The sequence below is a fragment of the Arthrobacter sp. OV608 genome (genome assembly GCA_900110595.1).
Taxonomy (GTDB): Bacteria; Actinomycetota; Actinomycetes; order Actinomycetales; family Micrococcaceae; genus Arthrobacter.
This window is the reverse complement of the sequence record FOEZ01000003.1, coordinates 343,212-385,578: the sequence shown is the minus strand read 5'-3', so window position 1 is coordinate 385,578 and position 42,367 is coordinate 343,212. Positions and strand designations below refer to the sequence as shown.

44 protein-coding genes (1 of these 44 running past the window's edge) are annotated in these 42,367 nt (G+C 65.5%); 24 read left to right on the top strand and 20 right to left on the bottom strand.

What is annotated here, in order from left to right; translation table 11 throughout:
• Window positions 1–142: 142 nt before the first annotated feature.
• Complete coding sequence (locus tag BMX78_RS06570; RefSeq protein ID WP_091417912.1) at window positions 143–1,555, bottom strand: aminotransferase-like domain-containing protein; 1,413 nt, start codon at window positions 1,553–1,555, stop codon at window positions 143–145.
• Here BMX78_RS06570 and BMX78_RS06565 point away from each other — a divergent pair.
• Window positions 1,554–2,558, top strand: a complete 1,005-nt coding sequence (locus BMX78_RS06565) for a DMT family transporter (RefSeq protein WP_091417909.1) — start codon at window positions 1,554–1,556, stop codon at window positions 2,556–2,558. The two genes, BMX78_RS06570 and BMX78_RS06565, sit on opposite strands and share 2 nt — an antisense overlap.
• Window positions 2,559–2,561: 3 nt before the next feature.
• Complete coding sequence (locus BMX78_RS06560; protein WP_091417906.1) at window positions 2,562–3,179, top strand: FMN-binding negative transcriptional regulator; 618 nt, start codon at window positions 2,562–2,564, stop codon at window positions 3,177–3,179.
• 11 nt (window positions 3,180–3,190) lie between these two features.
• Here the strand turns inward: BMX78_RS06560 and BMX78_RS06555 are convergent, their stop codons facing one another.
• Window positions 3,191–4,015 (bottom strand): SDR family NAD(P)-dependent oxidoreductase, encoded by an 825-nt coding sequence (locus tag BMX78_RS06555; protein WP_091417904.1) that lies wholly within the window; start codon window positions 4,013–4,015, stop codon window positions 3,191–3,193.
• Between the two features lie 156 nt (window positions 4,016–4,171).
• Between BMX78_RS06555 and BMX78_RS06550 the strand changes: the two genes are divergently transcribed.
• Complete coding sequence (locus tag BMX78_RS06550; RefSeq protein WP_091417902.1) at window positions 4,172–4,558, top strand: TfoX/Sxy family protein; 387 nt, start codon at window positions 4,172–4,174, stop codon at window positions 4,556–4,558.
• Here the strand turns inward: BMX78_RS06550 and BMX78_RS06545 are convergent, their stop codons facing one another.
• Window positions 4,559–5,206 (bottom strand): LysE family translocator, encoded by a 648-nt coding sequence (locus BMX78_RS06545; protein ID WP_091417900.1) that lies wholly within the window; start codon window positions 5,204–5,206, stop codon window positions 4,559–4,561.
• A 114-nt stretch (window positions 5,207–5,320) separates the two neighbouring features.
• On the opposite strand from BMX78_RS06545, the gene BMX78_RS06540 reads away from it, so the two are divergent.
• A complete protein-coding gene (locus BMX78_RS06540; protein ID WP_091417988.1) occupies window positions 5,321–6,904 on the top strand; it encodes an alkaline phosphatase D family protein in 1,584 nt (527 codons plus the stop codon).
• Between the two features lie 142 nt (window positions 6,905–7,046).
• On the opposite strand, the gene BMX78_RS06535 is transcribed toward BMX78_RS06540, so the two are convergent.
• Window positions 7,047–8,450, bottom strand: coding sequence for a GntP family permease (locus BMX78_RS06535; RefSeq protein WP_091417898.1), 1,404 nt, complete (start codon window positions 8,448–8,450; stop codon window positions 7,047–7,049).
• A 41-nt stretch (window positions 8,451–8,491) separates the two neighbouring features.
• On the bottom strand, window positions 8,492–9,028 hold the full coding sequence (locus BMX78_RS06530) for a gluconokinase (RefSeq protein WP_091417894.1): 537 nt from the start codon (window positions 9,026–9,028) through the stop codon (window positions 8,492–8,494).
• Window positions 9,029–9,219: 191 nt separating this feature from the next.
• Here BMX78_RS06530 and BMX78_RS06525 point away from each other — a divergent pair, with 191 nt between their 5' ends.
• On the top strand, window positions 9,220–9,954 hold the full coding sequence (locus tag BMX78_RS06525; protein ID WP_091417892.1) for a FadR/GntR family transcriptional regulator: 735 nt from the start codon (window positions 9,220–9,222) through the stop codon (window positions 9,952–9,954).
• Window positions 9,955–10,070: 116 nt separating this feature from the next.
• On the opposite strand, the gene BMX78_RS06520 is transcribed toward BMX78_RS06525, so the two are convergent.
• Window positions 10,071–11,333, bottom strand: a complete 1,263-nt coding sequence (locus tag BMX78_RS06520) for a plasmid pRiA4b ORF-3 family protein (protein ID WP_170850711.1) — start codon at window positions 11,331–11,333, stop codon at window positions 10,071–10,073.
• A 139-nt stretch (window positions 11,334–11,472) separates the two neighbouring features.
• Window positions 11,473–11,676, bottom strand: a complete 204-nt coding sequence (locus tag BMX78_RS06515) for a cold-shock protein (protein ID WP_050056011.1) — start codon at window positions 11,674–11,676, stop codon at window positions 11,473–11,475.
• Window positions 11,677–11,921: 245 nt separating this feature from the next.
• Here BMX78_RS06515 and BMX78_RS06510 point away from each other — a divergent pair, with 245 nt between their 5' ends.
• Window positions 11,922–13,220 carry a flavin-containing monooxygenase gene (locus tag BMX78_RS06510; RefSeq protein ID WP_091417887.1) on the top strand — a complete coding sequence of 433 codons (1,299 nt, stop codon included), beginning with the start codon at window positions 11,922–11,924 and terminating at the stop codon, window positions 13,218–13,220.
• A gap of 91 nt (window positions 13,221–13,311) precedes the next feature.
• Here the strand turns inward: BMX78_RS06510 and BMX78_RS06505 are convergent, their stop codons facing one another.
• Together BMX78_RS06505 and BMX78_RS06500 are read right to left on the bottom strand one after the other, a co-directional pair.
• Window positions 13,312–14,757 (bottom strand): SLC13 family permease, encoded by a 1,446-nt coding sequence (locus BMX78_RS06505; protein WP_091417885.1) that lies wholly within the window; start codon window positions 14,755–14,757, stop codon window positions 13,312–13,314.
• A gap of 10 nt (window positions 14,758–14,767) precedes the next feature.
• Window positions 14,768–15,886, bottom strand: coding sequence for a PrpF domain-containing protein (locus tag BMX78_RS06500; RefSeq protein WP_091417883.1), 1,119 nt, complete (start codon window positions 15,884–15,886; stop codon window positions 14,768–14,770).
• 237 nt (window positions 15,887–16,123) lie between these two features.
• Here BMX78_RS06500 and BMX78_RS06495 point away from each other — a divergent pair, with 237 nt between their 5' ends.
• From BMX78_RS06495 to BMX78_RS06465, 7 genes are all read left to right on the top strand, one after another.
• Complete coding sequence (locus tag BMX78_RS06495; RefSeq protein WP_091417880.1) at window positions 16,124–17,062, top strand: LysR family transcriptional regulator; 939 nt, start codon at window positions 16,124–16,126, stop codon at window positions 17,060–17,062.
• Window positions 17,063–17,119: 57 nt separating this feature from the next.
• Window positions 17,120–17,386, top strand: a complete 267-nt coding sequence (locus tag BMX78_RS06490) for a type II toxin-antitoxin system Phd/YefM family antitoxin (protein WP_091417877.1) — start codon at window positions 17,120–17,122, stop codon at window positions 17,384–17,386.
• Entirely contained in the window at window positions 17,383–17,784 is a 402-nt protein-coding gene (locus BMX78_RS06485; protein ID WP_091417875.1) for a type II toxin-antitoxin system VapC family toxin, read from the top strand. The genes BMX78_RS06490 and BMX78_RS06485 overlap by 4 nt, the downstream gene beginning before the upstream one ends.
• A gap of 101 nt (window positions 17,785–17,885) precedes the next feature.
• Window positions 17,886–19,328: a DUF3375 domain-containing protein gene (locus BMX78_RS06480; RefSeq protein ID WP_091417872.1), complete on the top strand. Its 1,443-nt coding sequence runs from the start codon at window positions 17,886–17,888 to the stop codon at window positions 19,326–19,328.
• Complete coding sequence (locus BMX78_RS06475) at window positions 19,325–19,990, top strand: DUF4194 domain-containing protein (protein ID WP_091417871.1); 666 nt, start codon at window positions 19,325–19,327, stop codon at window positions 19,988–19,990. Before BMX78_RS06480 ends, BMX78_RS06475 begins: the two co-directional genes overlap by 4 nt.
• Window positions 19,987–23,409 (top strand): ATP-binding protein, encoded by a 3,423-nt coding sequence (locus BMX78_RS06470; protein WP_091417868.1) that lies wholly within the window; start codon window positions 19,987–19,989, stop codon window positions 23,407–23,409. Before BMX78_RS06475 ends, BMX78_RS06470 begins: the two co-directional genes overlap by 4 nt.
• Window positions 23,402–24,649 (top strand): Wadjet anti-phage system protein JetD domain-containing protein, encoded by a 1,248-nt coding sequence (locus BMX78_RS06465; RefSeq protein WP_091417867.1) that lies wholly within the window; start codon window positions 23,402–23,404, stop codon window positions 24,647–24,649. Before BMX78_RS06470 ends, BMX78_RS06465 begins: the two co-directional genes overlap by 8 nt.
• A 15-nt stretch (window positions 24,650–24,664) precedes the next feature.
• On the opposite strand, the gene BMX78_RS06460 is transcribed toward BMX78_RS06465, so the two are convergent.
• The 5 genes from BMX78_RS06460 to BMX78_RS06440 form a co-directional block, all read right to left on the bottom strand.
• On the bottom strand, window positions 24,665–24,991 hold the full coding sequence (locus BMX78_RS06460; RefSeq protein ID WP_091417864.1) for a type II toxin-antitoxin system PemK/MazF family toxin: 327 nt from the start codon (window positions 24,989–24,991) through the stop codon (window positions 24,665–24,667).
• Window positions 24,992–25,064: 73 nt separating this feature from the next.
• Complete coding sequence (locus BMX78_RS06455; RefSeq protein ID WP_091417862.1) at window positions 25,065–25,397, bottom strand: PRC-barrel domain-containing protein; 333 nt, start codon at window positions 25,395–25,397, stop codon at window positions 25,065–25,067.
• Window positions 25,384–25,791 (bottom strand): hypothetical protein, encoded by a 408-nt coding sequence (locus BMX78_RS06450; protein WP_091417859.1) that lies wholly within the window; start codon window positions 25,789–25,791, stop codon window positions 25,384–25,386. The genes BMX78_RS06455 and BMX78_RS06450 overlap by 14 nt, the downstream gene beginning before the upstream one ends.
• Window positions 25,788–27,017: an Nramp family divalent metal transporter gene (locus BMX78_RS06445; protein ID WP_091417857.1), complete on the bottom strand. Its 1,230-nt coding sequence runs from the start codon at window positions 27,015–27,017 to the stop codon at window positions 25,788–25,790. The genes BMX78_RS06450 and BMX78_RS06445 overlap by 4 nt, the downstream gene beginning before the upstream one ends.
• Complete coding sequence (locus BMX78_RS06440; RefSeq protein ID WP_139204893.1) at window positions 27,014–27,466, bottom strand: hypothetical protein; 453 nt, start codon at window positions 27,464–27,466, stop codon at window positions 27,014–27,016. Before BMX78_RS06440 ends, BMX78_RS06445 begins: the two co-directional genes overlap by 4 nt.
• A 277-nt stretch (window positions 27,467–27,743) precedes the next feature.
• Between BMX78_RS06440 and BMX78_RS06435 the strand changes: the two genes are divergently transcribed.
• Window positions 27,744–28,196 carry a DUF4383 domain-containing protein gene (locus tag BMX78_RS06435; protein WP_091417852.1) on the top strand — a complete coding sequence of 151 codons (453 nt, stop codon included), beginning with the start codon at window positions 27,744–27,746 and terminating at the stop codon, window positions 28,194–28,196.
• 114 nt (window positions 28,197–28,310) lie between these two features.
• On the top strand, window positions 28,311–29,078 hold the full coding sequence (locus BMX78_RS06430) for an alpha/beta fold hydrolase (RefSeq protein ID WP_091417851.1): 768 nt from the start codon (window positions 28,311–28,313) through the stop codon (window positions 29,076–29,078).
• Between the two features lie 15 nt (window positions 29,079–29,093).
• On the opposite strand, the gene BMX78_RS06425 is transcribed toward BMX78_RS06430, so the two are convergent.
• Window positions 29,094–29,972 (bottom strand): metallophosphoesterase family protein, encoded by an 879-nt coding sequence (locus tag BMX78_RS06425; RefSeq protein WP_286138825.1) that lies wholly within the window; start codon window positions 29,970–29,972, stop codon window positions 29,094–29,096.
• Window positions 29,973–30,196: 224 nt separating this feature from the next.
• Window positions 30,197–30,829: a TetR/AcrR family transcriptional regulator gene (locus BMX78_RS06420; protein ID WP_211482552.1), complete on the bottom strand. Its 633-nt coding sequence runs from the start codon at window positions 30,827–30,829 to the stop codon at window positions 30,197–30,199.
• A gap of 91 nt (window positions 30,830–30,920) precedes the next feature.
• Here BMX78_RS06420 and BMX78_RS06415 point away from each other — a divergent pair, with 91 nt between their 5' ends.
• From BMX78_RS06415 to BMX78_RS06405, 3 genes are all read left to right on the top strand, one after another.
• A complete protein-coding gene (locus tag BMX78_RS06415) occupies window positions 30,921–31,430 on the top strand; it encodes a cupin domain-containing protein (protein WP_091417842.1) in 510 nt (169 codons plus the stop codon).
• A 101-nt stretch (window positions 31,431–31,531) separates the two neighbouring features.
• Complete coding sequence (locus tag BMX78_RS06410) at window positions 31,532–32,377, top strand: HoxN/HupN/NixA family nickel/cobalt transporter (protein ID WP_170850710.1); 846 nt, start codon at window positions 31,532–31,534, stop codon at window positions 32,375–32,377.
• Between the two features lie 113 nt (window positions 32,378–32,490).
• The gene (locus BMX78_RS06405) at window positions 32,491–33,273 is read left to right on the top strand and encodes a GntR family transcriptional regulator (protein ID WP_091417838.1); all 783 of its coding nucleotides are present in this window, start codon (window positions 32,491–32,493) and stop codon (window positions 33,271–33,273) included.
• Window positions 33,274–33,328: 55 nt separating this feature from the next.
• On the opposite strand, the gene BMX78_RS06400 is transcribed toward BMX78_RS06405, so the two are convergent.
• Window positions 33,329–34,492 (bottom strand): CBM96 family carbohydrate-binding protein, encoded by a 1,164-nt coding sequence (locus tag BMX78_RS06400; protein ID WP_091417835.1) that lies wholly within the window; start codon window positions 34,490–34,492, stop codon window positions 33,329–33,331.
• A 436-nt stretch (window positions 34,493–34,928) separates the two neighbouring features.
• On the opposite strand from BMX78_RS06400, the gene BMX78_RS06395 reads away from it, so the two are divergent.
• Complete coding sequence (locus BMX78_RS06395) at window positions 34,929–35,654, top strand: hemerythrin domain-containing protein (RefSeq protein ID WP_091417832.1); 726 nt, start codon at window positions 34,929–34,931, stop codon at window positions 35,652–35,654.
• On the opposite strand, the gene BMX78_RS06390 is transcribed toward BMX78_RS06395, so the two are convergent.
• The gene (locus tag BMX78_RS06390) at window positions 35,651–36,664 is read right to left on the bottom strand and encodes a nucleoside hydrolase (protein ID WP_091417829.1); all 1,014 of its coding nucleotides are present in this window, start codon (window positions 36,662–36,664) and stop codon (window positions 35,651–35,653) included. The genes BMX78_RS06395 and BMX78_RS06390 overlap by 4 nt on opposite strands.
• A gap of 29 nt (window positions 36,665–36,693) precedes the next feature.
• A complete protein-coding gene (locus tag BMX78_RS06385) occupies window positions 36,694–38,139 on the bottom strand; it encodes an MFS transporter (RefSeq protein WP_091417826.1) in 1,446 nt (481 codons plus the stop codon).
• Window positions 38,140–38,276: 137 nt separating this feature from the next.
• Here BMX78_RS06385 and BMX78_RS06380 point away from each other — a divergent pair, with 137 nt between their 5' ends.
• From BMX78_RS06380 to BMX78_RS23030, 3 genes are all read left to right on the top strand, one after another.
• Window positions 38,277–39,143, top strand: a complete 867-nt coding sequence (locus BMX78_RS06380; protein WP_091417823.1) for a ribokinase — start codon at window positions 38,277–38,279, stop codon at window positions 39,141–39,143.
• Window positions 39,140–39,634, top strand: a complete 495-nt coding sequence (locus BMX78_RS06375) for a GNAT family N-acetyltransferase (RefSeq protein WP_091417820.1) — start codon at window positions 39,140–39,142, stop codon at window positions 39,632–39,634. Before BMX78_RS06380 ends, BMX78_RS06375 begins: the two co-directional genes overlap by 4 nt.
• Window positions 39,635–40,018: 384 nt before the next feature.
• Window positions 40,019–40,192: a hypothetical protein gene (locus BMX78_RS23030; protein WP_170850709.1), complete on the top strand. Its 174-nt coding sequence runs from the start codon at window positions 40,019–40,021 to the stop codon at window positions 40,190–40,192.
• A 302-nt stretch (window positions 40,193–40,494) separates the two neighbouring features.
• Here the strand turns inward: BMX78_RS23030 and BMX78_RS23025 are convergent, their stop codons facing one another.
• Complete coding sequence (locus tag BMX78_RS23025; protein ID WP_170850708.1) at window positions 40,495–40,926, bottom strand: SRPBCC family protein; 432 nt, start codon at window positions 40,924–40,926, stop codon at window positions 40,495–40,497.
• Window positions 40,927–41,233: 307 nt separating this feature from the next.
• On the opposite strand from BMX78_RS23025, the gene BMX78_RS06360 reads away from it, so the two are divergent.
• Window positions 41,234–42,223, top strand: coding sequence for a 2-keto-3-deoxygluconate permease (locus BMX78_RS06360; RefSeq protein WP_091417814.1), 990 nt, complete (start codon window positions 41,234–41,236; stop codon window positions 42,221–42,223).
• A protein-coding gene (locus BMX78_RS06355; protein WP_091417812.1) for a four-carbon acid sugar kinase family protein crosses the window boundary here: on the top strand, window positions 42,220–42,367 show its 5' portion. The gene runs 1,055 nt beyond the window's last position; 148 of the gene's 1,203 nt are visible here — the first part of the coding sequence; its start codon is at window positions 42,220–42,222; its stop codon lies beyond the right edge, outside the window. The genes BMX78_RS06360 and BMX78_RS06355 overlap by 4 nt, the downstream gene beginning before the upstream one ends.

Genomic DNA, 42,367 nt, shown 5'->3' with positions numbered 1-42,367 from the left:
TTTGTGTTTGCTCTCGACAAGCACCACACAACACCCGGAGGTCCTCTTATTGCGTCAAATCAATCCCCGTGTCACTAACCTGCCGGGACAGTACAGCTAGCCGGCGCAAGGCCAGCGCAGCCACCACGTCCTGACCCAGGGCCTAACCCCCGTTCCGGGCCAGCATCTCCCCGATGATCCGGGCGCCCTCGGGAAAGGCGCCCGGATTCATCCCGGAGTAATTGAGCCGGATGAACGGGCCTGCGGGTTCGGCCGGGAACCACTCGTTGCCCGGGGCGATAATAACCCCGGCGGATTCGCATTCCCGTGCAAGCCGCTCCAGGTCCGTCCCGTCCGGGAGCCGCACCCACACGTGCAGGCCGCCTTTGGGTACCTGTTCAAGGTGGCCCTGCGGCACGTGCTCGCGCAGGCTGGTGACCAGCAGGTCGCGTCGGGATTCCAGCTGGTGGCGGAGGCTTCGAAGGTGCGTCTGCCACCCGGGCTGCGTGACGACGTCGAGCGCTGCGGCCTGCAGGAGCCCGCTGACGTACATCGACTCGGCTGCCCGGTCGGCAAGGATGCGCTCCCGTGCAGGTCCGCGGGCGATCACCGCGGCCACCCGGATCGACGTCGACACACTCTTGGTCAGCGAGCGCAGATACACAACATGCCCGGAGTCGTCGCGGGAAGCCACCGGCACCGGTGTGCTGGTGATGCCGAAATCGTGCGCCCAGTCGTCCTCTACCAGGAAGGCGCCCTGGGCTCGCACCACGTCCAGCACCTGGTCACGCCGCTCCGCCGTCCATTGAGCGCCTGTGGGGTTGGCGTAGTTGGGTTGGGCGTAGAACACCCGCGCCCCGGTCTCCTCAAAGGCGCGGGTCAGTTCCGCCGGGTCGGGTCCGTCAGGCCCGGTGGGAACCGGAACCACACGGACTCCGGCCTGCGCGGCCGCGAGGATGGCGCCCCAGTAGGTGGGCGATTCCAGCAGCAGCGGCTGCCCCTTGCCCACCAGTGCGCTGAAAATTGAGCTCAGTCCGCTCTGGCTTCCAGGGAGTACGACGACGTCGCTGGGGTTCGGCGGTGTGGTCCCGGCCGGCGTTGACGCGCCAAGCTCGTGCGCGAACCAGGACTGCAGTTCCGGCAGGCCGGCCGCGGGCGGCCGGGACAGGGCGGCGTCCCCGCGGGCAGCCCTGGTGAGGGCGGCCCGCACCAGCCGCTCGGGCAGCAGCTCCCGCGCAGGGTAGCCGGAGTGGAAGGAAATGACGTCCTGTGGCAGGTCGCGCATGGTGGAGGAAGCGGACGGCAGCGTGGCCCTCGGTGAACGCAGGGCTGCCGTCTGCCAGCCGTAGTCCGACGGCTTCGCAGTCCTGGCAGCGCGGATAAATGTCCCCACGCCGGGCCTGCTCTCGATCAGCCCCTGCGCCGTGAGCGTCTGCAGGGCCTTCTGCACCGTAACCGGACTGGCCTGGTACTCGGCCACCAGGGACCGCGTGGACGGCAGCTTCGCTCCGGGCGCGGCTGCAGCCATCCAGGTTTTCAGGTGCGCCACAATCCGCGAACTGCTATCGTTGTTCATGAGAGACAATAGTAGCGCTACTCTTTCCAAGCGCACAGTGATACCGCCATCGCAGGCCTCCGGAATCTGGCTGGGACTCATCGGTGTGGCCGCGTTCTCGTTCACCGTCCCTTTCACCAAAGTGGCAGTGGCCAGCTTGTCCCCGCTGTTCATCGGCTCCGGCCGGGCGGTGGTGGCAGCAGTCCTCGCAGCGTCAGCACTGGCACTTACCCGGCAACGGCTCCCCCACGGGATGCAATGGGCGCGCCTCGCAGTTGTGGCGGCCGGCGTCGTCGTGGGCTTCCCGCTACTGACTTCCTTTGCCTTGACCGCTACACCTGCAAGCCACGGAGCCGTGGTGATTGCTTTGCTCCCGGCCGCTACTGCAACGGCCGCTGTTCTCCGCGGGCGGGAACGGCCGCCGCTGGCATTCTGGCTCGTCACCACGGCCGGAGCCCTTGCGGCGATCGTCTTCGCTTCCCTGCACTCCGGTGGCTTCGGGCAGCTGCACTGGGCGGACCTGCTGCTGCTTGGTTCAGTGGTTGCCGCTGCCATTGGCTATGCGGAAGGTGGCCTGCTGGCCCGCGAGCTTGGCGCATGGCAGACGGTGTCGTGGGCGTTAGTGCTCGCGTCGCCGCTGATGGTGCTGCTGACGGCTGTGTCGATCTCCCAGGAACCACCGTCCGCCGCGCCGGTGCAGTGGCTGGCCTTCGCCTACCTTGGCGTGGTCAGTATGTTCCTGGGCTTCTTCGCGTGGTACCGCGGGCTGGCCATCGGCCCCATCGCCTCGGTCAGCCAGATCCAGCTCATCCAGCCGGTGCTGACCATCTGCTGGGCGGCCCTGCTGTTGGGCGAGAACCTGACCTGGCCCACCGCCCTCGGCGCACTGGCCGTCATCCTCTGCGCCGGAGCAGCCGTCCGGGTCCGGCTCAAGCCGGACCCTCCCGCCGTTCATCCCGTCCCAACCCTCCAGCCCCTCCAGCCCCTCCAGCCCCTCCAGCCCCTCCAGCCCGTAAAGGACTAGCCCATGTACACGCCAGCCCACTTTGCCGCCGGCCCCGGCACCGTCCAGGATCTCCTTTCCAACCCTGGCGCGGCGAACCTGGTCACCATGACACCGCAGGGCCTCCTCGCTACGCTGGCGCCTTTTGTCTTTGATCCCGACGTCGGCGAGCACGGCGCGCTGCAGGGGCACCTTGCGCGGAACAACACGCAGTGGTCCGAACCCGCCGTCGGGGAGGCACTGGCCATCATCCAGGGAGCGGACGCTTACGTCTCGCCGTCCTGGTACGCCTCCAAGGCCGAACACGGGCGGGTTGTCCCCACCTGGAATTACACCACCGCCCACGTCTACGGGCAGCTGGTAATTCACGATGATCCGGCCTGGATTTCGCGCCAGGTCCGGCGGCTCACCGGGGTCCACGAGGCGGAGTTCGAGCACCCGTGGAGCGTGGACGACGCACCGGAACGCTTTATTGCCGGCCAACTGCGGGCCATCGTGGGCGTGGAACTGGTGATCAGCCGGATCGAAGCCAAGGCCAAGCTGAGCCAGAACCGGCCGGAGGCTGACGTTGATGGTGTTGTGGCAGGGCTGACTGCCAGAGGGCAAGCAACGATGGCGGCCGACGTCGAGCGGGCACGCTGACACGCAGGAGCTTACGAAGCAGCCTTGACCAGCTCTTCGCTCTTTTCCCACAGCCCCCGGGCCAGCTCGGCGTCGTAGGCCTGGGGGTTGGCCTTGGCCAGGGCGCGCTTGGCGTAGTAGGCGCCGGAGATCCAGTCCTTGCCCGCCGTGCCGTTGATGAGCCACAGCATGGTGTCCGCGCCCTGGTCCGGGGTGAGCATGAACCGGTTGAGAAGGGTCTTGTAGGCGTGCCGGAACGGGCTGGTGGACTCTGCCGCGAAGTTGGTGCGGACTACGCCCGGGTGGAATGCCGCCGTCGTGATGCCCTGGCTGGCGTAGCGCCGGTCCAGCTCAGAGGTGAACAGGATGTTGGCGAGCTTGCCGGTGCCGTAGGCGCGGTTGGTGGAGTAGCTGTGCTCTGAGTTGAGGTCGAACAGGTCCAGCTTGCCCATGCCGTTCGCGGCGCTGGCAGTGTTGATGACCTTCGCGTTACTGGCGGTGAGGGTGTCCATCAACAGCGTGGTGAGCAGGAACGGCGCCAGGTGGTTGATCTGGAACGTGGATTCGTTGCCGTCCACGGTGAGTGTCCGCTTGCCCATGATGCCGCCGGCATTGTTGGCCAGGACGTCGATGCGCGGGTAGTCGGACTTCAGCTGGGCGGCGAGTGAGCGCACCTGCGCGAGTTCGGCGAAGTCGGTGACGAAGTAGTCCGCGTTCAGCTCCTTGGCCATGGCGCGGGTCTTCTCTTCGGACCGGCCGACGAGCACCACCTGCTCCCTCGCCTTCGCCAGGGTCCGCGCGGCGGCCGCCCCGATTCCGTCGCTGGCGCCGGTGATCACAATGGTGCGAGGAGTCAAGGGAAAGTCCTTTGGTCGAGGGCAGGCCGGGCTCCCGGTGGGAGCGCCTTGCCCTTGGCACAACGACGGCGGGCGGCCGGGTGTTCCCCGTCGCACCTGGCAGGGCATATCCTGCACACACCGAGCACCCAGCCGAGCCCCCGGGAGGGAAGCATCATGGAGATGCCCAAAGCGTCAGACCAGGACAAAGAGCGGTTCCGGTCGCTGGTACCGGACCACCCGGACGTAGCCGTCAAGCCCATGTTCGGCAACCTGGGCGCTTTCGTGAACGGCAACATGTTCGCCGGGTTGTTCGGACCCACCATCGGCATCAAGCTCTCCCCCGAGGACCGGGAGGAACTCGAAAGCTCAGAACGGACCGTCCCGTTCGGGCCCGCCGAGCGCCCGATGGGCGGCTACACGGGACTGCCGGAGATGTGGAACGAGGAAGGCGACGGCGACGACGCACGGGCGAAAGCCTGGATCCACAAAGCCTTTGAGTACATCTCCACGCTCCCGCCGAAGGAGCCGAAAGCCACCAAAGCGCGGTCCGCAGGCAAGTGATCAGTGGGCGGGTTCGAGTGCGAGCCTGAGCCCGAAGCCCACCAAGACAGTCCCGGTGATGCTGTCGATCATGCGGATGCTGCGGGTGCCCTTGAGCCAGCGGGAGGCATAGCCCGTGCCGAAGATGAGCAGCGTGAACCAGACCATCGTCAAAACGCAGTGCACCCCGGCCAGCAGGACACCCACCAGCAACGGCGACTCCCCGGCCGGAATGAACTGCGGGATGGTGGCGATGTAGAAAACGCCCACTTTCGGGTTCAGCAGATTGGTTCCGGTCCCAGACAGCCAGCCCCTCACGAACTCATTCCTCCCGGGCACAGGCGCGGCGGCTTCAGGGGCTGCAGCAGCCTTGCCGTGCCGCAGGCTCTTCCATAACAGCGACAACCCCAGCCAGATCATGTAGGCGGCTCCGGCGATGGTCAGCACGCGGTAGGCCATCTCGGACGCTGCCAAAAGTGCCGAAACACCAACCGCTGCGGCGACTCCCCAGATCATCGCCCCGGTGCTGATGCCGATCGCCGTGGCAAAGGCGAACCCGCGCGACCTGGAGATGGACGAGCGCAGCACCAGGGCGGTGTCCATGCCGGGCACCAGCGTCAGCAGTCCGGCAACCAGCGCAAAGGAGATAACAGCCTGAGGAAGAGTCACCGTTCAAGGATATGGGGCGGGTGGTTGAGCCTGCCGAAACCCGTGACCCTCAGTTCACTTTTGATTTACCCAGGCAACAACCGCTGTCCAACCGGCCTCCATACCGTCGGACCCATGGACAACATCTCACGCAGATCCCTGATTTCCGCCGGCCTCGGTGCCGGCCTTGTCGCCGCGCTGCCGGGTGCCGCCGTCGCCACTTCCATCGCGGACGACGCCGGCCTCCGCACCGATCCGTTTATGCTCGGCATTGCGTCGGGTGAGCCGTGGGCGGACGGCTTCGTGATCTGGACGCGCCTGGCACTGGATCCCCTCGCCGAGGACGGCCTGGGCGGCATGCCCTCACGGCAGGTCCCCGTGGCCTGGGAAGTCGCCGAGGACCCGAACATGCGCTCGGTGGTAGCCCGCGGCGTCGAGCACGCCCGGATCGAAACAGCCCACTCGGTGCACGTGGAGCTCAAAGGCCTGAAGCCGGGCCGCGAATACTTCTACCGGTTCCGCAGCGGCCGGCACATCAGCGAAACCGGCCGCACCCTCACCGCCCCGGCACTGCACGAAACCCCGGCCGCACTGGCCATGGCCTTCGCCAGCTGCTCGCAGTACGAGCACGGCTACTTCACCGCGTACCAGCGGCTCGCCCAGGACCACCCGGACCTGGTGCTGCACCTGGGCGACTACCTCTACGAGTACAAGAAGGACAGCTACGTGATCGGCGGCGGCAACCCGCGCGACCACCAGGGCCCCGAGACGAGCACGCTGCAGGGCTACCGTCAGCGGCACGCGCAGTACAAGGCCGACGCCGACCTGCAGGCCGCGCACGCGATCGCACCATGGCTGGTGGTCTGGGATGACCACGAAGTGGACAACAACTGGGCGGACGAGGTTCCGGAGAACACCGACGCCGGGCAGCTGAACGACACCACTGAGCGGTTCCGGCAGCGCCGTGCCGCCGCGTTCCAGGCGTACTACGAGAACATGCCCCTGCGGGCCTCGTCCGTTCCGGCCGGGTTCGACATGAAGATCTACCGCACCATCCAGTGGGGCCAGCTGGCCAACTTCCACATGATGGACACGCGGCAGTACCGCGACGACCAGCTCGCGGGCGACGGCTGGCGGAAGAACGTGGCCGAGCGCCTGGCCGAGGACCGCACCATCACCGGCGCCGAGCAGGAGAAGTGGCTGCTGGACGGGTTCAAGAACTCTACCCAGCGCTGGGACATCCTGGGCCAGCAGGTGTTCTTCGCCGAGCGGGACCGCGCCCAGGCTCTGGAGGTCGATGACGTCTCCATGGACGGCTGGGACGGTTACGCCGCCTCGCGCCGCCGCATCACCCAGGGCTGGCTGGACGCGAAGGTGCGCAACGCCGTCGTACTCACCGGCGACGTGCACCGCAACTGGGCCAACGACCTGAAGGTGGACTACAAGGATCCTGCCTCGCCGGTGGTGGGCTCGGAGCTGGTGTGCACCTCCATCACGTCCACCGGCAACGGCACGGGCGCCACCACGGACCCCACCATGGCGTGGAACCCGCACCTGAAGTTCTACAACGATTCGCGCGGGTACGTGAACACAAAGATCACCAGGGACGCGATGACCGCCGACTTCCGGGTGCTGGAATACGTTACGACGCCGGGCTCCCGCGTCAGCACGAAGGCCTCCTTCACCATCCAGGACGGCGTCCCCGGCCTTCAGGCGTAGCCGTTCGAAACGCGGTGGTTGAGCCTGTCGAAACCCGGTGGTTGAGCCTGTCGAAACCGGCAAGCCCCTTAAAGTAAGTAGCGCCAAGTGCCGTTTTGAGCATTCAAAACGGCACTTGGCGCTACCCAGTTTGGGGGGGAAGCTAACCCGCCAGGCCGGCCACCAGGAAGATTGCCGCCGCGATGGCGAAGCCCATCACGCCGATCAGGGTCTCCATCACTGTCCAGGTCTTCAGCGTGGTCTTGACGTCCATGCCGAAGAACCGGCCCACCAGCCAGAAGCCGGAGTCGTTGACGTGCGAGACCACCACGGAACCGGCGGCAACGGCGATCACGAGGGCCGCGATTTGCATGCCGTTCAGTCCCGCAGCAGCAACGGCCGGAGCGATGAGGCCGGCGGTGGTGGTCAGTGCCACGGTGGCAGAACCCTGGGCGATGCGCAGGATAGCGGAGATCAGGAAGCCGGCCAGGATCAGCGGGATGCCCAGGTTGCCCAGGACATCAGCCAGTGCGGCGCCGATGCCGGACGTGCGCAGGACGCCGCCGAACATGCCGCCGGCACCGGTGATCAGGATGACTGAGCAGACCGGGCCAAGCGAGGATTCGAGCAGTTTCTCCAGCGCGCCGGCGTCCTTTCCCCGCTTAGCACCGAGGACGAACATGGCCACGATCACGGCGATCAGCAGGGCCACCGGCGTTTCACCGATGGTGCGCAGGACCTGGAACCACTGCTCCTTTTTGACGTCCGCGGAGAGAACGCCGGAGGAGGCCAGGGTGTTCAGGCCGGTGTTCATGAAGATCAGGACCAGCGGCAGGAGCAAAAGCCCCACGATGGTGCGGAAGCGCGGCGGGTGGGATTCGGCTTCGGCGCTGGCGTGCCCCAGGAGTTCCGGGACGGGCAGGACCAGCTTCTTACCGGTGTACAGGCCATACAGGTAGGCGGTGACGTACCAGGTGGGGATGGCGGTGATCAGGCCCGCGATCATCACCAGGCCGACGTTGGCCTCAAAGAAGGCCGCGGCGGACACCGGGCCCGGGTGCGGCGGCAGGAAGATGTGCATCACGGAGAATGCGCCGGCGGCGGGGAGTCCGTAGCGGAGCACTCCCCCGCCCAGGCGGTGGGCCACGGCGAAGACGACGGGCAGCATGACCACCAGGCCCGCATCGAAGAAGATGGGGAATCCGAAGATCAGCGAGGCCAGGCCCAGGGCGAAGGGAGCGCGTTTCTCACCGAAAATGCCGATCAGATAATCGGCCAGGACTTTGGCGCCGCCGCTGGTTTCCACGATCCGCCCCAGCATGGCGCCCAGGCCAACGAGCAGGGCCACGGTGCCAAGGGTTGTCCCGAAGCCGTTGATCAGGACCGGCACCACCTGGTTGGCGGGAATGCCGGTGGCGAAGGCCGTGGCGAGGCTGATGACGATCAGGGCCAGCAACGCGTGCATCCGCAGCTTGATGATCAGGAACAGCAGGGCGACGATCGCCGCCGCGGCGATGAGCAGCAGGGGGCCTGCGCCCATCGTTTGGGTCCATCCTTCGATGGTCATGGTTCTCCTTTGAAACAGGATTGTTGGGGTTTGGGGGATGCTTAGGATGCCTGGCCTGCGGGGAGCTGCAGTGCGGCAATGATGGTTTTGACCAGCTCTTCAGGCGACTTGGAGATGTCCAGCCGGAGGCTTCCGGCGGCAAGCTCCTCGTCGCTCAGCGGCTCCAGGGTGGCCAGCTGGCTGGGCAGGAGCGTGGGCGGCATGAAGTGGCCTTCGCGGTCCTGCATGCGCTGGCCGATGAGGTCCGCTTCGCCGTGGAGGTGGAGGAACAGGACCCGGCCTTCAGCGCGGGACAGCAGCTGGCGGTAGCTCTGCTTGAGGGCCGAGCAGGTGAGCACTGTACTCTTGCCGGCCTTGGCCTGGCCGGTCATCCAGTTTTGGATTTCCTGCAGCCACGGCCAGCGGTCCTCGTCCTGCAGCGGCGTGCCCTGGCTCATCTTCTGGATGTTGGCCTGCGGGTGGAACTCGTCCGCTTCGGCGCAGGCCCACCCAAGCTGCTGCGAAAGTGCTGCCGCGATGGTGGATTTGCCGGAACCGGCAACGCCCATGACCACCAGGTGCGTGGCGGGATACTGCATGTTTTACCTCCGAAGAAGACGCCGTTGGCTTAGGGAAGAAAGCTCGTTTGCACTTCCGGCGGGGAAATGCGCTGGAGATAAGGTATCACCTTTTGTGAGAATAGATACTATCTTTCCGTGTCATAAGTCATACCTTTGCGTCTTTTTTGGGTAGGCTGGTACGGCGCAGGCGCGCAGAGGAAGGCAGGAAGATGTCGACGGCGACACCACAGGACCAGGACACCGCGGACGACGGCGGGACCTCCCCCGCCCTGCAGGGACGCGTTGTCGAGGCGCTTGGCGTAGCCATCGCCTCCGGCGATCTGCCGCCCGGAAGCCGGCTCACCCTGGAAGGCCTTCAGCAGGAGTACGGGATTTCGCGCACCGTGGCCCGGGACACCATGAAGGTCCTGGAATCCATGAACCTCGTCTACTCGCGGCGGCGGGTGGGCATTGTGGTGCAGGAGCCCCGCTTCTGGAACGTCTTCGACCCCAAACTGGTGCGCTGGCGGCTTGCCTCGGACCGGCGGGACATCCAGTACAGCAGCCTCACAGAGCTGCGCATCGCCGTCGAACCCATTGCCGCAGCCGGGGCGGCCCGACGGGCGAGCGCCGCGGAACGGGCCAGGCTGACTTCGCTGGCCGCCGATCTGCGCCGGCTGGGCGAAGCCGGTGAGCTTGAGGCATTCCTGGCGGCGGACATCGAGTTCCACTGCCTGCTGCTGGAAAGCTGCGGCAACGAGATGTTCCTTGCCCTGGAAGGCATGGTGGCCGAGGTGTTGACCAGCCGGACCAAACAGGGGCTGATGCCGTTCAAACCGCGGAATGAAGCGCTGCAGGCGCACGAGGATGTGGCTGCCGCCGTGGCCGGCGGGGACGCGGTAGCCGCAGAAACAGCGATGCACCACATCCTGGATGAGGTGCGCAACGCCATGGGACTGCACTGACCGTCGGTTGAGCGTGTCGAAACCCCAGCATGGACGGCCCTCGCCTGCATAAGCGGTGTCGGCCAGCACCGTCCTAGCGGGCCACGGCCGCTCATGCCGCCAGGACCAGGCCGCCGCTACCCCTTCCGGGACAGCCGCTCTGCGTCCTGGACAGCCAGGAAGAACTTCACTCCGCCGTCGGTAAGAAGTGCACGGTCAGCGAACGTGGCCTTGGGAGTCTTCAGGCACAGGCACATCAGGGTCCACGAGACGGTCCGGTAGACGTCCGTGATCCACTCTTCGGGAATGGGATGGCCGGAGCGGGTAACAAATCCCGTTTCCTCCAGCGCCAGCCGGATGACATCCCTTTCCAGGTTCCAGGGCGGCGCAATGCACGTGAGGTACCAGTTCGCGTAAAGGTGCGTGACGAGCCGGACGGCGTCGTGCCCGGGATTGGCGATGGTGTCCACCAAGAGGTCCCACAAGTAGCCGGGATGTTCGATCGCACGCCGGCCGCGCGGCGCGAGTACCAGCCTGCCCTTGAGTTTCCGGACCAGCTTCCATGCAAGTGCGTGCTCCCTGAGTTCGCGGACCGGCAACACATGGGCTTCGCGGTTCCCCTTGCCAAAGACAATGCCGTCCCAGCCGATCTCCTCCACTGCCTGCTTAACCAGGACGGGCTTCAGGTAGCCGTCCTTGGTCAGTTCCAGGCCGTCGCCCGCTGCGTGTCGCAGGAGCCACAGTACCGGCTTGAGTACGTCGTCCCGCTCCTCCTCCGTGACAGGCTCAGGCCACCACTGAAGGGCGAGAATCCGCAGTTTGCGGTTCACGGCCTGCACCTCGAAGCGGGTGGCGTCGAAGCGCTCGCCGAATTCGCCGGCCGTCTCGAAAACCCATCGCGACGCATCCTCGTGTTCCGGGTGCTGCTGGTCGGCCAGGATCTGCACCAGGCGGGCGTACCCGGGCGGCCCGCCGGAGTCCTCCACGGGTCCGCGGTTGGCGCCGTCCAGGCACAGGAGTTGGCCGCGCTCCAGTTCAGCGGGCCCCACCAGTTGCACGCGGTGGATCCATCCGTCGCCAAAGTCATACTCGTAGTCGAACACCGTGCCCGGCTTCTGCGGGTCCAGCAGATCTGAAAGCACGACGGCGGCAGGCGACTCGGCGTCAGAATCTTCCGTTGCGCCGTCGGGACCCATAACAACGCGTGGTTTCCCGGCGGGATCCACGGCGCGGACGCCGTACAGGTGCCGGTCCTCCCAGCCGAAGACTGCCTGCACCGCCAGGTGGAACTGGTGGATGGTCAGGGCAGCGGGAACACGCAGCCGCCGCCAGATCAGCGGCTCGGAATCCTCGATGGTAATGCGGAGGTCGAAAGCGGGGACAGTGCCGGCTGAATGCATAGGGGCCATCTTTCCAGAGGGAACCGCCGAAGGCGGCGTCGGCCCTTCGTAGCACGCGCGGGTTAAACAAAAGCAGGGCCGGTCAGTGACCGGCCCTGCTCAAAAATTGAAACCCTGAGGCCCCAGTTTCCCTAAGAAATTAGAGAGCCTGGATGTTGGTGGCCTGGGGACCCTTGGGGCCCTGCTCGGTTTCGAAGGAAACCTTCTGGTTCTCTTCGAGGGAGCGGAAGCCGTTGGAGTTGATCGCAGAGTAGTGTGCGAAAACATCCTGTGAAGAGTCATCGGGGGAAATGAAGCCGAAGCCCTTTTCAGCGTTAAACCATTTGACGGTACCAGTAGCCATTATTTTTGTCCTTCGTGAAGGTGGAGGAAAAGTCCCGACTTTCGGGTCCTCCGGTGTGGGGTGTTCAAAACCGCTACTTCAGAAGAACGCGGACTTTCGACCGCGCGTACTGCCTGAACTACCAACTGCATAAACACAACAACAGGATCAACAGTACATGAGTTTTGGCAGACGGATTACCACAGCGGCCGGACCGGAGTATTCTGCGAACAGATCCACTCCCTCCGGACCACTTGGAGCACCCCATGGACACAACGACGTCGTCCAGCGCCCACCGTGATCGCCGCGCTTCCGGATTGCCGGGGCGGGTGGACACCCTGGTCATTGGGGCCGGGCAGGCCGGGCTGGCCACTAGTTACTGGCTCACCCAACTCGGCGTGGAGCATCTGGTGCTGGAGCGGAGGGACGGGATCGGCGGGGCGTGGCAGGACAGGTGGGACTCGTTCTACCTGAACACGCCCAACTTTTTCTGCAGACTCCCCGGACTTGGGTACGAGGGCTCCGAGCCGGACGCTTTCATCCCCCGCGACGCCGTCGTCGACCTTTTCCGCGACTATGCCCGGCGGATCGCCGCGCCGGTGCAACTGGGAACAGCCGCCACCCGGATCAGCGGGGCGGCGGGCGCCTTCACGGTGGAAACGACAAGGGGACAGCTGGCCGCCGCAAACGTAGTCCTCGCCAACGGTGCGTTTCAGCGCCCGCGCATCCCCACGGCGTCGGCGGACGTCCCCGCCAGTATCAAGCAACTGCACAGCCACGACTACCGCAACGCCACGCAACTGCCCGACGGCGCCGTCCTGGTGGTGGGCACCGGCCAGTCCGGCGGCCAGATCACCGAGGACCTGCTGGCCGCCGGCCGCCAGGTGCACCTGTCCGTTTCATCGTGCCCGGAAGCGCCCCGCCGGTACCGCGGCCGGGACCTCCTCCACTGGATCCTCGAGCTGAACCTGCACGGCTCCGAGCACGGCATCAACGGCTTCCAGGTGGCCAACCTCCCCTCCCCCGCCGGCCGCTTCCTGTGCAATCCGCTGATCTCCGGCAACGACGGCGGCCACAGCATCCATGTGCGGGAGCTGGGGCGCCGCGGCGTGCGCCTGCACGGCCGCTTCGAGGGAGCGGACGACGGCGTCCTCACGTTCAGCGACGACCTCCCCGAACGTCTCGCGCTGGTGGAGGCCGGGTTCAGCCCGCGCCTGCGGCTGGCCGATGCCTACATCGAGGCCCTCGGCATTGATGCACCGGCAGCCGATCCGGTCCCGGACGATCCCTGGCTTCCCCCGGAGCCCGGGGCGCGGCTGGACCTGGCCGCGGAGGACATCCGGTCCATTATCTGGGCCACCGGCTACAGCATGGACTTCAGCTTCCTGGACTTCCCTGTGCTTGATCAATGGAACTACCCCCGGCACAACCGGGGCGTCACCGAAGTGCCGGGCCTCTTCGCCGTCGGGCTGCCCTGGCTGACGAGGCATGCCTCGGCAACGCTTGGCCTGGTGGGCGAGGACGCCGGGTACGTGGCGGAGCAGATCGCCGCCCGGCACGCTTAAACCCACTCCAAGCCCGCCACGCGAAATGGCACTTCGCGGCAATGTTTCCCCACAACATTGCCGCGAAGTGCCATCTCGGGTGAAGGGCCGGCTACATGATGCCGGTGGGTACCAGCAGTGCCCAGGCCAGGGCCGGCGCAACCAGCACCACGCCGCCGGCGTACATCATGAGCTGCTTGTAGACGCGCTGCCGGTCGTCGTCGCGGGCGTTCGCGACCACCAGGGCGCCATCGGTGGAGAAGGGCGAAACATCCACCACGGTGGCCGCAATGGCCAAGGCGGCGACGGTGCCGGAGGCGCTCAGGGTGCTGCTGGCGAGCAGCGGGCCGGCAAGCGGGATGAACGCTGTCAACAGTGCGGTGGAGGAAGCGAAGGCGGAGCCCACGCCAATCACGTAGCAGAGGACCAGGGCCACGAGCAGGGGCGCACCGAGTGCCAGGGCCTGTTCGGCGAGGGTGTCGATGACGCCGACGTGCTGCAGCAGCGAGACGTAGGTGATCATGCCGGCCACCAGCAGGACGGTGGACCACGAGACACCGCCGATGAACGTCTGGTGTTCCTTGATGTTGATGAAGGCGAGCAGGAGCCCGGCGGACAGGGCCACGAAGCCGATGGGCATATGGAAGCCCAGGGTGCAGACGAGCATCGCGCCGATCAGGACCAGGGTGAGGATCTGCTGGCCGTGGGGACGGCCGGTGCTGGTGGTGTCCACGTCGGCAAGCTGGCCGCCTTCGCCGTCGCGCAGTTTGCCCAGGAGGCTGAACAGCACAATGGTCAGGACGGAAAGGATCAGGTTCAGGGCGAAGCTGGCAATGAAGAGGGCGCCCTGCGAGATGGGGAAGCCGTTTTCAACGGCGATGTTGTGCACCAGGACGCCGGCCACGGACAGCGGGGAAAAGCCGCCGGCGTGGGCGCCGTTGATGATGAACGCGCCCATGACCACAGGGTGGATACGGGATTCGTAGGCGAAACCAAGGGCTGCCGGTGCCAGCAGGGCGACGGCGGCCGGCGAGAAGGTGCCCAGCGAGGTGAGCGCGGCAGCGATCAGGAAGAAGACCCAGGGCAGCAGCATGGTTTTGCCCCTGACCAGGCGGACGCAGGTCTGGACGATGATGTTGATGGTGCCGTTCCGCTGGGCCATGCTGAAGAAATAGGTGACGCCGATGATGGTCAGGACGATGCTGGCCGGGAATTCCTCCAGGATCTGCTTGTCCGTCATCCCGAGCATGAAGTAGCCGACGCCGAAGGAGGCTACCAGCCCCATCACGCCGATGTTCAGCGGCCACTTGGTGGCCACGACGAACATCACCACGAGGATGACGAGCGGGATGATCTGTACGGCTGTCATGGTGTGCTCCGGGTCCGTGGCGGCCCCCTGGTTGAGGAAGCCACCCCCCAGCACGAGGGCAGCCAGGCCCAGGATTGCGAGTCCGGCCACCACCATCAGTAGGATACGGCGGCGGCGGTTGGGACGCGGTGACTGCTGGTCCCGGGTCTCCTCGAGAGTGTCAGTGGGGCGTTGCGCTGTTTTGGTCATGGCTTACTCCTCATTGAGTGGCTCCCGCGAGGACGGCAGGTGCAGCACTGCCGGAAACCTCGGGGAGGTGGATGATGGTGGTGGCGATGGTGCGGGCGGTGCGGTCGACGCCGACGAGCAGGCTTCCGCCGTGGTCCTCGCTCCAGGTTTCAATCACCCCGGCGGGGGTCCGCAGCCGCAGGGTGTCGCCCTGGGTACCGCCCGTGATGGTGTGCAGCACGGCGCCCGGAGTCCGGGCGGCCAGGGTCAGGGCGATGCTTCCGGTGATGGCCAGGGCCGGGTGGGGCCTGCCCATGGAGAGCATCATGACGTTGACGTCGGCGCCTGCTTCGGCGTCTGCGGGGGCGGCAACGATGGCGAGCTTGGGGATGGCCCGGGCAGCTTCGGCGGCAGTAGGAGCCAGCCCCATCCGCACGGCCGCCTGGCGCCGGATCTGCTCCAGGGTGTCCAGCTGCAGTTCCACACCTGCGCGCCACGTCTCGTAGCAGGCGGTGTCCAGGCCCAGCTCCTCGGCGCGGACCATCACAACCGGCGCTCCGGCGTCGACCATTGAAACCGTCCAGTTGGTCCCGCCGGCGGTGATGGTGTCCGTTGCCGCGCCGGTGGGAAGCAGGGCCCCGGTGGTTTTGCCGGCGGGGTCCTGGAAGCCCAGGCCCACGGGGTATCCAGGGAACGGGACGCCGGGCATCTGTCCTTCCGGAATGACCGGCAGGGCACCGTCCGGGGTGGGCACGCGCTGGACGATGACCTGATTGGTGTTGGTGTTGCGGGTGACAATCCTGGTGATGTCCCCGGTAGGTACAACCCAGCCCTTCTCGATCGCGTACAGGCCCACCACTGCGGAGCCGTTCCCGCAGTTGCTTCCCCAGTCCACGCCGGCTTCTTCGATGCCCACCTGCGCGAAGGTGTATTCGACGTCGATATCCCCGCCCGTGGGCCGGTGCAGGATGATTGCCTTGCTGGTGGTGGAAGTGGCTCCGCCCACGCCGTCTATCTGGCGGGGGTCCGGACTTCCGAACAGCCGGGGCAGCAGCTCATCGAGGCTGGCACCTCCCTCCTGAAGATGCTCCGCTTCGAACACCCAGCACTTGCTGGTGCCTCCGCGCATCCATTCCGCTTCGATCTTCATCGAATTCCACCTCTCCTTCGCCTCAAAACTGTTGAGGGCCTGATAAGAGGTTGAGCCAGATCACACTTAAGGACAATGTTGGATAGTTAAATGGGGATGTAGAGTTACTTCATTCAGTGACACTAAAGGGCGTCGGGCACGGGATCGACCGTCCCGAACGTCGATGTAGCGCGGGGAAGCACGCGGAATCCCGGACACATTGCAGTGAATTAACGAAAAGCACAGAGAGGCGAACGGATGCTTAACGAAGAGGAGCAGCCTCTGTTCGATATCCGGCGGCTGGCCCTGCTCCTGGAGGTGGTGGAGCAAGGATCCATCACTGCCGCGGCCGAGCTGATGATGTACACGCCCTCGGCGGTCTCCCAGCAGCTGCGCAAGCTGGAACAGGAAGTGGGGCAGCCCCTGCTCAACCGCCGTTCCCGCGGGGTGGTGCCTACCGAGGCCGGGCAGGTACTGGCCGGGCATGCCCGCAAGATCGTCCACCAGATGAAGGCGGCACAGTCGGACCTGGGCCAGATCGCCGGACTGAAGCGCGGATCCCTGACGGTGGGTACCTTTCCCACCCTTGCCGGCTCCTTCCTGCCCATCGTCATCCGGACCTTTAAGAAGCGTTACCCGGCAATCGGCCTTTCACTCCGCAGCGCCCGCTTCGACGAACTCGTGGCAGACCTGGAGTCCGGCGTCACGGGCTTGTGCCTGTTGTGGGACTACCCCTGGAACCGTTTCGAGGACGAGTCCATCCGGGTCACCGAGGTCTTCCAGGAGAGCACCGTGATCCTGGTGGCGCGCGGCCACAAGCTGGCAGGACGGGACCAGGTGAGCATGGAGGACCTGCGCAACGAGTCCTGGATCGTCCGGGCAGAGGCCCACCCGGTGGTGGAAGTCCTGCAGCGTTCCGCCCACGACGCCGGCTTTGAACCAACCATTGGTTTCCTGGCCAATGACTACCAGGAAGCCCAGGCGATGGTGAGCGTGGGCATGGGCGTGGCCATGGTTCCCAAAACCGCCGTATCACTCCAGCATCCCGACGTGAGGGTGCTCAGCCTGGGCGCCGCGGCACCCCTGCGGCGGATCCTGCTGGCCCAGCGCCAGGACAAGGTCTACGCCCCGGCCGAGGTCGCCTTCCACTCGACGCTGCTTGAGGTTGCCCGCGAACGGGCCGGGGACTACCTCTAGCTTTTTCGGGCTGACGCGCGCCGTCTCGGGTTGCTACAATTGCTACGGAGGCTGGCCATGACAACAATTCCCCATCGCGAACTGCGTAACCAGAGCAGCAAGATCCTGGAACGCGTGAAGAACGGCGAAACGATCGACGTTACGAACAATGGCGAAATCGCAGCGACAATGATTCCGCCGTCAATCTCCCCCTTTGAACGTCTCTTGCTGGCCGGTCAGGTCAGGCCGGCAAGGCCAGGCCGCGTTGACTTCCGGACCCTGCCCCGAATCACATCGAAGGTGGGCACAGCGGAGATCCTGGACGACCTTCGAGGGGACCGTTGATCTATGTCGACACCTCAGCCGTTCTAAAGCTGGTGGTGGCGGAAGAAGAATCCGCCAGTGTTGCAGATTACCTCTCCGAGGCCGCGGCCAGAGGGGATAGCCTCGTCGCATCGATGCTCCTCTATACCGAACTACATTGCGCAGGGCACCGTCGAAGGATCCCTGCCGGACTGGTCAACGACGTCTTGGCCGGGATCAACCTCGTTGACCTGGCGAGATCCGACCTTATGTTTGCGGCAGCGATGCCGGGACATTTGCGCAGTGCAGACGCCATCCATCTGGCCACCGCTATCCGGCTGCAAGCCGCTCTGCTCGTTGCTTATGACACAGAACTGTTGACCGCAGCCGTCGAGGCTGGCCTTGACGTCGCCTCACCTACGCATCAGCCTGAACACTGACGCTTTGGCAATCCACCCTGTTCGTCGGAAATTGTCTGGGGCAACGTGTAACTTAGGCCTCACCGTTCATCCTGCCGCCTTTCTCCCGTCCAGAGGACGCCATGGACTACTACGCCATCAATTCCCTCCGTGAGAACCACCCCGGATGGTCCCTGCTTCGTGCGCAGAACGCGCCGCTGGCCTTGACCTTCTTTATGGCGGCGTTCACCGGCCCCAATCAACGGAACCTGGGCCGCCAGGAGCTCATCGACGTGCTCGACGACGTCCTGTTCGGGCTGCGGGACAGCGAAGGCCAGGACAAGTTCCCGCGCCCCGCCGGCGAATACCTGGACGACTGGGCTGCAGACGAGCGCAAATGGCTGCGGAAGTACTATGCGCCGGGCGAGGATGAGCCGCATTACGACCTGACCGCGGCAGCCGAGGATGTGGTCCGGTGGGTGGAGAACCTGCGCGGACGGGATTTCGTAGCCACGCAGTCCAGGCTCACCAGTATCTTCGCTGTCCTGAAACAGCTGGTGCAGCAGTCCGAGACAGACCCTGAAGTACGGCTGGCAGAGCTCCAACAGCAGCGGGACGGGATCGACGCCGAGATGCAGCAGATCCGCGACGGCAACATCCGCGTCATGACAGGTCCGGAGGCGCTGGACCACCTCCAGCAGCTGACCGCCCTGGCAAGGGACCTGCTGTCCGATTTCCGTGAAGTCGAGCAGAACTTCCGCAGGCTGGACCGCCAGGTCCGGGAGCAGATCGCCACGTGGGACGGGAGCCAGGGCGAACTGCTGGACGCCATCTTCACCAACCAGCAGGACATCAGCAGCTCCCTTCAGGGCCGCACGTTCCAGGGCTTCTGGGATTACCTGATGTCCCCCCGGCTGCGCAGGGAACTGCAGGACCTGCTCCAGCGGGCCACCCGGATAGAGGCCCTCGCCCACACCGACAACCTCGACGCGGTGGCGAACCTCCACCAGGACTGGCTTCCCGCCGTCGAGCAGACACAGGCCACGGTCCGCCAGCTCTCCCAACAAATGCGCCGGCTCCTCGACGACAAAGTGTTCCTGGAAAACAAGCGGATCATGCAGCTGATCCGTAGCGTCGAATCCGGCGCCCTGGCCACCCGGGAGGCACCGCCGTCGGGCGTTTTTATGGAGATTGACGCACCGTCCGTGGACGTGGTGCTGCCGTTTGAGCGGCCGCTTTATGAGCCCAGCAGGAAGGTGATGGTGGAGGATTCCGTGGAAACCGCGGACGACTCCGACGTTGACGCCGATGCGCTGTTCAGCCAGTTCCACGTGGATAAGGAACGTCTGAAGGCAAACATCGACGCCGTCCTCGCCGAGGCGGAGCAGGCCACCCTGGCCGAAGTCACGGCCGCTTACCCGCTCTCCCAGGGCCTGGCTGAAATCGTCGGCTACTACCAGTTGGCCACCGAATCGGACTGGGCCACTATCAATCCGGAGCAGTCGCAGCACCTGGCGTGGCAACTGCCGGACGGCAGCGTCCGGGAAGCCACTGTTGAACAGATCATCTTCGGAAGGCCGGCATGAACCCCTTCAACCCCACCACCGCGGAAACAGAAGCCCGCACACCCGAGGAGCTTCCCGCCGTCGTCACCCGTCTTTTCAAAGGCGTGCTCTACGCGGAGAACGATGAGAAAGTCTGGCAGTCCCTGCTCGGCCTGACCTCCCATGCGCGCGACTACGTCTCCGTGCTCGGACTGGACCTGATCCTCGACGAGTCGGAGGGCTACGCGTTCCTCCGGTCCAAGGACGATCCGGATGGAACACTGCCGAGGCTCATCGCCCGTCGGAGCTTGACGTTCAACGTCAGCCTGCTCCTCGCCCTGTTGCGCGGTCGCATGCTCGAATTCGACACCAACAGCGGCGAGCTCCGGCTCATCATGACTGAGCAGGACATCGCCGACATGGTGTCGGTGTTCCTGCCCGACTCCAGCAACGAAGCAAGGATCCTGGACCGGCTTGCCGCGGACATCAAAAAAGTCCAGGAGCTCGGCTTCCTCCGCAAGCTCAAAGGGCAGGCAGACACCTACGAGGTGGCGCGCATCCTCAAGGCCTACGTGGATGCGCAGTGGCTGGAAGAGTTCGACGCGCGGCTGGCCGACTACCGGGCGACGCTCGCCGGAGAGCCGCCCGGCACAGGAAGCGTCGCCGCGGGGCGCATGGTTGAGGCATCGGAGGAGGGCAAATGACGACCGACTTTGCGGCCGACTTCCAGGAGAGCCTGTTCAGCCTCGACGACGCGGCCGAGAGCGGCGGCACTCCCCCTGGCTTCAGACTGAAACGCCTGGAGCTGCTCAACTGGGGCACGTTCCACCAGGGAGTGCGCACGTTCCGGCTGGATGGAGCGAACAGTCTGCTCACCGGGGACATCGGTTCAGGCAAGTCCACTGTGGTGGATGCGATCACCACGCTGCTGCTTCCCGCCCACAAGATCGAATACAACAAGGCGGCCGGGGCGCAGAAGAAGGAACGGTCCCTGATGTCGTACGTGAGGGGCTTCCACAAAAGCGCCCGGAGTACCGGCGGCGAGTATTCCAAACCAGTAGCCCTCCGCGGTACAGGGCAACTGACGGTGGTGCTGGGAATCTTCCACAATGCCGTGCTTGGCAAGTCCGTCACACTCGGAATCACGCTTTGGGCCACCCAGGAGGCCGGACAGCCCAGCCGGTTCTACTCCCTGGCCGAGGCGGAGCAGTCCGTTGCCGTGGACTTCGCCAATTTCGGCCAGGACCCGATGAAGCTCAAGAAGAATCTGCGGGCGGCAGGGGTGGCTGTCCATGACACCTTCGATCCATATGCGGCGGCGTTCAAACGGCAGTTCGGCATCAGCGGGAACCAGGCAATGGAACTGTTCCACCGAACGGTGTCCATGAAGCAGGTGGACAACATCACCTCGTTCGTGCGGAACAACATGCTGGAGGAGGACGACGTTGCCACCCGAATCAGCAATCTCATCCGCCACTTTGATGATCTGAAGAAGGCCCACGACGCCGTCCTGCGGGCCAAGGACCAGATCTCCTTGCTCACGCCCATCAAGGCCGGCGCCGATCAGCACGCGAAGCTCAGCGCTGACGACTCGATGGCGCGCCGGCAACGCGACCAGCTGCATCCCTGGTTCACGGACCGAAAGCTTAAGCTCAGCCTGGAGCACCAAACCGAGCTGGAGCGGACAGGCCTCCGACTCCAGGAGGACTCGGTCCGGCTGAATGGCGACATCAAGCAGCTGCGCCGGGACCTCGCAGGGCTGGAGGAGGACATCCGTACCAACGGGGGCGGCCGGCTCGCCGCCATCGACGCCGAGCTGTCCAACCTCGAAACCAAGTCCACAGAACAGCGGCAGCGGTTTGAGGCTCACTCCTCCGCCGCCGCGGATCTCGGCCTGCAGGCGCCGGAGGACCGCGTGCTGTTTGATGCCAACCGGGCGCGCCTTGCCGAGGTGGAGCAGGAGCTGGCGGACCGGTCGGATGCTCTCCAGGAACAGCGCACCGCCCTGTCCATGTTGCAGGTTGAACTAAAAGCGAAGACCACTGAGATCACAGCCGAGCTCACCAGCCTGCAGGGCCGCCGGAACCTGATCCCGCTCCCCCAGCTGGATATCCGCCGCCGGCTTTGCCAAGGAACCCGGATCCCGGAGGCTGATCTGCCCTACGTGGGTGAGCTCCTCAAAGTCCGTGACGGCGAATCGGCGTGGGAGGGTGCCGCGGAGCGCACGCTTCACGGTTTCGCCCTCTCGCTCCTGGTCCCCGCCGAGCACTACCCCGCCGTCAGCGTCTGGGTGGACGCCAACAACCTCCGCGGCCGGCTGGTATACCTGCGGATTGGGGAACCAACCACGGGATTCGACAGGGTGAACCAGCGGCAACCCGAACCGGGAACGCTGGCAGCAAAGATCGCCATAAAGCAGGGAACACCTTTCAGGGACTTCCTCGAGGACGAACTCAGCAGCCGGTTCGACTACTTCTGCTGCGAGAGCTTGGCCGACTTCCGCCGTTACCCCAAGGCGTTGACGGCGAACGGCCAGCTCAAGGGCGGGCACGGCCGGCATGAAAAGGACGACCGCAAGGACCTGGCTGACCGGCGAAATTATGTGCTGGGCTGGGACAACCATGACAAGATTGCCCGGTTCCGCGCAGAACAGGACGAGGCCCAGGGCCGGCTCAAAGTACTGGCGGGCCAGCTTTACAGAGTCAACGCGGAACTCGGCGCGCTTGGCCGGTCCAACCAGCAGCTGGGACTTGTCCGCTCGGTGACCGAGTTCGGCGAGATCAACTGGCAAGCCACAGCCCGCGGCATCGAGGACCTGAAAGCGGAAAAACGCGCGCTGGAGACCACCAGCGATGTCCTGCACCAGCTCATGGCCAAGAAAACCGAGGTGACCGCCCAGCTGGAACGGCTGGAAGACAAAGCCGGGAAGCTGCAGCAGCGGCTGGGTGCCAATGAGAAGGATGCCAGCGACATCGCAGAGGCCATTCGGGAATGCCGGGACATCCTGGCCGGGACACCGGTGACGGACGACGGCGAGGTACTGGCCGCCGTCGAAGACCTCACCGCCGGGGCGCTCGGGGACAAACCCCTGACCTACCGGAATACGGCCACGGTGGAAAGCACCGTGCGCTCCGGACTGACGGACACCATCGATGCCCTTTCCAAACGGATCGCGCGGGCGGCTGAGAACACCATCCGGCAGATGGCCGACTTCCGCAACAAGTACCCGAATGAAACCACCGACTTCGATGCCTCGCTGGACGCCGCCACAGACTACAACCAGCTGCTGGAGCAGCTGGCAGGCAACGACCTGCCAAGGTTTGAGGCCCGGTTCAAGGAGTCGCTGAACCAGAACACCATTCACGAGGTGGTGGCATTCAACGCATTCCTGGACAGCCGGCGGCAGGACATCATCAACCGGATCGGCGAAATCAACCAGTCGCTGGCGGGGATTCCCTACAACACCGGCCGCCATATCCAACTTGAGCACCAGGCCACCTCAGACCAGGACGTGCGCGAGTTCGGCAGCGACCTGAGGGCCTGCTCCGAGGGAACCATTGGCGATGAGGATCAGTACTCGGAGCAGAAGTACTTGCAGGTGGAGCGGCTGATTGACCGGTTCCGGGGACGGGAGGGCCTCACGGACCTGGATCGGAAGTGGACCGCGAAGGTGACGGACGTGCGGAACTGGTTCACCTTCTCCGCCTCGGAGAAGTGGACCGAAACCGGCGAGGAGTATGAGCACTTCACCGATTCGGGCGGCAAGTCGGGCGGGCAGAAGGAGAAGCTGGCGTACACCATCCTCGCCGCGGCCCTTGCTTTCCAGTTCGGGCTCGGATCCGGGAAGGGGGCCGGCCGGAATTCGGGCAGCGGGCAAAGCTTCCGGTTTGTGGTCATTGACGAGGCGTTCGGCCGCGGCTCGGACGAATCGGCGCGGTACGGGCTGGAGCTGTTCCAGCGGATGAAGCTGCAGCTGCTGATCGTCACACCCTTGCAGAAAATCCACGTAATCGAGCCCTTCGTCTCGCATGTGGGGTTCGTGGCCAACACCAACGGCGACGATTCCCAGCTGCGGAACATGACCATCCAGGAGTACCGCGAGGAGAAGGACAAGCGTGGCTGAAGCGTGGACCACGCTCGCTGACCTTCGGGCACAGACGCTGAAGGCGTGGAACACCGGCGCCCTGCTCCGCGAATTGCTGGATCCGAGCGGCGCCTACCCCCGCCGCCGCGCCTTGAAACGTCCGACGGCGGCCGCCCTCCTGGGTGATTATGTGGCGGCCCGTGCGTGGGCAGCCGAGTTGTTTGCCGCCGTCGGGCCCTTTACTTTGGAGACGGCTGAGGTAGGCCGCACCACAATCGGTTCCAACCGGCTGCCCGCAGCGGTGGTCTTCGCCTCGGCCAAGGATGAGATCGCGTTCGCGGGCAAGGCCAGGGACGCTGCGCGGTTTGTGGAGCTGACTGAGGGGCTGTCAGCGCTGGACCCCGCCTTCCGCGCGTGGGCGCTGCGTCGTCCGTTGAAGCTGGTGGAACTCGGCGCCGATGCACTCACTGCCGCCCGCGTTGCCCTGTGGCTGCGGGGCAACCCCTGGCCGGGGGTCTTCGTCCGGCAGCTCAGCCTGCCGGGGGTGCACACGAAGTTTGTCGAAAACCACCGGCGGGTAATCGACGAACTGGTCGAAACCCTGGCGCTGCGGACCGCTTCGGGGGTCGACGACGATGATGCCGGCGGTGCCCCGTTGCCCGATGTCCAAGCACAACCCGGCTCGTTGCTGGGTCAGCCTGCCGCACGCACTCCCGCTGCCCGCTTCGCCGCCAGACATGGTTTCCTGCACCCCCCGGAACTGGTCAGGTTCCGGTTGTTGGATCCAGGCTCGCCGCTCCTGGGCGGGGCACGGGACATAACCGTCACCGCGGAGGCGTTCAACACCCTGGAACTACCCGTTGCCAGTGTGCTGATCACCGAGAACTTGGTGAACTTCCTGGCTCTGCCCGATCAACCGGGCACCGTGGCCATCTACGGCGGCGGATATGGCTTTTCCTCGCTGCGGGATGCTGCCTGGCTGCGGGACTGCGAGATCCTCTACTGGGGTGACCTGGACACCCATGGTTTCCGTATCCTCGACCAGCTCCGGGCAGTCCACCCGCACGTAGTGAGCCTGTTGATGGACGAAGCCACCCTCCTGGCGCATCGAGATGTGTGGGGCACGGAGCCGTCGCCATCCAAGGCGCCGTTGGGCCGGCTGACGGCGGAAGAGTCTGCCCTCTATACGGCGCTGGCCAACGACGCTTTCGGCGCCTCCATCAGGCTGGAGCAGGAGCTGATCCGTTGGGACTGGGCGCTTGGGAAACTCCATCGTTGAGCGGATGTAAATCCGTTATCGGCCAAGCCCCAGAAAGACCACAAGGGACTGCTCCACAGCGCCCATGGTCCTGGAATCAATCCTTCCAATCCGCTCTCCGAGGTTGGAGCGCTGTACCGTGGCCAGCTTATCCACCATGATTTGACTGACCTGCTGAAGGCCGCTCAGGCGCCCGGGCTTTACGGTCAACCGCAGCAAGGGAGCGTCCGTCAATTGTGACGTCGGCGGCAAAAGGGTGACGGACTCCGACTCCGCAAACAGGTCGTCCTGGATGATCAGCGCAGGACGGGGCTTTTGGGCATAGGTGCCTCCCGAGACCATCCAAAGCTCGCCACGATTCACTCCGGCCAGTCTTCCGATATCTGCTCGATGAAGTCCTGGTCGTCAGTAGCGCGGTCTGAGGCAGCGCTGCCTCCTAATCCAGCGCCGGCGAGTAAGCGGTGAACCCCTCCCGCAACCGGACCCCGGAGGAACCAATCATCAAAATGTCCTCCCACAGCACCAGGAACGAACCCCGGTGCCGCCACCGGAAGATCGAAGGCAGCGGCCAGGGCTGCCGCAGGCCGGTCCGCTCGTAGCCCAGGAACGAGGCCGCACTGTGCGGGCTGACCACGAGACCGAGCAGGCGCGCCTCGGCCAGAAGCTGCCCCGGCCCGCCGTCCACCACAAACCGCGCGTCGGCCACCCTGCCCAGGCGCGCGCCGCCGTCGTCATGGACATCCACGCCCAGCAGGTCACCGAGGATCATGGCGGCCTCCCGGGATCCGCGCGATGATCTTGTCCCGGATCCAGCGCTCCACCCAGCCGGCGTCCAGGTGCTCGCCGCTGACGCCCAGTTTCAGCACGACGCCGACGTCGGAAACGTCCTTCCAGGGAATGCGGATCAGCCGGGACGACGGCGGCCTGCCGCCAAAGATGCGCGTCCCCAGCACCGGCCCGGTCAGCAGCGCCGTCAGGACCGGCGCAGGGGTGCCCGGTGCCAGCTCCAGGTCCAAAGCAGGCCCGCTTAACTCAAGGTCGTCCACGGTGGTGACCGGGACGCCGTCGTTATCCAGGACCTGCCGGTCCAGCAGATGCAGCTGCGCATCCAGGAGGCGGCCCGCCACGGGCGGAGCAGGCGCGAGCGGGCGGCGGGGCTTCACGATCCGGCTCCCGTCACGATCATCAGGGGAATCGCCGCCAGGGAGGCCGCCAGGATGATCACCAGGTAGACCATGGCCAGCACGTTGACCGGCCGGCCGTTGACATGTTGGCCCATGTACTGCGGATCGTTGGCCACAATCAGGATGGGCAGGTACGTCAACGGAAGGGCGATTGCGGAAAAGACCACCGAGTATTCGGTGACCAGCACCGGGTCCACGCCGGTAGCCAGGACCGCCAGCCCAATGAACAGGCAGATGATCATGGCCAGGTGGAAGCGGGCGGCCTGCGCCGGGCGGCGGAACTTGCCCCAGGACCAGCCGAAGAACTGGGCCAGGGTGTAACCACTGGACAGGGTTGTTTCGAGGGCCGCGCCAAAGGTGGCCGCCACCAGGCCCACCAGCACAAATGCCAATCCCACCTTGCCCCCGCCTTCGGCCACCGGGAGGACCACCTGGGACAGTGACGTCACGGCGATCCCGGCCGGAAGGAGCACCACGGCGGCGCAGCCGGCGATTGCCACGGACAGCAGCCCGCCCAGCGGAAAGCCCACCAGGACGTTGACTCGCGACTGCACCAGGTCCCTGATGGACCACCCCTCCTCCACCGCTCCGGAGGAAAAGAAGAACACCTCGTACGGTGTCATGGCCGCGCCGAACAGGGCGATGGCGTAATACCAGTAGGTGGGCACTGTTTCCTCGGCGGGTACGGCGGGCGCCAGGGCCTGCCCGGCGAGGCTCCCCCAGTCAGGTTTGAGCAGGAACAGGGCCACGGCAAACACGATCAGGGTCAGGCCCAGCAGCCCGGTGACGTTCTCCATGATGGAGAACTTGACCCGCCACACCACCAGCCACACGGCGAGCGCGGCCACCGGGATCCACAGCAGGTAGTGGACGCTGCTGGCCAGCTGGAGGGCCAGAGCCACGCCGCCGATTTCCGCCGTCACGGTCATCAGGTTGATCAGGAACGACGCCGAGAGGTTGGCCAGCCCCGCCCGCGGCCCCAGCCGTTCACGGATCACCTCGAATGTGGCCCGGCCCGATGCCGCAGCCACCCGCCCGGACATGTTGGCGAACAGGCAGATGCCCAGCACGCCCACTCCCACCACCCATACCAGTGACAGGCCAAAGCGGGAACCCACGACGGCGTTGGTCACCAGGTCGCCGATGTCCACAAATCCGCCGATCGCCGTCAGGATGCCAAGCGCGACGCCGAGGAGCCGCTTCATTTTCCGCCGCCCTTCGCCATCAGTGCGGACAGCCGGTCCGCCGCTGCGGCCAGCTCCCGTTGGCCGTCGGTGAGGGAGGGACCGCCGTCTTCGGACGCTACGGCGTCCCGGGCGGTGGTGAGGCTGGCGGTGCAGCCGTCCAGGGCGGAAAGCGCCTCCTGGACTGACTCCCTTTCTTCTGCGCTGGCGGGCGCCAGCCCGAGCACTGAGTTCCGGCTGGTCTGCAGTTCTTTGAGTGCGTCGTCCAATGCGGTGGCGGTGGCGGCCTTGGTGAGCCTGCCCGCGGAGTCCAGCCGGACTGCGAGCTGCGCGGTGGCCATGGCGGAGTGGCTGTCCTCGACGGCGGTGGAGATGGTGCTGCTTGCCCCGCCGCAGCCGGCGAGGACTGCCAGCACGGTGAGGCAGGCGGCGCACGTCAACCGCCCCTTCAGCACTGGTCCCCTCAGCACTGCGCGCCTCCAGCCTCCGGTGCTCACCCGGTGGTCTTAGCGCCCCTCAGCAAACCGCCGAATTAGTTGCCTTGAGCTAGGTATAGCACTCCGGGGACGCATGTGGCGGGGATTGAGCCGGGGAAGTTTTGATGGCCAGGGAGCAGCATCATCCGGCCCCAAAAATTCTTTGGCCACAACCCATCCCGGGTGCGCTGGACCGCGAATTGCTGGCATAAGCACATGGATCGGCAGGACGGGCTGATCCATATTCATAGATCGCATTCAGGAGTTCACCATGGCAACACACACCAGCACCGGCATGGCAGCACGCACCAACGTCCAGAAGGCATCGATCGTTGTGGGGGCGGTGTTCCTGCTGGTTGGCGTCCTGGGCTTCGTTCCGGGCATCACCAGCAACTTCGACCAGCTGCACATCGCCGGCCACCACTCCGAGGCCATGCTGCTGGGCCTCTTCCAGGTCTCGGCCCTCCACAACATCGTCCACCTGCTCTTCGGCGCAGCGGGCATCGCACTGGCCAGGAGCGCCGCCGGCGCCCGCTCATTCCTGCTCTACGGCGGGGTCATCTACCTGGTCCTGTTCATCTACGGCCTCGTAGTCCCCCAGGATGCCGCCGGCAACTTCGTGCCCCTCAACGGCTTCGACAACATCCTGCACCTGCTGCTCGGCGTGGGGATGATCGCCCTGGCTGTGATCCTCACCAAGGGCCGCACCACCGCACGCGCCTAGACGTCCCCGCGGCAACCCGCCGCATCCGCACAGTTAATGGCCCCGGCCGCAGCTTCCACTGCCGCCGGGGCTCTTCACGTTCCGGACGTGCCATGGCGGGCGTAGCATCCTCCCATGGAACCAGTTCGGGCCATTCTTCTTCCCGGGAGCGTACTTCCCGCCCAGCAGGCGTACGGCGCGCTGATCGAGGCTTTGGGGCCCGAGGTCCAGGCCGCCGCCAAGGACCTGGAACTCTACGCAGGTGAGGCTCCCCCGCCCGGCTGGAGCCTGGACACCGAGATCGACGGCGTCCTGCGCGAAGCGGATGCGCGGGGCTGGGACACGTTCCACCTGGTGGGGTATTCGGGCGGCGGATCGGCCGCTTTGGCCTTCACCGCGAAGCACGGCGGGCGGCTGCTCAGCCTGGCCCTGCTGGAGCCGGCGTGGGCAGGGAGCTGGGACTGGAGTCCCGCCCATGCGCAGCTGTGGAAGCAGTATGACCAGCTGGACGCGCTGCCGCCACAGGAGTTTATGCCCGCGTTTATGCGGCTGGGAGTTAAGCACGACGTCGTCCTGCCGCCACCGCCGCAGGGTCCCCCGCCGCCGTGGATGGCAAAGCGCCCCGCCGGCATCAGGGCGTTCGTGGAAACCTTCAAGTCCTATGATCTTGACCGTTCGCGGCTGGCCGCTTTCACCAGGCCGGTGCTCTTTATCCTTGGCGGGCTGAGCAACCCTGACGACTACGCGGACAATGCGGAGCGCCTCGCCAGGGTCTTCCCGGACTTCCGGCTTGAAGTATTTCCGCAGCGGCACCACTTCGACCCGCCGCACCGGATCGAGCCCGACCGGGTGGCAGCGTTGTTGCGGGAGCACTGGGAGCGGGCGGAGCGCCTGGCCGCATAGGCGGAGTGGGACTTTCTACGGTTTGGAACGCGTACCCGAGTCCGTGCTTGTCCCGGTTGTCGGCACGAAGTTCCAGTCGAAGGACCCGTCCCCGTGCAGCGTCAGCCGAAGGAACCCGTGGGTGTCGCTGAACCGCTTCTCGATATACCGCGGACTGCTGATGAAGGACCGGAGGCTGGTGCCGCCCGTGGAAACCTGGAACGCGGTCATGCCGTCATCGACGCAGTCGTCAGCGTTGTTCACCGGGCATGACCGCTCGTAGTTGTGTTGTGACGCTGACAGGGTCAGCCGGACCCGGTGCTTCCACATCACGTCGACCCACGGCTTGTGGTCGGCGGCCCGCTCATGCTGGTCCGTGTTCGAGGTGAAATAGGGTTCGTGGTACACCACGGCCAGGTGCTTGCCAGCCTCCTTGGCAGCGGCGAGGTCCTGGTCCAGCCATGTGGTCAGCTCCCGGGCCCTCTTGGGGTTGTACTTCCACTGTGCGGAGGACAGGAACGCGAAATGCCAGTTCCCGAAGTCCTTCGAGTACGGTTCCCCGTTCGAGATGGAACCACGCTCCTGGTTGATCGCAGCCTTCTCCGGGGACCCGGGACACCGGCCATCCATGAAGTTGTCCAGGTCTGCATTACGTCCGGGTTCCCAGTCGTGGTTAGGGGCCGACACCCAGTACAACTTGGGCAGCGTGCCGCCCCACAGCGTCTTCCAGTAGTCCACGTAATCCTTGCAGCGCGCGGTGCTGTACTGAAAGTCCCCGAGCCCCAGGAAAGCGTCAATCTCGTTGTTCTCCACGAGCCGGGTGATCTCCGCAGCGTTCCGGCCTGACGGGCTGTCCGGGTCAACATTCCCGGCGTCGTTCATGTCGCCCACAGCGGCGATGTGGACATCAGGCACAGGAGAAGCGGGCGGTTCGGGAGTGCCCGTGCACCCGGCGGCGGAGAACGCCAGAAGGGCTGCGAAGATTGCCGCCGCACCCGGGAGGGATCTGCGGCGAGGGACTGCTGACTCCAACCGATACCCCCTTCGAGAAGCCGAACCGAGGCCTGGCGCGTGAACCACAGCCAAGGCCCGGCACCTTCAGTATTCCTCAGGCGGCATTCCCATGCACGGACTGGCTGTCAAGGCGCGCCGGGCTTAGGTAACGCCACTACCGGGGCCGCGGCTACCAACGCTGCCATCGCTTCCACTGCGGCTTCTTCGGCAAGCCCGTTGCTTTGGCAGAGGGAGTGCCAAGTCCAGAAAGAGACAGCGTGGCCAACAAGGGCCCGCAGGGTCTGGCTGTCCCGGCGGTCCGTAAAAGGCTCTGAAAGCACGTCCCGAAAATGCTCATCACGGTCCTGCAGGCTGCGGCGCAGCCCCTCGGGCAGCACTTCCTTGTCCCGATACAGCCGCAGGAGCATGTCCGCACCGTCGCGGTAGAAACGGTAAATATCGGACAGGCCCAGGCGCAGGCGGCCGTCCGGGTCTGCGGTCTTCGACCATTCCGCGGGGTCCGGGAGTTGTTGATTGGACCGCCAGTGAGCCGAACAGGCGTTGTAGAGATCAGCCTCGTCCGGGAAGTGCTTGTAAACGGTCAGCCGGGTTACTCCCGCCTGCTCGGCAATCCCGGCAATCGTGGTGCGTGCCGGGCCGATGGTGGCGTGGAGGCGGGAGGTGGCCTCGACAATGCGTTGGCGCGTGCTGTCCATCTGGTCCGCGCGCTTGCGCATCTGATATTGCCGGGCTTTGGCTGAACGCTGCTGTTCACTCAAAGTATTGACTCAGCCCTTTCCGCTGCGGATAATTCGATATACACCAGTGTATATCGAAACTGGCGCCCACCAATTGTGAAAGGGATCCGTCATGGAACAAGATGAGGCTCCACGGCTGACTGTCGTGGAGCCGGGGCAGGGACGCGAAGCACCGCTGGGAACCATCGGCGTCGTATTTAAACTCTTCGGCGCCGACACCCATGAACAGCTATCCATCGTGGAGCATCCCTTCCCCGTGGGGGCTTTGGTGCCTCCCCACATCCACACGCGTGAGGATGAATACTCCATCGTCCTCGAAGGGGAAATCGGATTCCGGTCCGGTGAGCGGCAGGCCGTTCTGGGTGCAGGCGGATACATCACCAAACCCAGGAATGAACTGCACACCATGTGGAATGCCGGCAAAGTACCCGCCCGCATGATCGAGATCATCAGCCCTGCGGGTTTTGAACACTTTTTCTGGGGCCTCGCCGATCACCTCGAGGCCGGCCCGCCGGATCCCGGGCTCATCGAAAAACTTGCTGCCGATTTCGGGCTCCAGTTCGCCGAGGCACCTTGGCTGCCCGACATCATTTCGCGCTACAACCTGACCCCGCCCCGATAAAGGGCTCCGGCGTGCAGGCGCAAGCCGTCGCTCACCGGCTTCGGATGCGGCGCGCGGTATCAGCCACCGTAAAAGCACCGGGCTGGCTCTTCCCAGGCGGAATGGCCACGGCGTTCATTGTGTTTCTGCACGTCCTTGGATGGGGCGGCGTCCTACTGCTCGCTCCGCCCCCAAAGTCCGGACCAGGGTTCACTTTGGCCGGGCTTGGGCTGACGGCATACCTGTTGGGACTCCGCCACGCTTTCGATGCCGACCACATCGCCGCGATCGACGGGGTGACGCGCACCCTGATTCAACAGGGCCGCCCCGCCGCATCTGTCGGATACTGGTTCTCCCTGGGCCACTGCTCGTTGGTCTTTGTGTTGTCCGGACTGATAACGCTGGGAATCCACAGCTTTGCCGCCGCTCCATCCCTGGAGGGGGCCGTCCCCCAGGCGTTTGGGCCGGCAGGGGCGCTGGTGGCAGGCCTGTTCCTCTACGTCATCGGCCTCGCCAATCTCAAAGCGCTGCTTGGCGCCTTCAGAAGGCAGGCCCCTCCCCGGGCAAGCCATGGCGAGGGAACATTTCCCGCTGTCGGAACGCCGGTAAGCATGCTGCTGTCCCGAACGTCCTGGGTGGTGGACAGGCCCGGCGGAATGTTCCTGGTGGGAATGCTTTTTGGACTGGGGCTGGACTCAGCCCTGGAGGTCGCCTTCCTTTGCGTTACGGCAGGAGGACTGCTGTTGACCGCCCCCTACGCGGGCCTGGTGCTGCCGGTTCTTTTTGCCGCCGGCATGATGCTGCTCGACAGCCTCAACGGCTGCTTCATGAGCGCCGCCTACAGTTGGGCCTCACTTCGGCCCGCAGGAAGGAGCTACTACAACACCGTCGTCACGGGCATAGCGGTCGCGGCCGCCTTCGCGGTGGGTTCCTTGCAGTTGGCGTCAGCCGTGGCGGGCGCTGCGTGACTCCATCGGATTCAGGCGGCTGACCGGCGACTGGATCCTTCGGTGTCCTGTTGTCCAACAAACCCGTCACACCGGTAGGCTGGAAATCCCAGACCCACGAAGCGAGGCATAACGTGCACCAGGACGCCGCCCGGTTCCTGTCCCAGCCGGTGGCCGCCCAGCCCGGCTCCCCCCTCCGCGTGGCGGTGTACTCCCGGATCGCCGAAGCCATCCGCAACGGCCTCCTCACGCCCGGCTCCATGATCCCCACCGAAACCGAACTCGGCGCGGACATGAAAGTCAGCCGCACAGTGGTCCGCGAAGCCCTCATGCTGCTGGAGGAGGACGGGCTCATCAGGGCGAGGCGCGGCGTCGGCCGTTTCGTCTCGGACACCCTCCCCCGCATCGGCATCGAACGCATCCGCCCCTTCGAGGAAGTCCTCGGCACTGCCGGACAACAGCTCGAGGTCAAGCGCGTCCAGGTGGTGCGCCAGCCCGCGTCCGAGTTCGCCGCGCCGGGCGTCGGCGTCGAGCCGGGCACCGACTGCTGGCTCTGGGAATCCGTCCTGATCCGCGACGGCGAGGCCATCGCCCACCTGCAGGAAAACATTTCCGCCCAGCCGGTCAGCCTCGGCACCGGCCCTGCCGCGCCTTTGGACATAGAGGACGACGGCGGCAGTACTTTGCTTGCCTCCCTCAACAAACAGCTGGGCCGGCTTCCCGGTCCGGGCGAGTGCCAGATCAGCCTGAGCCAGGTGGGGCCCAGCCGCGCCAAGCTGCTGGACCTCCGCCCGTCCGATCCTGTGCTGGTCCTCACCCAGTACGTCAGGTATGGCAACCGGCCCTTTTACCTGGCCAAATGCCTGGTGGCCGCACGGGCCGGGCACCTTTCCGTGATGCAGTCCCTCCAGTCCTGACGGACACCGGCGTCCGGGTCTTTTGGTCGGGGGTTTTTCGGCGGCCGAACTGCACCTAGCGTCCAGCCGCATACACACGGACCCAGTCCACCCGCATCTCGCCGGGGCCGTCGGGAGTCCCGTGCGGGAACCAGTCCAGTTGCAGTGTCTGGTGCATTGACGCCGGAGGCTGGTGCGCGGGGTCGGTGTCCTCAAACCACTTCACGCCGTCGATGTAGCCGACCATTCCACTCGGCGACCAGTCAACCGCGTAGTTGTGGAACTGGGAAATGTCCAGGACCATGGACCCTGACGTCTGCGAGTTCGTGCATCCATAGTGGTGGAAGAACTTGATCAGGTTCCAGTCACCGGTGGTTTCCGCGTAGTCGATTTCGCCTTCACATGGCCAGTTTCCACTGTCCGGCCACAGAAGGGACACCAAACGGTATTCGTTGTCACCGGACCCCGCCGCACGGATCTCCCACCGCCCATACTTCTGGCGTGCGAACTTGGCGGACATGCCGGCGGTAGTTCCGTCCGGTGTCCCGGTGATGACCATCGTGGAACCGTTCACGGCAGCCTGCTGCGGACTCCGGATACCGTTGCCTCCGTGCCCGAGGCTGTTGTAGACGTTCCACTTCGTGGCGTCCGGGGCACCTGCGTAATTGAACTCGTCGCCGGAAACAGGGGCGCCCCAGCCATGGAGCACCGCGGCCTCGGTGGAGGAACCCGCGTCCGGCGCGGTGGTCACCACCAGCCGGGGCCGGAGGGTGGAACTAGGGGATTCCTTTGATTTGAACCCGATCCACTTCTGCGCTCCGCTTTCCAGCTTGAAGTTCTGTTCGCCTCCATTTGCGCTGACGCCCCGGGTCACATCCCATTCAACCCAGGAGCCCGTGCGGAAGCCTCCGGCTCTCCCCAGCCATGTCCCGGCCGCAGGTGCGTTATTCCAGGTGAGTCCCCGTTCGGTCCAGCCCCCGGATGTGGTGGAAACATCCACGAACTGGGTGGACGTCGCAGACGCCTCCGAATAAGCGCGCAGTTTGGCAGAAACAACGTGCTGGCCGGCAGGAACCTGAACATTGAACCGCAGGAAAGTGTGCCGCCAGATGCCCGCGCGGCCCTCGGTAGACAAGCGGGCGCTGGTCCCGAAGTTCGTCGCCGGCCTGTCCCGCTGAGTGTAGGTGTCCATGGTGGCCACCGAGGTGATTGTTGCCGCATTTGCCGTTGTGGGTGCCATGATGGCGAACCCAACCAGCAGACAAAGGGAGGAGGCTATGGCCAGGCATCTACGCCGGAACGTCAACCCTCCGCCTGACAAGGCTGAAGATCGTCTCAGACCCCAAGGCACGGGGTTTGCGAAGCCAGCGGACGGAGCATTCATTTTGATCGCTGTTTCTACTGGGGACTTATGCATCGAACTGGCAAAGCGATGGCCGGCCCAGAAACAACCACCGCCACATGCCAGGTATGCAAAGCGTAGGCCGGGTGCGAAAAGGTGCGCAATCAATCCCCTATACCCAATTCCTGGCAGTGACTAAATCCCTGTACCGGGCGGTGAAATGTACTTACGCCCCCAGCAATCCGGAGCCCATTGTGCCCCATTGCGGGCAGCGGCTACGATGCTGGCGGGGAGAGGGCCCGGTCTGCCATCACGAGCGCAAAGGGGCCCACCAATGACCGACTTCTTCACCATGCAGCCCGGCGAGACCGCAGCTCCGCTGCCAGCCGGACCCATCCTGTGCGGCGGGACCGCCGGCATGCGACGCATTCACCGCTTTTTCCTGTGGGCCTATGAGGAGGCGCCCGGACTGGTGCGCTCCGCCGCAGCCGGAGACACTGCCCGCGCAGCCTATGTGGGCGACGTGCTCGGGAACTTCGACAAGGTGCTCCATATCCATCACGAAGGCGAGGACCTCCTCATGTACCCGCCGATGAAGGAGCGGGCACCAGCCTGCGCGCTCCACGTAGCGCAGATGCTCGAGCAGCACCGGCAGGTCGCCCAACGCCTCGAGGCCATCGAGCCGCTCCGCCTGCGCTGGATGCAGACGGCAGACGCCGAAACCGGTTCAGAACTCGCTGCACGCTACGAAGACCTGAAGGCCGTCCTCAACATCCACCTGCGGCGCGAAGTCACCGAGGTGATGCCGGTGGTGGACAGGGTGCTGACCGAGAAGGAAATGAAGACCGCCGCGCAGCACGGCATCGACCAACTCGACAAGAAGTTCCTGGTGGGATACCTCGGAATGGTGCTGGCCACGAATCCGCCCGCGGACCGGAGGGAAATGTTCAAGGAAATTCCCCCGCCGGTCCGCATTGCCTACCGTCTCTTTGGGCGCAGGCTGTACCGGAAGCAATACGCCACGCTCTTCCCCGGCCGCCCGGTCCCCGAGACGCTTTAGGTGGACGATCCTGCGGAGGCGAGTGCCGCCGTCGTGGTTTCGCTCCCCGCCGGGAAGTAGCTCAACAGTGTCTTCACCAGGTGCGGGGCGAAGTCCTCCTCGAGCGAGAGCACCACGCGGCAGCGCGCGCCACGCACCTCCGGGTAGCCGGCGTACAGGCCGCGCATGTCGCAGATGGTCTGCCCGCGGCCCGGCCCGTCGGAGGTGTCGACGGCGGCCCGCACCACGGGTGCCACCGCCGCCTGAGCCCCGCCTACCGCGAGCGCCGCCGCCAGCGGGTCATGCATAGCAGAGCAGGGCCGGCCGTAGATGCCTTCATAGAACCGGAAGTAGTAGCCCAGCATCTCCCCCAGCGCCTGCGCCACCGGTGAAGAAGACGCCAGCAGTTCCTGCCGGTGCGATTCCTCCAGGACAGAAGCCATGGTCACGTCCAGCGGCACCAGGGTGATGTCCCAGTCGGCGGCCAGCACCAGGGCGGCGGCCTCGGGGTCATTGTGGATGTTGGCTTCGGCCACTGCCGTGATGTTGCCGGGAGCCAGGGCAGCACCGCCCATCACGGTGACCGACTCCACCAGGGACGGCAAGGAAGGCTCCAGCCGGAGGGCCTCGGCGATGTTGGTCAGCGGGCCAATGGCCACCACTTTCAAAGAGCCCGGGTACGTACGGGCCAACCGGACCAGCATCTCCGCCGCGGACTCCTCCGCAACGGAAGCAGCCGCCGTCGTCAGCGCCACCTCGCCGATCCCGTTCCCGCCGTGCACCCACGGCGCCCCGCCGCCGAACGAGCCGGCGAGGGGATCGTGCGCGCCGAGGGCCACGGGGATGTGGGCGTGGCCGGCGAGCTGGAGCAGGTCCAGGGTGTTGCGGGCGCCGACGGCGGCACTGACGTTGCCGCTGACGGTCCCGATGCCCACCACGTCGGCGGCGGGGGCGGCCAGCAGGTAGGCCAGGGCGAGGGCGTCGTCGATTCCGGTGTCGCAGTCCAGGTAGATCGGGGAGGTGGCGGTCATGATGGTGGTTCTCTTTCGGTTGAATCGGGTTAGACGGTCTCGCCCTTGGGGGCGGCGACGAAGAGGCTGACGATGAACGCGGCGGCGGTAATGGCCACCGAGATCCAGAGGGCGGTGGCGTACCCGGCGGCCGTGGCTTGGGCGGCGAAGGGCGCAACGAGGACGACGCCGAGGCTCGCCCCGATGCCGAAGGACGCACCGTTGATGCCCGGCAGGGCGGCCGGGGCTTCCTTGGGCGAGAGCAGCACCGAGAGGCCGTTGATGGCGGTGAGGAACAGTCCGTTGTAGAAAATGCCGAGGGCTGCGACGGCGATCAGAACCGCCGTCTGGTTGGTGGAGAACGTGGCGGCGGCGATGGCGCACGCGAGGCTGAGCCCCGTGCCAAACCGGAGGGTCTTGATCCAGCCGCGGCGGTCGGCCAGCCAGCCGGCCAGCGGCGCGGCGAAGACGCCGATGAGCGCGGCCGGGGTGAGGAACAGCAGCGCCGAGACTGAGGCACTCAGCCCGAAGCCGCCGTCGTGATCCTGGCTCAGCAGCACCACGGTGAAGTTGATGATGGCGAAGATGCCGGCGAGCGTGAGGACGGTGGTGGCGATGACCGGCCACACCTGGCGGGAGCGCAGATGGTGGACAGCGATCAGCGGGTTGCTGCGGCGCTTCTCGATCAGCCAGAAGGCGGCGAAGGACGCGATGGTGCCGGCCAGCAGGGCCAGGGTGGAAGGCGCGGTCCAGCCTGCTGCCGAACCGCCGGAGACGAAGTAGGTGATGAACACCAGGAACAGGGAGAGGGAGCCGGCGCCCCACCAGTCCATGGCGCCGCGGACGCCGGCGGGACGGCCCTTCGGCACCATCTTGATGATGCAGGCGGCCGCGATGGCCGTGAGGACCAGGACCACGCCGAAGATGGACCGGAAGCCGAGCGTCTCGGCCATCAGCCCGCCCACGTAGCCGTCCACGCCGCCGATTCCGCCGTTGATGGCGGCGATGATGCCCACAGAGGTGCCGAAGACCTTGGCCTGGAGGTTTTCGCTGAGCACGATGTAGGCGAGCGCGAAGACAGCGCTGGAGACGCCCTGCAGGAACCGGCCGGTGACCAGCAGCGGCAGGGTGGGGGCGGTGATGCAGAGGACGGTCCCGGCACCCATGATGCCGAGGACCAGGAGCAGCGCGGCGCGGCGGCCGATGAAGTCGCTCCACCGGCCGATCACGGGCCCGGCGATAGCGCCGGCAAGAAAGAACATGGACTGCACGGGGGCGGCGCTGTCCGCTCCCTGGCCGAACTCGGCGGCGATCTGCGGCAGCGCAGGGGTGACCATGCTGGCGTTGAGCTGGAAGGACAGCACGCCGAGCAGGAGCGTGGAGATCAGCAGGGCGGCGCGACGGCCCTGAAACTTGGGGGCATTCGTTTCATGGACGACGGCGGCGTCCGCGGCTTGCGCGGGAGGCGCGGCTGCCGCGGGGGTTGGGGTGTTCACATCAAACTCCTTTGTTTTGGACTTACTGCCATGTGGATGTGAGTTGTTATACAACCATGTATGACGGACAAGTACAACAGTGCCGTACACTATTTCCTAATCCGGCCGCTTCCGGCTCCTCCCCCGTAAGGAATCTCATGAGCAACCAACTTCCTGCCCTCACCGTTGTGGGCAGCATTAACCTGGACCTGATCGCCACCGCCCAGCGGCTCCCCACTGCTGGCGAAACCATCGGCGATGCCGTCCTGTCCGAGCAGCCCGGCGGCAAGGGGGCCAACCAGGCCGCAGCTGCCGCCCGGCTGGGCGGCAGCGCACGCATGGTCGGCGCCGTGGGCAGCGATGCACACGGACGCCTGATGCTGGACGCCCTGGCGAACGCCGGCGTCGACACAGCCGACGTGGCCGTCCTGCCCCAGCCCACGGGGACGGCCCTCATTGTGGTGGACCGCGACGGCGAGAACCAGATCGTGGTGTGCCCGGGCGCCAACTCCCACCTGTCGCTGGACGGCGTCGAGTTCGGCCCGGACGAGGCCGTGCTGTGCCAGCTGGAGGTCGGCCTGCCGGTGGTGCTGGAAGCCGCGCGCCGTTCGTCTGGATATTTTGTCCTGAACGCCGCGCCTGCCATGGACCTGCCCGCCGAGCTGCTGGAGCGTTGCGACCTGGTGATCGTGAACGAAAGCGAGTACGCCCTGATCCCGGCGCTTGCGTCGGCGAAGCTGGTGGCGGTGACGTACGGCGGCGACGGCTCGGCCTTGTTTGAGCACGGGCGGAAGGTGGCCGAGGCTCCCTCGGTGTCAGTGGCGGTAGCCAACACCATCGGCGCCGGGGATGCGTTCTGCGCAGCCCTGGTCCTGGCGCTGCAGCAGGGACTGGACTATACACGGGCACTGGCTGTGGCGAACGCGGTGGGTGGCGACGCCGTGGGCGATCCCTCGTCGCAGCCGGAACTGGCACGGCTGGGCGACTATGTCGAGCGGACGGCCGCTCCCGTGGGTGTGCGGTGAGCATCGAATTCAGGCGGGCGGCGCCGTCGGACTTTCCGGACGTCCGGCGCATCACGCGCGAGGCGTACCTGGCGGCTGGTCACTTCGCGACGGACCATCCGTACATGAGCGTGCTGGAAGATGTGGAGCACCGGGCCGAGCATGCGCAGGTGTGGGTGGCGGAAGCCGCCGGGCGCGTGGTTGCCGCGGTGACGCTGACGTTTGCCGGCGAGCCGTACAGCGAGATCGCCCGGGACGGTGAGCTGGAATTCCGGATGCTGGCCGTGGACCCGGCCTCCCAGGGCAATGGCCTGGGCCGTGCAGTGGTGGGCAAGGTGGTGGAGCACGCCCGGCAACTGCCCGGCATCGAGGCCATCAGCATCACCAGTGCCACGTTTATGGAGCGCGCCCACGGGCTGTATGAGTCGTTCGGCTTCCGGCGCGCACCGGAGCGGGACTGGTACGTGCCTGGCGAGGACGTGCTGCTGTGGGTGTTCACGCTCGAGCTGTAGCCCAGTGGTTGAGCCGGGCCCACGCCCGCGGGAGCCCTGGCCGTGGAGCCAGGGCGGCGAGGGCCCCGGCCCGAGCTTGCGAGGGCAGGGAGCCGGCATGGACTTGCGAGGTTAGGGGGCAGGTGGGGAGCGAAACCCGGTGGTTGAGCCTGTCGAAACCTGAATCCGGACTCCAAAATCAGGGCCCACAAGGTAAAATGGGTCATGGTGTTCATAGGGCTCCTACTCTGGATTGCTTTCCTTTTCGTTGCCATGGTCCTGTTTGGCATTATCTGGACGGTATCCAAGATCGTCCTCTGGCTGATGGACCTGAAACCACTGCTTTCCGGGCCAATAAACCGACTGAACGCGCCGTCGCGCCCGCCCGTCCGGCAGAGGCCGAACATGCCCCAGGTGCCAGCCCCGCGGATCATTGCCCAGGCTCCAGGCCGGCCCACAGCCGAAACCCACGGCGCATCAGATATCTGGCCCAAATGGACCGCGTCGTACAGGCAGTACGTGAACCAGGAAAAGTCCCTCTGGCAGGAGCAGTTCGACGCCTTGAACTTCCGGGACTAGGGGACCGTCCGAGCAGCAGCAACCGTACACGTACCGTCACTTGTATGTGGAGGCTCCCATGCCTCATGCAAAATCACGGCGGCTTGAGGTGCGCACGCACGAGAGCACTGACGCCCTGATCACGGAAGCCGCCGAGTTGCTCCACATGGCGAAGTCAGACGATGAGCGAACCGTCTTTCCGCATCGCCGAGCTAACCCCGGGTATGGCCTGGGGCTTTTGACTGCGGTGAGCTAACGCTCAGTGTAGGCCGCAGTGCGGGTATCGGGAGCAGCGATGAAACTATCCAGGGGGTCCTCGAATTTCAGGCGTCGAGCTGCCGTTTGAGGTTCCCGACAACCTCTTTGTTGTTGCGTGGCACCATAAAAGCCATCACCGGCGCCATCAGCATCTTTAGTCCGGAGGGGTGCAACTCAACGGATCGCGTAAACCTGGTCCCTTCCCCGGCAGGCTCGATGCTGTAGGAAATGGTTGGCTGGAGTCCCCCGAACTCGCCCCGGTACACCACGCGCGCATCCTGCTGAACGTCAACCGCAGTCAAGGTCCCGTCAGTGGTTCCCATAAACGGCTTGAACTTGAGCGGATACGTCTTGCCCACCACCGGAACAGGGTCCGTCCCTTGAGGCACGGAGTCAACGTCCGTGTGCCACTTGGGTTCATTCCGGAGGTCCGCGACGAACCGGAACACCTCCTGCGGTTTCCGGGCAAGAATGACCGTTTCTGAGGACTTGACCATGATTTCCTCCTGGGCTTGGCTCGGCGCCTTGACTGATTCCGGGCGGATTTCCGGCCGAAGACTGCCCCTATTCGTCGTTCTACGCTCGCCGACCTGCACCGTCAACACCCGTTGATTGCGGACGAAATGCGGCCCCATGAAGCACCGGAAGAGCACCCGCCGGCAAGCTTCCGCCCGGCTTCCAATCCAGTCACTGCGCGTTTTGCGCATTGGGGGTTGCGCTAAACGCGCATCACTGTTTATGATCTTAATCATGCTTCGAGCCGAGCGCTCGACCCCTCTCCCCCAACAACAATGAGGTTGCAACATGTCTGTCCCCATCAAGGCCACCATGGAAAAAGTCCCCGGCGGCATGATGCTGATCCCCCTGCTCATCGGTGCCATTCTGGGTACCTTCGCACCGGACTCCGCCAAATTCTTCGGCTCATTCACCGGCGCGCTGTTCACCGGCGGCACCACCATCCTCGCCGTGTTCTACGTCTGCATGGGTGCCAGCATCGACATCAAGGCCACCCCGTACATCCTGAAAAAGGGCGGCGTCCTGTTCGGCAGCAAGGTCCTGTTCGCCGTCATCATCGGCGTCATCGCCGGCCGGTTCATGGGTGAACTTCCCATCGACGGCGGAATCCTCAGCGGCCTGTCGGTCCTGGCCATCCTGGCCGCCCTGAATGACACCAACGGCGGCATGTACATGGCCCTCATGGGCCAGTACGGCAAGCCCAAGGACGTCGCAGCCTACTCCGTCATGACGCTGGAATCGGGTCCCTTCCTGACCATGGTGACCCTCGGCGTCGCCGGCCTCTCGGCCTTCCCGTGGCAGGCCCTCGTGGGTGCCATCATCCCCCTGCTCCTCGGAGCCATCCTTGGCGCGCTCGACCCGGCCATGCGCAAGTTCCTCTCCTCCGCGGCCCCGGTCCTGATTCCGTTCTTCGCCCTCGCATTGGGCTTCGGCCTGAACCTGGGGCAGGTCGTCAACGCAGGGCTCCTGGGTGTCGCACTTGGCCTGTTCGTGCTGATCGCCGGCGGAGCTGTCCTCTTCTTCGCTGACAAGCTGACGGGAGGCTCCGGCATTGCCGGCCTGGCAGCGGCCACCACCGCGGGCAACGCCGCCACGGTTCCCATGCTGGTAGCCGCAGCCAACCCCGCCTACGCTCCCGCCGCCGGACCTGCCACCGTGCTGGTTGCCGCCTCCGTGGTGGTCACGGCCATCGGCTGCCCCCTTGTGGTTGCCTGGTACGCCAAGCGCCTCAAGAACAAGGAAGCCGCAGCATCAAAAGAGGTTTCACACGCAGTATGAACACCAACGCAGCCACGCGGTGGGCAATCATCGCCGATGACCTGACGGGGGCGGCCGATGCGGCCGCCGCCTACGGTCCCACGCACAGCAGTTGCGTCATCCTCGACGTCGAGTCAGCCTGGCCCGACGCTGAGATCCTTTCAA

Bases quoted from the DNA above. Each gene is read 5' to 3' on its own strand.
- BMX78_RS06565 (WP_091417909.1), top strand. From the start codon at position 1,554: ATGAGAGACAATAGTAGCGCTACTCTTTCCAAGCGCACAGTGATACCG.
- BMX78_RS06570 (WP_091417912.1), bottom strand. From the start codon at position 1,555: ATGAACAACGATAGCAGTTCGCGGATTGTGGCGCACCTGAAAACCTGG.
- BMX78_RS06560 (WP_091417906.1), top strand. From the start codon at position 2,562: ATGTACACGCCAGCCCACTTTGCCGCCGGCCCCGGCACCGTCCAGGAT.
- BMX78_RS06550 (WP_091417902.1), top strand. From the start codon at position 4,172: ATGGAGATGCCCAAAGCGTCAGACCAGGACAAAGAGCGGTTCCGGTCG.
- BMX78_RS06540 (WP_091417988.1), top strand. From the start codon at position 5,321: ATGGACAACATCTCACGCAGATCCCTGATTTCCGCCGGCCTCGGTGCC.
- BMX78_RS06535 (WP_091417898.1), bottom strand. From the start codon at position 8,450: ATGACCATCGAAGGATGGACCCAAACGATGGGCGCAGGCCCCCTGCTG.
- BMX78_RS06530 (WP_091417894.1), bottom strand. From the start codon at position 9,028: ATGCAGTATCCCGCCACGCACCTGGTGGTCATGGGCGTTGCCGGTTCC.
- BMX78_RS06525 (WP_091417892.1), top strand. From the start codon at position 9,220: ATGTCGACGGCGACACCACAGGACCAGGACACCGCGGACGACGGCGGG.
- BMX78_RS06520 (WP_170850711.1), bottom strand. From the start codon at position 11,333: ATGCATTCAGCCGGCACTGTCCCCGCTTTCGACCTCCGCATTACCATC.
- BMX78_RS06515 (WP_050056011.1), bottom strand. From the start codon at position 11,676: ATGGCTACTGGTACCGTCAAATGGTTTAACGCTGAAAAGGGCTTCGGC.
- BMX78_RS06510 (WP_091417887.1), top strand. From the start codon at position 11,922: ATGGACACAACGACGTCGTCCAGCGCCCACCGTGATCGCCGCGCTTCC.
- BMX78_RS06505 (WP_091417885.1), bottom strand. From the start codon at position 14,757: ATGACCAAAACAGCGCAACGCCCCACTGACACTCTCGAGGAGACCCGG.
- BMX78_RS06500 (WP_091417883.1), bottom strand. From the start codon at position 15,886: ATGAAGATCGAAGCGGAATGGATGCGCGGAGGCACCAGCAAGTGCTGG.
- BMX78_RS06495 (WP_091417880.1), top strand. From the start codon at position 16,124: ATGCTTAACGAAGAGGAGCAGCCTCTGTTCGATATCCGGCGGCTGGCC.
- BMX78_RS06490 (WP_091417877.1), top strand. From the start codon at position 17,120: ATGACAACAATTCCCCATCGCGAACTGCGTAACCAGAGCAGCAAGATC.
- BMX78_RS06480 (WP_091417872.1), top strand. From the start codon at position 17,886: ATGGACTACTACGCCATCAATTCCCTCCGTGAGAACCACCCCGGATGG.
- BMX78_RS06475 (WP_091417871.1), top strand. From the start codon at position 19,325: ATGAACCCCTTCAACCCCACCACCGCGGAAACAGAAGCCCGCACACCC.
- BMX78_RS06470 (WP_091417868.1), top strand. From the start codon at position 19,987: ATGACGACCGACTTTGCGGCCGACTTCCAGGAGAGCCTGTTCAGCCTC.
- BMX78_RS06455 (WP_091417862.1), bottom strand. From the start codon at position 25,397: ATGATCCTCGGTGACCTGCTGGGCGTGGATGTCCATGACGACGGCGGC.
- BMX78_RS06445 (WP_091417857.1), bottom strand. From the start codon at position 27,017: ATGAAGCGGCTCCTCGGCGTCGCGCTTGGCATCCTGACGGCGATCGGC.
- BMX78_RS06435 (WP_091417852.1), top strand. From the start codon at position 27,744: ATGGCAACACACACCAGCACCGGCATGGCAGCACGCACCAACGTCCAG.
- BMX78_RS06430 (WP_091417851.1), top strand. From the start codon at position 28,311: ATGGAACCAGTTCGGGCCATTCTTCTTCCCGGGAGCGTACTTCCCGCC.
- BMX78_RS06415 (WP_091417842.1), top strand. From the start codon at position 30,921: ATGGAACAAGATGAGGCTCCACGGCTGACTGTCGTGGAGCCGGGGCAG.
- BMX78_RS06410 (WP_170850710.1), top strand. From the start codon at position 31,532: ATGGCCACGGCGTTCATTGTGTTTCTGCACGTCCTTGGATGGGGCGGC.
- BMX78_RS06400 (WP_091417835.1), bottom strand. From the start codon at position 34,492: ATGGCACCCACAACGGCAAATGCGGCAACAATCACCTCGGTGGCCACC.
- BMX78_RS06395 (WP_091417832.1), top strand. From the start codon at position 34,929: ATGACCGACTTCTTCACCATGCAGCCCGGCGAGACCGCAGCTCCGCTG.
- BMX78_RS06390 (WP_091417829.1), bottom strand. From the start codon at position 36,664: ATGACCGCCACCTCCCCGATCTACCTGGACTGCGACACCGGAATCGAC.
- BMX78_RS06380 (WP_091417823.1), top strand. From the start codon at position 38,277: ATGAGCAACCAACTTCCTGCCCTCACCGTTGTGGGCAGCATTAACCTG.
- BMX78_RS23030 (WP_170850709.1), top strand. From the start codon at position 40,019: ATGCCCCAGGTGCCAGCCCCGCGGATCATTGCCCAGGCTCCAGGCCGG.
- BMX78_RS23025 (WP_170850708.1), bottom strand. From the start codon at position 40,926: ATGGTCAAGTCCTCAGAAACGGTCATTCTTGCCCGGAAACCGCAGGAG.
- BMX78_RS06360 (WP_091417814.1), top strand. From the start codon at position 41,234: ATGTCTGTCCCCATCAAGGCCACCATGGAAAAAGTCCCCGGCGGCATG.